This window comes from Pseudomonas sp. TCU-HL1 (genome assembly GCF_001708505.1).
GTDB lineage: Bacteria > Pseudomonadota > Gammaproteobacteria > Pseudomonadales > Pseudomonadaceae > Metapseudomonas.
On sequence record NZ_CP015992.1, the window covers coordinates 1,696,714 to 1,751,081 of the forward strand.

Annotated in this window: 55 protein-coding genes, 1 tRNA gene and 1 pseudogene (2 of these 57 only partly in view); 27 read left to right on the forward strand and 30 right to left on the reverse strand. The window is 64.3% G+C overall.

Annotation, left to right across the window (positions count from 1 at the left end; translation table 11 throughout):
* From THL1_RS07865 to THL1_RS07905, 9 genes are all read left to right on the forward strand, one after another.
* A protein-coding gene (locus THL1_RS07865; protein WP_069082738.1) for a GntR family transcriptional regulator crosses the window boundary here: on the forward strand, positions 1-236 show its final stretch. The gene continues 472 nt to the left of window position 1, outside the view; the window shows 236 of its 708 coding nt (coding positions 473-708); its start codon lies off the left edge, out of view; the stop codon is at positions 234-236.
* Between the two features lie 511 nt (positions 237-747).
* The gene (locus THL1_RS07870) at positions 748-2,025 is read left to right on the forward strand and encodes a cystathionine gamma-synthase family protein (RefSeq protein ID WP_069082739.1); all 1,278 of its coding nucleotides are present in this window, start codon (positions 748-750) and stop codon (positions 2,023-2,025) included.
* Positions 2,026-2,171: 146 nt separating this feature from the next.
* Positions 2,172-3,611 (forward strand): amino acid permease, encoded by a 1,440-nt coding sequence (locus THL1_RS07875; RefSeq protein WP_069082740.1) that lies wholly within the window; start codon positions 2,172-2,174, stop codon positions 3,609-3,611.
* A 64-nt stretch (positions 3,612-3,675) separates the two neighbouring features.
* Positions 3,676-4,566, forward strand: coding sequence for a LysR substrate-binding domain-containing protein (locus tag THL1_RS07880; RefSeq protein ID WP_069082741.1), 891 nt, complete (start codon positions 3,676-3,678; stop codon positions 4,564-4,566).
* Between the two features lie 15 nt (positions 4,567-4,581).
* Positions 4,582-5,955 carry a threonine synthase gene (gene thrC / locus THL1_RS07885; protein WP_069082742.1) on the forward strand — a complete coding sequence of 458 codons (1,374 nt, stop codon included), beginning with the start codon at positions 4,582-4,584 and terminating at the stop codon, positions 5,953-5,955.
* Positions 5,956-5,968: 13 nt separating this feature from the next.
* Positions 5,969-6,406, forward strand: coding sequence for an Lrp/AsnC family transcriptional regulator (locus THL1_RS07890; RefSeq protein WP_069082743.1), 438 nt, complete (start codon positions 5,969-5,971; stop codon positions 6,404-6,406).
* Between the two features lie 692 nt (positions 6,407-7,098).
* Entirely contained in the window at positions 7,099-8,142 is a 1,044-nt protein-coding gene (locus tag THL1_RS07895; RefSeq protein ID WP_069082744.1) for a homoserine dehydrogenase, read from the forward strand.
* A gap of 16 nt (positions 8,143-8,158) precedes the next feature.
* Positions 8,159-9,577 carry an aldehyde dehydrogenase family protein gene (locus THL1_RS07900; RefSeq protein WP_069082745.1) on the forward strand — a complete coding sequence of 473 codons (1,419 nt, stop codon included), beginning with the start codon at positions 8,159-8,161 and terminating at the stop codon, positions 9,575-9,577.
* A 102-nt stretch (positions 9,578-9,679) separates the two neighbouring features.
* Positions 9,680-10,036, forward strand: a complete 357-nt coding sequence (locus THL1_RS07905) for a RidA family protein (RefSeq protein WP_069082746.1) — start codon at positions 9,680-9,682, stop codon at positions 10,034-10,036.
* A 15-nt stretch (positions 10,037-10,051) separates the two neighbouring features.
* Here THL1_RS07905 and THL1_RS07910 read toward each other — a convergent pair whose 3' ends face one another.
* Together THL1_RS07910 and THL1_RS07915 are read right to left on the reverse strand one after the other, a co-directional pair.
* Positions 10,052-10,615, reverse strand: coding sequence for a carboxymuconolactone decarboxylase family protein (locus THL1_RS07910; RefSeq protein WP_069082747.1), 564 nt, complete (start codon positions 10,613-10,615; stop codon positions 10,052-10,054).
* A gap of 10 nt (positions 10,616-10,625) precedes the next feature.
* Positions 10,626-11,954: an aspartate aminotransferase family protein gene (locus THL1_RS07915; protein ID WP_069082748.1), complete on the reverse strand. Its 1,329-nt coding sequence runs from the start codon at positions 11,952-11,954 to the stop codon at positions 10,626-10,628.
* 388 nt (positions 11,955-12,342) lie between these two features.
* On the opposite strand from THL1_RS07915, the gene glnH reads away from it, so the two are divergent.
* From glnH to THL1_RS07940, 5 genes are all read left to right on the forward strand, one after another.
* Positions 12,343-13,086 carry a glutamine ABC transporter substrate-binding protein GlnH gene (glnH, locus tag THL1_RS07920; RefSeq protein ID WP_069082749.1) on the forward strand — a complete coding sequence of 248 codons (744 nt, stop codon included), beginning with the start codon at positions 12,343-12,345 and terminating at the stop codon, positions 13,084-13,086.
* A 32-nt stretch (positions 13,087-13,118) separates the two neighbouring features.
* The gene (glnP, locus tag THL1_RS07925; protein WP_069082750.1) at positions 13,119-13,775 is read left to right on the forward strand and encodes a glutamine ABC transporter permease GlnP; all 657 of its coding nucleotides are present in this window, start codon (positions 13,119-13,121) and stop codon (positions 13,773-13,775) included.
* Positions 13,772-14,494, forward strand: coding sequence for a glutamine ABC transporter ATP-binding protein GlnQ (gene glnQ, locus THL1_RS07930; protein ID WP_069082751.1), 723 nt, complete (start codon positions 13,772-13,774; stop codon positions 14,492-14,494). The genes glnP and glnQ overlap by 4 nt, the downstream gene beginning before the upstream one ends.
* 14 nt (positions 14,495-14,508) lie before the next feature.
* Positions 14,509-15,543: a C45 family autoproteolytic acyltransferase/hydolase gene (locus THL1_RS07935; protein WP_069082752.1), complete on the forward strand. Its 1,035-nt coding sequence runs from the start codon at positions 14,509-14,511 to the stop codon at positions 15,541-15,543.
* A 94-nt stretch (positions 15,544-15,637) separates the two neighbouring features.
* Positions 15,638-16,534 carry a MurR/RpiR family transcriptional regulator gene (locus tag THL1_RS07940; RefSeq protein ID WP_145928274.1) on the forward strand — a complete coding sequence of 299 codons (897 nt, stop codon included), beginning with the start codon at positions 15,638-15,640 and terminating at the stop codon, positions 16,532-16,534.
* Between the two features lie 115 nt (positions 16,535-16,649).
* On the opposite strand, the gene THL1_RS07945 is transcribed toward THL1_RS07940, so the two are convergent.
* From THL1_RS07945 to THL1_RS07960, 4 genes are all read right to left on the reverse strand, one after another.
* Positions 16,650-17,138 (reverse strand): GlcG/HbpS family heme-binding protein, encoded by a 489-nt coding sequence (locus tag THL1_RS07945; RefSeq protein ID WP_069082754.1) that lies wholly within the window; start codon positions 17,136-17,138, stop codon positions 16,650-16,652.
* A gap of 97 nt (positions 17,139-17,235) precedes the next feature.
* Positions 17,236-17,862, reverse strand: coding sequence for a response regulator transcription factor (locus tag THL1_RS07950; RefSeq protein ID WP_069082755.1), 627 nt, complete (start codon positions 17,860-17,862; stop codon positions 17,236-17,238).
* Positions 17,859-19,298 carry a sensor histidine kinase gene (locus THL1_RS07955; RefSeq protein WP_237234776.1) on the reverse strand — a complete coding sequence of 480 codons (1,440 nt, stop codon included), beginning with the start codon at positions 19,296-19,298 and terminating at the stop codon, positions 17,859-17,861. The genes THL1_RS07950 and THL1_RS07955 overlap by 4 nt, the downstream gene beginning before the upstream one ends.
* A gap of 231 nt (positions 19,299-19,529) precedes the next feature.
* Positions 19,530-20,144, reverse strand: coding sequence for a DUF4157 domain-containing protein (locus tag THL1_RS07960; RefSeq protein WP_069082756.1), 615 nt, complete (start codon positions 20,142-20,144; stop codon positions 19,530-19,532).
* Positions 20,145-20,381: 237 nt separating this feature from the next.
* Between THL1_RS07960 and THL1_RS07965 the strand changes: the two genes are divergently transcribed.
* Positions 20,382-21,152, forward strand: a complete 771-nt coding sequence (locus THL1_RS07965; RefSeq protein ID WP_069082757.1) for a substrate-binding periplasmic protein — start codon at positions 20,382-20,384, stop codon at positions 21,150-21,152.
* Positions 21,153-21,162: 10 nt separating this feature from the next.
* On the opposite strand, the gene THL1_RS07970 is transcribed toward THL1_RS07965, so the two are convergent.
* Together THL1_RS07970 and THL1_RS07975 are read right to left on the reverse strand one after the other, a co-directional pair.
* Complete coding sequence (locus THL1_RS07970; RefSeq protein WP_069082758.1) at positions 21,163-21,891, reverse strand: class I SAM-dependent methyltransferase; 729 nt, start codon at positions 21,889-21,891, stop codon at positions 21,163-21,165.
* 102 nt (positions 21,892-21,993) lie between these two features.
* On the reverse strand, positions 21,994-22,896 hold the full coding sequence (locus THL1_RS07975; RefSeq protein WP_069082759.1) for a LysR family transcriptional regulator: 903 nt from the start codon (positions 22,894-22,896) through the stop codon (positions 21,994-21,996).
* Positions 22,897-23,204: 308 nt separating this feature from the next.
* Here THL1_RS07975 and THL1_RS07980 point away from each other — a divergent pair, with 308 nt between their 5' ends.
* Positions 23,205-24,704, forward strand: coding sequence for a purine-cytosine permease family protein (locus tag THL1_RS07980; protein WP_069082760.1), 1,500 nt, complete (start codon positions 23,205-23,207; stop codon positions 24,702-24,704).
* Positions 24,705-24,729: 25 nt separating this feature from the next.
* Positions 24,730-25,575, forward strand: a complete 846-nt coding sequence (locus tag THL1_RS07985; RefSeq protein ID WP_069082761.1) for a nitrilase family protein — start codon at positions 24,730-24,732, stop codon at positions 25,573-25,575.
* A gap of 76 nt (positions 25,576-25,651) precedes the next feature.
* Here THL1_RS07985 and THL1_RS07990 read toward each other — a convergent pair whose 3' ends face one another.
* On the reverse strand, positions 25,652-25,966 hold the full coding sequence (locus THL1_RS07990; RefSeq protein WP_069082762.1) for a hypothetical protein: 315 nt from the start codon (positions 25,964-25,966) through the stop codon (positions 25,652-25,654).
* A 294-nt stretch (positions 25,967-26,260) separates the two neighbouring features.
* On the opposite strand from THL1_RS07990, the gene THL1_RS07995 reads away from it, so the two are divergent.
* Both THL1_RS07995 and THL1_RS08000 read left to right on the forward strand, forming a co-directional pair.
* A complete protein-coding gene (locus THL1_RS07995; RefSeq protein WP_069082763.1) occupies positions 26,261-26,590 on the forward strand; it encodes a DUF2388 domain-containing protein in 330 nt (109 codons plus the stop codon).
* A gap of 84 nt (positions 26,591-26,674) precedes the next feature.
* Positions 26,675-26,881 (forward strand): annotated as a pseudogene (locus THL1_RS08000) (helix-turn-helix domain-containing protein); the annotation flags it as partial.
* Between the two features lie 93 nt (positions 26,882-26,974).
* On the opposite strand, the gene THL1_RS08005 reads toward THL1_RS08000, so the two are convergent.
* The 4 genes from THL1_RS08005 to THL1_RS28815 form a co-directional block, all read right to left on the reverse strand.
* Positions 26,975-27,048, reverse strand: a tRNA-Gly gene (locus THL1_RS08005).
* A 97-nt stretch (positions 27,049-27,145) separates the two neighbouring features.
* Entirely contained in the window at positions 27,146-28,027 is an 882-nt protein-coding gene (locus THL1_RS08010; RefSeq protein WP_069082765.1) for an alpha/beta fold hydrolase, read from the reverse strand.
* Between the two features lie 397 nt (positions 28,028-28,424).
* A complete protein-coding gene (locus THL1_RS08015; RefSeq protein ID WP_069082766.1) occupies positions 28,425-29,117 on the reverse strand; it encodes a pseudouridine synthase in 693 nt (230 codons plus the stop codon).
* On the reverse strand, positions 29,117-29,329 hold the full coding sequence (locus THL1_RS28815) for a cysteine-rich CWC family protein (RefSeq protein WP_083245843.1): 213 nt from the start codon (positions 29,327-29,329) through the stop codon (positions 29,117-29,119). The genes THL1_RS08015 and THL1_RS28815 overlap by 1 nt, the downstream gene beginning before the upstream one ends.
* Positions 29,330-29,592: 263 nt before the next feature.
* On the opposite strand from THL1_RS28815, the gene pcsA reads away from it, so the two are divergent.
* Positions 29,593-30,315, forward strand: coding sequence for a phosphatidylcholine synthase (gene pcsA, locus THL1_RS08025; protein WP_069082768.1), 723 nt, complete (start codon positions 29,593-29,595; stop codon positions 30,313-30,315).
* Positions 30,316-30,325: 10 nt separating this feature from the next.
* Here pcsA and THL1_RS08030 read toward each other — a convergent pair whose 3' ends face one another.
* From THL1_RS08030 to THL1_RS08040, 3 genes are read right to left on the reverse strand one after another with little or no spacing between them, the layout of a single operon-like run.
* On the reverse strand, positions 30,326-31,438 hold the full coding sequence (locus THL1_RS08030) for a M48 family metalloprotease (RefSeq protein WP_069082769.1): 1,113 nt from the start codon (positions 31,436-31,438) through the stop codon (positions 30,326-30,328).
* A gap of 28 nt (positions 31,439-31,466) precedes the next feature.
* Entirely contained in the window at positions 31,467-31,919 is a 453-nt protein-coding gene (locus tag THL1_RS08035; RefSeq protein ID WP_069082770.1) for a hypothetical protein, read from the reverse strand.
* A 12-nt stretch (positions 31,920-31,931) separates the two neighbouring features.
* Positions 31,932-33,440 (reverse strand): CHASE2 domain-containing protein, encoded by a 1,509-nt coding sequence (locus THL1_RS08040; protein WP_069082771.1) that lies wholly within the window; start codon positions 33,438-33,440, stop codon positions 31,932-31,934.
* A 534-nt stretch (positions 33,441-33,974) separates the two neighbouring features.
* Between THL1_RS08040 and THL1_RS31285 the strand changes: the two genes are divergently transcribed.
* The 4 genes from THL1_RS31285 to THL1_RS08060 all read left to right on the forward strand — a co-directional run bounded on the left by THL1_RS31285 (position 33,975) and on the right by THL1_RS08060 (position 37,675).
* Positions 33,975-34,169 (forward strand): hypothetical protein, encoded by a 195-nt coding sequence (locus THL1_RS31285; protein ID WP_414703729.1) that lies wholly within the window; start codon positions 33,975-33,977, stop codon positions 34,167-34,169.
* Positions 34,169-34,348, forward strand: coding sequence for a hypothetical protein (locus THL1_RS31290; RefSeq protein WP_414703730.1), 180 nt, complete (start codon positions 34,169-34,171; stop codon positions 34,346-34,348). Before THL1_RS31285 ends, THL1_RS31290 begins: the two co-directional genes overlap by 1 nt.
* Positions 34,349-34,899: 551 nt before the next feature.
* Positions 34,900-36,264, forward strand: a complete 1,365-nt coding sequence (locus tag THL1_RS08055) for a glutamine synthetase family protein (protein ID WP_069082773.1) — start codon at positions 34,900-34,902, stop codon at positions 36,262-36,264.
* A 97-nt stretch (positions 36,265-36,361) separates the two neighbouring features.
* Complete coding sequence (locus tag THL1_RS08060; protein ID WP_069082774.1) at positions 36,362-37,675, forward strand: NAD(P)/FAD-dependent oxidoreductase; 1,314 nt, start codon at positions 36,362-36,364, stop codon at positions 37,673-37,675.
* A 327-nt stretch (positions 37,676-38,002) separates the two neighbouring features.
* On the opposite strand, the gene THL1_RS08065 is transcribed toward THL1_RS08060, so the two are convergent.
* From THL1_RS08065 to metG, 8 genes are all read right to left on the reverse strand, one after another.
* A complete protein-coding gene (locus tag THL1_RS08065; protein ID WP_069082775.1) occupies positions 38,003-38,182 on the reverse strand; it encodes a PA3496 family putative envelope integrity protein in 180 nt (59 codons plus the stop codon).
* A gap of 107 nt (positions 38,183-38,289) precedes the next feature.
* Positions 38,290-38,928 carry an endonuclease III gene (gene nth, locus THL1_RS08070; protein WP_069082776.1) on the reverse strand — a complete coding sequence of 213 codons (639 nt, stop codon included), beginning with the start codon at positions 38,926-38,928 and terminating at the stop codon, positions 38,290-38,292.
* Positions 38,925-39,497, reverse strand: a complete 573-nt coding sequence (locus THL1_RS08075) for an Rnf-Nqr domain containing protein (RefSeq protein ID WP_069082777.1) — start codon at positions 39,495-39,497, stop codon at positions 38,925-38,927. Before THL1_RS08075 ends, nth begins: the two co-directional genes overlap by 4 nt.
* A complete protein-coding gene (locus THL1_RS08080) occupies positions 39,494-40,102 on the reverse strand; it encodes an RnfABCDGE type electron transport complex subunit G (protein WP_069082778.1) in 609 nt (202 codons plus the stop codon). Before THL1_RS08080 ends, THL1_RS08075 begins: the two co-directional genes overlap by 4 nt.
* Positions 40,099-41,106: an RnfABCDGE type electron transport complex subunit D gene (locus tag THL1_RS08085; RefSeq protein ID WP_069082779.1), complete on the reverse strand. Its 1,008-nt coding sequence runs from the start codon at positions 41,104-41,106 to the stop codon at positions 40,099-40,101. The genes THL1_RS08080 and THL1_RS08085 overlap by 4 nt, the downstream gene beginning before the upstream one ends.
* A gap of 12 nt (positions 41,107-41,118) precedes the next feature.
* The gene (rsxB, locus tag THL1_RS08090; RefSeq protein ID WP_069082780.1) at positions 41,119-42,486 is read right to left on the reverse strand and encodes an electron transport complex subunit RsxB; all 1,368 of its coding nucleotides are present in this window, start codon (positions 42,484-42,486) and stop codon (positions 41,119-41,121) included.
* Complete coding sequence (locus THL1_RS08095; protein WP_069082781.1) at positions 42,483-43,037, reverse strand: Rnf-Nqr domain containing protein; 555 nt, start codon at positions 43,035-43,037, stop codon at positions 42,483-42,485. The genes rsxB and THL1_RS08095 overlap by 4 nt, the downstream gene beginning before the upstream one ends.
* Positions 43,038-43,110: 73 nt before the next feature.
* Complete coding sequence (metG, locus tag THL1_RS08100) at positions 43,111-45,144, reverse strand: methionine--tRNA ligase (RefSeq protein WP_069082782.1); 2,034 nt, start codon at positions 45,142-45,144, stop codon at positions 43,111-43,113.
* A 289-nt stretch (positions 45,145-45,433) separates the two neighbouring features.
* Here metG and apbC point away from each other — a divergent pair, with 289 nt between their 5' ends.
* Both apbC and dcd read left to right on the forward strand, forming a co-directional pair.
* Positions 45,434-46,528, forward strand: a complete 1,095-nt coding sequence (gene apbC, locus THL1_RS08105; RefSeq protein WP_069082783.1) for an iron-sulfur cluster carrier protein ApbC — start codon at positions 45,434-45,436, stop codon at positions 46,526-46,528.
* A gap of 91 nt (positions 46,529-46,619) precedes the next feature.
* Complete coding sequence (dcd, locus tag THL1_RS08110; protein ID WP_069082784.1) at positions 46,620-47,186, forward strand: dCTP deaminase; 567 nt, start codon at positions 46,620-46,622, stop codon at positions 47,184-47,186.
* 243 nt (positions 47,187-47,429) lie between these two features.
* On the opposite strand, the gene nadE is transcribed toward dcd, so the two are convergent.
* The 5 genes from nadE to THL1_RS08135 all read right to left on the reverse strand — a co-directional run bounded on the left by nadE (position 47,430) and on the right by THL1_RS08135 (position 53,339).
* A complete protein-coding gene (gene nadE / locus THL1_RS08115) occupies positions 47,430-48,260 on the reverse strand; it encodes an ammonia-dependent NAD(+) synthetase (RefSeq protein WP_069082785.1) in 831 nt (276 codons plus the stop codon).
* 11 nt (positions 48,261-48,271) lie between these two features.
* Entirely contained in the window at positions 48,272-49,477 is a 1,206-nt protein-coding gene (gene pncB / locus THL1_RS08120) for a nicotinate phosphoribosyltransferase (protein ID WP_069082786.1), read from the reverse strand.
* A 291-nt stretch (positions 49,478-49,768) separates the two neighbouring features.
* On the reverse strand, positions 49,769-52,315 hold the full coding sequence (locus tag THL1_RS08125; RefSeq protein WP_069082787.1) for a penicillin acylase family protein: 2,547 nt from the start codon (positions 52,313-52,315) through the stop codon (positions 49,769-49,771).
* 327 nt (positions 52,316-52,642) lie between these two features.
* On the reverse strand, positions 52,643-52,831 hold the full coding sequence (locus THL1_RS08130; RefSeq protein ID WP_069082788.1) for an SEC-C metal-binding domain-containing protein: 189 nt from the start codon (positions 52,829-52,831) through the stop codon (positions 52,643-52,645).
* 7 nt (positions 52,832-52,838) lie between these two features.
* A complete protein-coding gene (locus tag THL1_RS08135) occupies positions 52,839-53,339 on the reverse strand; it encodes an LEA type 2 family protein (protein WP_069082789.1) in 501 nt (166 codons plus the stop codon).
* Between the two features lie 114 nt (positions 53,340-53,453).
* On the opposite strand from THL1_RS08135, the gene THL1_RS08140 reads away from it, so the two are divergent.
* Positions 53,454-54,029 (forward strand): hypothetical protein, encoded by a 576-nt coding sequence (locus THL1_RS08140; RefSeq protein WP_069082790.1) that lies wholly within the window; start codon positions 53,454-53,456, stop codon positions 54,027-54,029.
* Between the two features lie 43 nt (positions 54,030-54,072).
* Here THL1_RS08140 and THL1_RS08145 read toward each other — a convergent pair whose 3' ends face one another.
* Positions 54,073-54,368 carry the 3' portion of a YchJ family protein gene (locus THL1_RS08145; RefSeq protein ID WP_069082791.1) on the reverse strand. Its footprint extends 175 nt past the window's final position, so only the last 296 of its 471 coding nucleotides appear in the window; its start codon lies beyond the right edge, outside the window; it ends in the stop codon at positions 54,073-54,075.

Here is a 54,368-nt window from a genome sequence, read left to right on the forward strand (position 1 = left end):
ACTACGAGAAGCTGTTGGGCGAGGGGCAGCGGCTCTTGCACCTGCATTTCGATTTCATCGTCAGTGCGGCAAGTTCATCCGGGCTGGGGCGCGACCACGAGGAGATCGTCGAGGCGATTGCCGCGCGTGATGCGGATGCTGCCGAGAATGCGGCGCACGAGCACACCCTGTTGTTCCAGCGCCGGTTCCTCGACTTCATGCAGCAGAACCTGACGTCCCAGATGCGGATTTCGTAGTACCGGCACGCTGGCTCCGCAGGTCCTTGCTGCGCAGCGCCCTGGGCCATCCCCACACGCAGTCCCCGGCTGATCTCAGAAGTAGGGTGCGCCACGCGCACCGAGGCGCGATGGCGACGACACCGCGTCTGTCTCCCGGTGCGCGCGGCACACCCTCTCGGATCGGCATCATCCTGCTGGAAAAGTGAAAGCTAAAGGAGGCCGCCGGAGCCGCGCGAATACTCGCGGATGGGGAAGGTGCTACGACGGCCAGGGGCCCTTCTCCGCGGGGCCTTATTGAAATTTTAGTTCGCCCGCAGGAGGACGACTTCGTCGCTGATCCAGGGACTGGGGCGCCGTGTTCCGGGTAGCCGAAGTGGTAAGGGCAATAAGTAGGGGGGGCGTTCAGCCATTAAAAAAAGCGGCCCTTAGGCCCGGATAACATCGTTTTTCAGTGAACTGGTCATTCCCTATATTTCCCGGCAACCAATTCTGATTGGCGAAGTTGTTTCACCGTCTTCGGGAAATTTATATGAACAAGAATTTAGAAACTGCTCGCGGCAAGTGTGCGGGCATTGGCACTCAAGTTGTCTGGGCGGGAGAGCAGGTACAGCATCCCTATAACGCCACGCAAACGCCCATTGTCGTAAGTGCCGCATATGGCTATCAGGATATCGATGTCTGGTACGACGTAGCGCTGGGCAAGAGCGAGGGCTTCATCTATAGCCGCATGAGCAACCCGACGGTCGCCACCCTGGAGGCCAAGCTGTGCGAGCTGGAACAGTCGGAGTCGGCGGTGGCCTTCAGCAGTGGCATGGCCGCGATCAGCGGCGTGCTGCACACCTTCCTCTGCAGTGGCAGGCGCGTGGTATCTACCCGCGACAGCTACGGCGGTACCAACAAGATCTTCGAGGAGTTCCTGCCGCGCATGGGGGTCGAGGTGACCCTTTGCGACACCCAGGATACCGAGTCCATCGAGCGCGAAATCGCCAGCGGCTGCGACCTGCTGTACCTGGAAACACCCACCAATCCGACCCTTAAAGTGCTTGATATCCGCCGCCTGGTGGCTGTGGCCAAGCGCGCTGGCGCACTGGTGGTGGCGGACAACACCTTCGCCACGCCGCTCAACCAGAATCCCCTGGCCCTCGGCGTCGACGTGGTGGTGCATAGCGCGACCAAGTTCCTCTCCGGCCACGGCGACGTGCTTGGGGGCGTTGTCTGTGGCGCGGAAAGCCTGATGGCCCAGGTGCGCCATTACCGCGAGATCAACGGCGCGGCGCTGGACCCGTTCTCCGCCTACCTGATCATCCGTGGCATCAAGACCCTGGCCCTGCGTCTGCGCCAACAGCAGCAGAGCGCCCAGGCGTTGGCCGAATACCTGCTCACCGAACCGCTGGTGGAGGCGGTGAATTACCCCGGACTGCCCAGTCATCCCGGTCATGCCGTCGCGTGCTCGCAGATGCGTGGTTTCGGCGCCATCGTCAGCTTCGTCCTGGCCGGTGGCATGGACACCGTGAAACGCCTCCTGCCGCGCCTGTGCTATGCCCATCGCGCCGGCAACCTGGGGGCGGTGGAGACCATCTACGGGCCGGCGCGCACGACCAGTCACGTCGAGAACACCCTGGAAGAGCGCCTGGCGCTGGGCATCTCCGAGGGCCTGGTGCGTATCTCCGTGGGGATCGAGGAAACCGCCGACCTGCTCGCCGATCTCCAACAGGCGTTCGCGATTGTTCACGGTGAACTCGCTGAAGCACCTGCTTCGAACTTCGCCCCTGTTCTGACCGAACGTCACACCGAGGTGGAAACCTGACGTTCGCCCCCTGACTCCTGGCCGGAGAGCCAGCGAGTTGATCATGAAAAGGAACAATAACAATACCCGATGGCAACTTGATCAGTTCTGCCTTGAAGTTGGTTGCAGAAACTTCTTTGCCCGCAAACTTTCATGAGAGTCCACTTATGTCCACGCATACAACAACAGATAAGAAGACTTCGGGTCCTGGTTTCAAACAGGATATGCAGACGCGCCACATTGTGATGCTGGCGCTGGGAGGGGTGATCGGTACCGGCCTGTTCCTGACCTCCGGCTATACCGTCAACCAGGCCGGCCCGCTGGGGTCGGTCATCGCCTACATCATCGGCGCGATCATGGTTTACATGGTGATGATGTGCCTGGGCGAACTGGCCGTGCAGATGCCGGAAACCGGCTCCTTCAGCAGCTACGCCTCACGCTACCTGGGCCCCGGTACCGGTTACACGGTGGCCTGGCTCTACTGGCTGATCTGGGCGGTGGCCATCGGCTCGGAGTTCACCGCGGCCGGCATCCTCATGGTGCGCTGGTTCCCTGATACCCCGGTATGGATCTGGAGCGCGTTGTTCGCCATTACGGTGTTCGTCAGCAATGTGGTGTCGGTCCGGCTATTCGCCGAAACCGAGTTCTGGCTATCGCTGGTGAAGGTGGTGGCCGTCATCGCCTTCCTGGTGGTGGGCACCGGCGCCATCATTGGCGTGTTCGAGGTGCAGCAGGCCCACAGCATCGGCCTCGGCAACTTCACCCGTGAAGGATTGTTCCCGACCGGCTTCTGGTCGATCGCCATGACCCTGCTGGCGGTGTCGTTCGCCTTTTCCGGCACCGAGCTGATCGGTATCGCAGCCGGGGAAACCCGTGACCCGCAACGCAACGTGCCCAAGGCCATCCGTACCACCGTAGTGCGCTTGGCGTTGTTCTTCGTCGGCACCATCTTCGTCCTCGCGACCCTGCTGCCGCGCGAGCAGGCCGGCCTGGTGGAGAGTCCCTTCGTCACGGTGTTCGAGTTCATCGGCATCCCCTATGCCGCCGACATCATGAACTTCGTGATCATCAGCGCATTGTTGTCGGCCGCCAACTCGGGCCTGTATGCCGCTTCACGGATGCTCTGGACCCTGAGCGACCAGGGCCACATGCCCAAGCGCTTCGGCGAGCTGAGCCGCATGGGCACGCCGTTCAACGCGATTGTGGTGAGCATGGCAGGCAGCATCGCCTCGCTGCTGAGCGGCGTTTTTGCCCCGGATACCGTCTACCTCGCGCTGGTGTCGATTTCGGGCCTGGCCGTGGTGGTGGTGTGGATGAGCATTGCGGCGAGCCAGATCGCTTTCCGTCGCCATTACGTGGCCAATGGCGGCAAGGTCGAGGACCTCAAGTTCCGGGTGCGCGGCTATCCCTGGGTGCCGCTGGGCGCGTTGGCCAGTTGTGCGCTGGCTTGCATTGGGATTGCCTTTGATCCGGCCCAGCGAGTTGCGCTCTACTTCGGGTTGCCGTTCATTGCCTGGTGCTACTTCGTCTTCTGGATCACCCGCAAGGGCCGTGAGCGGCGCCTGGCTTCCCATGCCGCGCCGGTCCGCACGCCCGAGACGGCCTGAGGGGAGTTGCTTGAAACAGTCCGCCCGCAGCGATTCCCCGTAAATGACCGATGAGAGACCGCGCATGAACCAGAAAGCCCTGCCCCCGTTGAACTGGTTGCGAGCCTTCGAGGTATCAGCGCGGTACCTCAACTTCACCCACGCGGCGGAGGAGCTGCACCTGACCCAGGGCGCGGTGAGCCAGCAGATTCGCCAGCTGGAAAGTCACCTCGGGGTGGCGTTGTTCAAGCGCCTGCCAAGGGGCCTGGGCCTGACGGAGGAAGGGCAGTCCTACCTGCCGGTGGTTCAAGATGCAATCAGCCGCCTGGCAGTGGGCACCAGCGAGATCTTCGGCCAGCGCAAGCAGCGGCCGATCAAGGTGCGTGGCAGCCTGTCGTTCCTGCACTTCTGGCTGGCACCCAAGCTGGCCGATTTTCGTCGCACTCATCCTCATCTCGATATCCGTTACATCAGCAATCTCTGGGTCAAGGAGCTGGATGGCGAGGACGATGTGGAGATCCGCTGGGGCCACGGGCATTGGCCGGGGCTGGTGTCGCAGCGGCTGACCTGGGACACCCTGTTCCCGGTCTGTTCGCCGCAGCTGATGACCGATTCGCCGCTAAACGAACCTCGCGACGTCGCCTGTCACCCGCTGCTGCACGTGCTCGGCTACGAAGAGGGCTGGGGCTACTGGCTGAAGCGGGTCGGGGCCGACGACGTCGATTTCTCCACCGGCCTGCAGTTCGACACCCTGGTCTCCACCCTGCGCCTCGCCGAACTGGGGCAGGGCATCGCCCTGGCGCGTTCGTCCATGGTTGAAGACCTGCTGCGCGAAGGTCGCCTGGTGGAGCCTTTCAACCGGCGCATCGAGGCCAGCGAGTCCTTCTACCTGGTCCACGGCACGGGGACGAAGCTGCATCCGGATGCCCTGGCCTTCGCCACCTGGCTGGTGGCCCAGGCCCATCGTTACAAGTAAGTGCCAGGAGAGATCATGCATTACGTAAGTACACGCAGCGCCGCAGTGCGGGCGGATTTCCGCAGCGTGGTCCTTTCCGGGCTCGCCACCGACGGCGGGCTCTTCGTGCCGGCCAGCCTGCCGGTGTTCGGTGCCCAGGAGATCGCCAACTGGTCCTGGCTGCCGTTCGACGAGCTGGCCTGGCGGATCATCAGTCCCTTCGTCGGTCCGGCCATTCCGGAGGAGGATCTCAAGCTGCTGCTCAAGGACTGCTACCGACCCTTCGCCCATCGTGCCATCGCGCCGCTGCGGCAGGTGGACCGTAACGAGTGGGTGCTGGAGCTGTTCCACGGGCCGACGCGCGCGTCCAAGGATTTCGCCGCCCAGCTGCATGCGCGCCTGGCGCGCTATTTCCTCGAGCGGGATGGCGGGCGGGCACTGGTGGTGGGCGCCAGCAATGGCGACACCGGGCTCGCAGCCATTGCGGCCTTCGGCGCCGGGGCAGGCTGTCGGGTGGTGGCGCTGTACCCGGAGGCCGGCGTGCCATGCGACCGCCTGCATGCGCTGCAATCCGCCAACCCCGGGCGGGTGCTGGCCTGCGCCGTGGCCGGCAGTTTCGACGACTGCCAGACCTTGGTCTCACGGTTGTTCCGTCACTGGCCGCTGGAAAAGATGGTGCCGATCAGCTTCAACTCCTCCAACTGGGTCGGCGTGCTGGCGCAAATCGTCTTCTACTTCCACGCCGCCCTGCAGCTCGGCGGCGGCCAGCGGCCCATCGGCTTCAGCATCCCGGCTGCGAGTTTCGCTGAGGTCTATGCCGGCTATATCGCGCAGAAGATGGGACTGCCGATCAACCAGATCATCATTTCCACCAACCGCAACGACGCGCTGCACCAGTTCATCCACAAGAACCGCTATTCCATCCGCGAGGCCAACCGCACCCTGTCACCGGCCATGGACTTTTCCATCTTCTCCAACCTGGAGCGTTTTGTCTGGGAGCTCTACGACCACGACGACCAGGCGGTGAAGGCGCTGATGGAGCACTTCGAGAACAGCGGAGAACTCAGCATCGCCAACCGCCAGTGGCTGCAGGCGCGCCTGCTGATCGACTCCTACGCGGTAGGCGACGAGCAGACGGTGGCGGAGATCACTGCGCTGTTCCGCGACACCGGCATCTCGATCGATCCGCACACCGCCACCGGCGTGCTCGCGGCGCGCCTGTATCGGCGCAGCATGGTGACGCCGATGGTGACCCTGGGGCAGATCGCCCCGGAAAAGTCGGCCGAACTGCTGGCCGGGCTGGGCGCCTGGAATGGGCCGCTGCCGCAGCGGCAAGCGCCCGCAGAACATCCGCGACAGCTGGCGCGTGGCGACCTCGATGGCCTGTGCCGGATGCTCGGTGAATGGTAGGGGGAGGGTGGCGATGAAGCGCATCCTCGATCCGCTGGACGAACGCATCCTGGCCGAGCTCACCGCCAACGCGCGCATCGCCCATGTGGAACTCGGCGACAAGGTCAACCTGTCGCGCAACGCCGTGCGCCAGCGCATCGAGCGGCTGGAACGCGACGGCGCCATCCAGGGCTACACACTGAAGACCGGCGATGGTCGCCGTCCAGCGTCGCTGATCAGCGCGGTAATATTCGTCTACCGCTATGACCGCATGCGCGGGGAAGAGGTGCTGCAAGCCTTGCGCAGCATCCCGGAAATCGTCCAGTGCGAAGTCATGAGCGGTGAATTCGACCTCATGCTGCGGGTCGACGCGGCGACGCCGGAGCGCGTGCATCTGGTGTGGAAGGAGATTTCCGCCATGCCCGGTGTTTCCAACACGGTCACCTCCTTCGTACTCTCCTCTGTGATCTGAACTGGGGAACATCCTCGCTCGACGCCGCCCGGACCTGGTCCGGGCGGCGTTTTTTAGGCTATGTCTGCGTTAAGTGTTGCTAGAAAGTCCTGAGCCCAGCTGCTTGCCGAGTTCTGCGGATGTTTCTGGTTTCGCCTTCCCAGGCGCCTCCCTTTGGCAAACGACCCAAAGGAAGCAAAGGTCTTGCCCCTGCATCCGGCCCCGGCTTCGCCGGGGTGCCCTCCCTTCATCGTTGCGCCGGGGGCCCGGCGAGAGGGGCCATCCATGGCCCCACACGCCTCTCGCGGCATCCATGCCGCTCGTCCCCCTCTGCAACGATGCCGCTCGGCCTCCTGAAGGGGCGCAGTCGCTGCCCCACCGCTTCTGCCCGGTTTCAGGCCCGCGTGGGCTTCAGGATGTTTTATGCCTCGCCGGCGCGAGTCACCCCTCGCCCGCCTGCGGGAGAGGGGCCGGGGGAGAGGGTTGTGCCAGTGGGCACGGAGGCCTGGAAGCCTGGTGCTAGATGGCTCCATTCAACGCTGCAACAGCTAACGCAGACATAGCCTTTTTTATGCCCGCAGGAAGGTCACCGCAGGGTGGGTTGGTGCTGGTCAAAATGACCAATAAATACAGCGGATTGCCATATTCAACTGCCAACGCCCGGCTCTTAGGCTGGAACCCATCAAGCAACTGCCTGTATGGGAGGCAACCCGATGTCCGAATACAAGATTGCCCTGGTTGGTTTCGGCGGCGTGAACCGCGGCCTGGCCCAACTGATCGCCGAGCGCAACGCGGCCTGGCAGGCCGACCTGGGCTTCAGCCTGAAGATCGTCGGCGTGACCGACCTGTTCCTGGGCTCCATCATGAACCGCGACGGCCTGGACGCTGCGCAACTGGCCGCCTTGCCGGTCGCCAAGGGGGCATTCGCAGGACTGCCGGGCGGCACCGCCGAGGCGTTCAACGAGACGATCATCAAGCAGTCCGGTGCCGACATCATTGCCGAGGCCACCTTCACCAATCCGGTGGACGGTGAGCCGGCGGCCACTTTCTGCCGCTGGGCACTGGAGAGTGGCAAGCATGTGGTCACCACCAACAAGGGCCCGATCGCGTTGCACGGCGCCGAACTCAAGGCCCTGGCCGAGCGCAATGGCGTGGCCTTCGAGTACGAAGGCTCGGTGATGAGCGGTACCCCGGTCATCCGCATGGCGTGCCAGACCCTGCCGGGCGCTGTGATCAGCGGCTTCGAAGGCATCCTCAACGGCACCTCCAACTACGTGCTGACCCGCATGGAGGAAGGCCTGAGCTTCGCCGATGCGGTGCGCCAGGCGCAGGAGCTGGGCTACGCCGAGGCCGACCCGACCGCTGACGTCGAAGGTTTCGATGTGCGCCTGAAGGTGGTGATCCTCGCCAACGAACTGCTCGACGCCCGCTTGCAGGTGAGCGATGTGCGTTGCAGCGGCATCAGTGGCCTGGGTGCCGCCGACCTCGAACAGGCTCGCCAGGCCGGCGCCCGCTGGAAGCTGATCGGCTCCGCCCAGCGCCAGGCCGACGGCTCGGTCAGCGCCAGCGTCGAAGCCCGCCGCTTGGACAACGGCCACCCGCTGGCCGGCATCTCCGGCGCCACCAACGCGGTGTCCTTCAACACCGAATTGCTGGGGGCGGTGACGGTCTCCGGACCGGGCGCCGGGCGCATCGAGACGGCCTTCGCACTGCTCTCCGACATCGTCGCCATCCACACCGCGCGTGCGCAGCGCTGAGCCTGGGAGAACACTCATGACCGCATCTCGTCTGGCCCTCGCCAAGGCCGTGGAAAACCCTCTGATCGATGTATTCAACCCCTTCGACGGTAGCCAGGTGGGCAGCGTGCCCTGCCTCGGCGTCGCCGACGTCCCCGGTCTGCTGGAGCAGGCCCGGGAGGGGGTGCGGACCTGTGCCGCGCTGCCGCGTCATCGCCGTGCGCGCATCCTCGAAGACGCCGCGCGCCTGATCGAGCGGGACGCCGTCGCCTTCGCCGGCCTGATCGTCGCCGAGGCGGGCAAGACCTTGCGCCAGGCCGAGAAGGAGGTGAAGCGCTGCATCAACACCCTCAAGCTGTCGGCCGAAGAGGCCAGGCGCAATGCCGGCGAGGTGGTGCCGTTCGAGTCCTACGAGGGCTCCGAATCCCGCCAGGGCTGGTTCACCCGCGAGCCGCTGGGGCTGATCGTGGCGATCACCCCTTACAACGACCCGCTGAACCTGGTGGCGCACAAGCTCGGCCCGGCCATCGCCGGTGGCAACGCGGTGTTGCTCAAGCCCTCGGAGTTGGCGCCCCTGTCGGCGTGCAAGCTGGTGGATTGCCTGCGCGAAGCCGGCATGCCGGAGTCCGTCGTGACCATCGCCACCGGCGGTGCGGAGCTGGGCAAGGCGCTCACCGCTGCCCGTGAGGTGCGGATGATCTCCTTCACGGGCGGCTTCGTCACCGGCGAGAGCATCGCCCGCAACGCCGGCCTCAAGAAGCTGGCGATGGACCTGGGCGGTAACGCGCCAGTGCTGGTACTTGAGGATTGCGAGCTGGAGGCCACGGTCGAATCCTGCGTGTCCGGCGCCTTCTGGGCAGCGGGGCAGAACTGCATCGGCACGCAGCGCATCCTCGTGCAGGCGTCGATCTACGAAGCCTTCCGTGAGCGCTTCGTGGCGTTGAGCCAGGCGTTGGTGGCGGGTGACCCGAGCCGCCGCGAGACTGACGTGGGGCCGATGATCACCGAACAGGCCGCACGCAACGCCGAGCAGGTGGTGACGGAGGCTCTGGACGAGGGCGCACGCCTGCTCTGCGGCCACCGTCGCCAGGGCGCCCTGTATGCACCGACCGTGCTGGAACGGGTGAACCATGACAGCCGCCTGTGGCGCCACGAGGTGTTCGCTCCGGTGGTGGTGCTGGAGCCGTTCGACAGCCTGGATGAGGCCGTGGCCCTGGCCAACGAACCCGAATACAGCTTGCATGCCGGCATCTTCACCGCTGACCTCAAGCGCGCCCTGGGCGCTGCGAAGCGCATCGAGGCCGGCGGAGTGATGATCAACGACTCCTCCGACTACCGCTTCGACGCCATGCCGTTCGGCGGCTTCAAGTACGGCAGCCTGGGCCGCGAAGGCGTGCGCTTCGCCTACGAGGACATGACGCAACCGAAGGTGGTGTGCATCAACGATTTGAACTGAACCGTCGGGCGACGTCCGTTCACGGTCGTCCTTTGCATCGGGCGGGTCCGCTCGCCGCGCCGTCCGGTGCGTTTTTTCAGTCTGCAAGGAGATGGGTACGCAATGATTGCGCGCTTTGACGAGGGACAACGCATGTCCCTGGCAGTGGCCTACGGTCCCTTTTTTGAAACCGCCGGGATCGTTGCCGATGATCCGGCGCTGGATGTCGCCGGGCAGGCACGCCAGGCTCTGGCTGCGATCGACGGGCTGATGGCCCACGCGGGAATCACGCGCAACGATCTGACCCGGGTACAGATCTGGATAGCCGACTACGCGCTCTTCGACGCGGTCAACGCGGTGTACGACGCCTGGGTCGAAGGATTCCGCAAACCGGTACGTGCCTGTGTCGAAAGTGACCTGGGCGGATACCTGATCGAGATCCAGGTGTTCGGCTTCCGCCCGGCTGATGCGTTGGGGTGAAGCCGGGTCGTTGATTCACGGCTCCGCAAACGGCAGCGGTGTATCCGTTCCGCGCCGCACCTGGAACACATTCAGGGTCATCGCCACCAGCGCGTAGTAACCGAACACACCCACCAACTCCACCACCGCAGGCTCGCCGAAGGCGGCGATGGCCTTGGCGTAGAGGGCGTCGTCGATACGACGGGTGCTGTAGAGCGATTGGCCCAGGCGGTAGACCAGGCGTTCGTCGTCTCGCTCGAACGCGGGCTCGCGGCCCTGGCGCAGGGCGTCGATCACCGCATCGCTGAGGCCGGCCTGGCGGGCTATGGGTTCGTGGATCTGCCATTCCGCCTGGGACTGCCACCAGGACGCGGTGACGAGGATCGCCAGCTCGGTCAGTCGCAGTTCCAGGCCCGTGCCGTAGCGGCAGAAAGCGCCCAGGCGCTGGGCGTGGTCGGCCAGTTCGGGGCTGTGGATCCAGGCCAGGAACGGGCCGTCCAGGTTGCCGCGTGGGCCGCTGAGGATCTCCTTCAACACGGCACGCTGGGCGTCGCTCATCTGCGCTTCATCCAGGGCGGTCAGTCTCGATTCGATCTTCATCGGAGCTACCTCAAACCTCGGCCAAAGCGCTGCGCAGGGCGGTATCGAGCTTGTCCACCAGTTCATCCAGGTGCGCCTCTTCGAGGATGAAGGGCGGCGCCAGGAGGATGTGGTCGCCACGGCGGCCGTCAAGGGTGCCGCCCATGGGGTAGCACATCAGGCCCTGGGCCATGGCGGCCTTCTTCACCTTGGCGTGGAGTTTCAACGTCGGGTCGAAGGGCGCCTTGCTGGCGCGCTCTTGCACCAGTTCCAGGCCCTGGAACAGGCCGCGACCGCGAATGTCACCCACATGCGGATGGGTAGCGAAGCGCGCTTGCAGCCGGCTTTGCAGCGCCGAGCCCAGTTCGCGCACCCGGGGCAGCAACTGGCGTTCTTCGATGGCGTTCTGCACGGCCAGGGCGGCTGCGCAGGCAGTGGCGTGGCCGATGTAGGTGTGACCGTGCTGGAAGAAGCCCGAACCCTGGCGGATGGCGTCGACGATGCGGCCACTCACCAGGGTCGCCCCTATGGGCTGATAGCCGGCGCCCAGGCCTTTGGCGACGGTGATCAGGTCGGCGCTGATGCCTTCCTGCTCAGCGGCGAAGAGGCTGCCGGTACGGCCCATGCCGCACATCACTTCGTCGAGGATCAGCAGCACGCCGTGGCGGTCGCAGACTTCGCGCACCCGCTTGAAGTAGCCGGGCACAGCTGGCACCGCGCCGAGGGTGGCGCCTACCACCGGCTCGGCGATGAAGGCCATGACGTTCTCGGCGCCGAGGTTGAGGATTTCCGCTTCCAGCTCCGCCGCCAGGCGAATGCCGAGGGCCTCCGGTGTCTCGTTGGCGCGCTGCTCGCGGTAGGCGTAGCAGGGGCTGACGTGGCTGACGTCGATCAGCAACGGCTGGAACTGTTGGCGGCGCCAGGCATTGCCGCCGGCCGCCAGCGCGCCGAGGGTGTTGCCGTGGTAACTCTGGCGGCGGGCGATCACATGACGGCGCTTGGGCTGGCCGACTTCCACGAAGTACTGGCGCGCGAGCTTGAGCGCGGCTTCCACCGCCTCCGAGCCGCCGGAGACGAAGTACACCGACTCCAGGCCTTCGGGCGCACGCTCGATAAGGAAGTCCGCCAGCGCCTCCATGGGTTCGCTGGTGAAGAAGGACGTGTGCGCATAGGCGAGCGTGCCGACCTGCTTGCGGATCGCTTCGATCACGGCTGCGTCGCTGTGACCCAGGCAGGACACCGCCGCGCCGCCGCTGGCGTCCAGGTAGCGCTTGCCCTGGCTATCGATCAGGTAGGGACCGTCGCCCTGGACGGCGGTCGGGTAGCTCTGGGTGAGGCTGCGGTGGAATACGTGGCTCATGATGCCCTCCGGTGCATTTTGGCAAAGAATACGTGCAAAAATTGGTTATGCAATGATTTTTTGCCAATCCGGTGAAGACGAAATTCGCCCGGTATAATCGAATTAAACTCTATGAGTGCCGGTTTATCTGGGTTTGTTGGTATTTATGAAGGCAATGCGGTGTTGAGGTTTTTTGCAAATTGATATTGCATTGCTGAAAAATGCATGTTTATCTTGCTCGAAAGCAGGGTGGCCGTGCAGCGAGTCGCTGACACAGTGGCCTAGCAGCTAACAACAACAAACCAGCGGGTGCGCCTTCCTCGGGCCCTCGCTGAACCTTGACTGCCAGAAACGCCCGAAGCCTTACCGGCCACGGCCAGTTCGTCCACGACCGAGAGGAAGCACGCACATGAAGCACCTGCTCAAAGCAGCCCTGGCTGCGCTCGCCATCGCCGCAACCACCCACGCCAACGCCACCGACAAGGAACTGCTGGTCGCCACCGACACCGCATTCGTGCCCTTCGAGTTCAAGCAGGGCAATGAATACGTGGGCTTCGATATCGACCTCTGGGCGGCCATCGCCAAGGAGCTGGGCTGGAAGTACACGCTCAAGCCCATGGACTTCAACGGCATCATCCCCGCGCTGCAGACCCGCAACGTGGATCTGGCCCTGGCCGGCATCACCATCAAGGAAGAGCGCAAGCAGGCCATCGACTTCTCCGACGGCTACTACGACAGCGGCTTCCTGCTGATGGTCCGCAGTGACAACGACAGCATCAAGGGCGAGGCGGACGTCGCCGGCAAGACCCTGGCGGTGAAGAGCGGCACCTCGTCCGCCGACTACGCCAAGGCCAACCTCAAGACCAGCGACCTGCGCCAGTTCCCCAACATCGACAACGCCTACCTGGAGCTGCGCACCGGCCGCGTCGATGCCGCGATGCACGACACCCCCAACGTCCTCTACTACATCAAGACCGCCGGCGAAGGGCAGGTCAAAGCCGTTGGCCAGCAGATGATGGCGCAGCAGTACGGCATCGGCTTCCCCAAGGGCAGCGAGCTGCGCGAGCCGGTCAACGGCGCCTTGAAGACGCTGCGCGAGAACGGCACCTATGCCGAGATCTACCGCAAGTGGTTCGGCACCGACCCGCAGTAATTCCGTCCCGGAATTGAAGTAGGAGCAGAGCAATGATTTTCCAATGGGATGCCATCTGGAGCGCGCTGCCCGTGTTGCTGGAGGGTGCCAAGCTCACCCTCTGGATTTCCATCCTCGGGCTACTGGGTGGGGTGGTCATTGGCCTGGTCGCGGGCTTTGCCCGCGCCTATGGCGGATTCCTCAGCAACCGGCTGGCGCTGGTCTTCATCGAACTGATCCGCGGCACCCCGATCATGGTGCAGGTGATGTTCATCTATTTCGCCTTGCCGCTGATGGTGCCAGTGCGCATCGATCCCTTCGGCGCGGCGGTGGTCACCATCATGATCAACTCCGGCGCGTACATCGCCGAGATCACCCGTGGCGCGGTGCTGTCGATCAACCGAGGGTTCCGTGAAGCGGGGCTGGCCCTTGGTCTGTCGGGCCGCGACACCCTGCGCTACGTGATCGCACCGCTGGCCTTCCGGCGCATGATTCCCGCGCTGGGCAACCAGTGGATCGTCAGCATCAAGGATACGTCGCTGTTCATCGTCATCGGCGTGGCCGAGCTGACCCGCCAGGGCCAGGAAGTGATCGCCGGTAACTTCCGCGCGATGGAAATCTGGACTGCGGTGGCGGTCATCTACCTCATCATCACCCTGGCCCTGAGCTACACGCTGCGCCGCATCGAAGGGAGACTGAAGATTCTATGATCGAGTTCAAGGGCGTCTCCAAGCACTTTGGCAGTACCCAGGTGCTCCACGACATCAATCTGAAGATCGGCAGTGGCGAAGTGGTGGTCATCATCGGACCGTCCGGTTCCGGCAAGTCGACCCTGCTGCGTTGCATCAACAAGCTGGAAGTCATCAGCGGCGGGCAGCTGTTCGTCGATGGCTTCGAAGTCAACGACCCCAAGGTGGAGGAGCGGCTGATCCGCCAGGAGGCCGGCATGGTCTTCCAGCAGTTCCACCTGTTCCCGCAGATGACCGCGCTGGAGAACGTGGCGTTCGGCCCCATCCGTGTGCGCGGTGCGAAGAAGGCCGACGCCGAGGCCCTGGCCCGTGAGCTGTTGGCCAAGGTTGGCCTGGCCGAGCGCGCCGGGCACTATCCGTCAGAGCTTTCCGGTGGCCAGCAACAGCGCGTGGCCATTGCCCGTGCGCTGGCGGTGAAGCCCAAGCTGATGCTGTTCGACGAGCCCACCTCGGCACTCGACCCGGAGCTGCGTCATGAAGTCCTGGGCGTGATGAAGAACCTGGCGGAGGAGGGCATGACCATGGTCATCGTCACCCACGAAGTGGACTTCGCGCGCAAGGTGGCCAGCCGCCTGATCTTCATCGACAAGGGGCGCATCGCCGAAGACGGCGACCCGGCGGCCCTTATCAGTAACCCGCCGAGCCCGCGTTTGCGCGAGTTCCTGCAACACGTTTCCTGAACAGGTAGAGCGTTATGGCATTCACTCACCTTCAGCTTGGCGGCAGCGCCTACGACATCGGTTTTGGCCTGGGCCGGTTCGGCCACGAGGCGGTGCACCAACACCTGCGTCCGCTGGCGCTGTGGCAGCAACTGGCGAGGCTGGCTGGCACCGAAGCCGCACGCAGCATGCGAGCCGCCGTGGAAAGGCGCTTCCCGCGCTATTGGCAGGAACTCGAAGGCCTGGCGGCGGGACTGGATCTGCCGCTGGATGAAGTCTTCCTGTGGAACTGCCGTGGCGACTTCGTCCAGCGGCAGAGCGTCGATGGCTGCACCACGGTGTTGGGGCCCACCGCCAGCGGCACCCTGATCGCCCACAACGAGGACGGCCTGCCGCAACTGCGCGGACATTGCGCGCTGGTCAGCGTTACCCCGGACGAGGGTCTGGAGTTCACCTCGTTCATCTATCCCGGCTCCATTCCCGGTCATACCTTTGCGGTGAACGAGAGTGGGCTGGTGGTGACGGTGAATAACATCCGCCCTCGCGCCATTCCGACTGGCCTGCCCCGGCAGGTTCTGGGGCGTGCCAGCCTGGATGCGGCGAGCCTCGACGAGGCTGTGGATATCCTGGCAAGCGAAGGCCGCGCTGGTGCCTTCCACCATGCCCTGGGGCAGGTGGGCAGCGGCCGATTGGTCAGCTTCGAGGGGACTTCCGAAGGGGCTTCCGTGGTCGAGCTGGAGCGGCCATTCGGCCACTCCAACCACCTGGTCCACCCGACGCTGGAGCGCGTTGCCCAGCGCATTACCGGCAGCTCCGGCAACCGCCAGCACTGTGTGGACGGACTTCTCGGCGGCCTCGGGGAACAATTGGACAGCAGCCAGGCGCTGGCCATCCTGCGCGATACCTCGGGCGGCGAGCTGCCGGTGTATCGCTGTGCGCCCGACGACCCGGATGACGAGAACACCCTGGCCACGGCGCTGTTCCTGATTGGCAGGGATGCGGTGGACTGGGCGGTGTTCACCGAGGCGGATACACGCGTTCCGACCCTTTCCGGGCGGGTAGTGCCCTGACGAGGAGGCGCCCATCGCGGCCGGGTCAAAGGCCCGCTACTATGGGCGCCTGCCACCGGGGCGCGTCCCGGAAAACCTTCAGATGGATGCTGTCATGGCAAATCCCCCAGATACCCTCGCGGGCCTGAAACTGCTGCTCGAAGCCATCGAGCGGCGCGAGGCCGACATTTCACTCGGTAGCAGCTCGCGCCGCGTGCTCACCGCGTTGATCGAGGCGCCGCAGCGCGCGGCAGTGTCGTCCATCAGCGAGCTGGCCGAGCAGTTGGGGGTGAACCCGTCGACCTTCTCGCGCCTGGCGCAGAAGCTCGGCTATGGCGGCTTCAGCAAGTTCCAGGACGTGTTTCGCCGCGAGGTCACCGAGGGCCGCACCTTCTACAGTGACCAGGCTTCGCGCTTGCTGGCGCCGAGCAATGGCAGCAATGACAGCATCGGCCAGCTCACCCGCCTCGGGCGCCAGGAAAGCGCCAACATGGCGAGCATGATCGAACAGGTGGATTGCGCCGATTTCGACGCCACCGTGGAGCTGCTGACCAGCGCCCGGCGCGTACGTATCCACGGCATGCGCCAGTTCAATTCGCTGGCACTGTTCATGGCTTATGCACTGGGCATGTTGCGCCCGGACGTGGCACCGCTGGACGCCGCCCGGCAAGGTGTAGCCGATGCCCTGGCGCAGCTGGACGAAGGCGACGTGCTGGTGGTGGCGAGCTGCTTCCCCTACACCCCGAGCGTGCTGGCCACGGCGGAAGTGGCGGCCCGGCACGGCATCAAGGTCGTCGCGCTGACCGACTCCAGCAGCTCGCCCCTGGCCAAGATCGCCCGCTACAGCTTCTACGTCCCCAACCAGAGCCTGTTCTTCAGCAACAGCATGTGCGCCTTCATGCTGCTGGCCGAAGGCATCCTCAGCGCCGTGGCCAGCCGCCTGGGCGAAGCCTCGGTCGCGGCGCTCAAGCACCGGGAAGCGCTGATCACCGAGCTCAACGCCTCGCTCTGAGCCCGGGCGAAGAGAAGTAGGGTGCGCCATGCGCACCGAGGCGATGCTTACGAGACTGAGTCTGTCTCTCGGTGCGCGCGGCGCACCCTACGGTTCTGTACTGCGGCGCAACCGCTTACTTGAACAGTGCCGCGTTGGCCGCCAGGACTTCGTCAGCGCACTGGGCGTCCAGGTGGCCGCCCGGGGCGCCGGCTACGCCGATGGCGCCGACGACGGCATCACCCGCCTTGACCGGAACACCGCCGCCCAGCAGCAGGAAGCCGGGAATGTCGGTCAGGTTGGCGGCGCCCGGGTTCTTCTGGGCGTTCTCCATGATAGCCAGGGTCGGGTTCTTGGCGGACGCGGCGGTGAAGGCCTTGGCGCGGCTGGCTTCGATGGTGTGGGGGCCGGCGTTGTCGGCGCGGGCGAAGGCTTTCAGCAGGCCGGCGCGGTCCACCACTGAGGCGCTGACGTTGTAGCCCTTGGCCTGGCAGGCTGCGACGGTGGCGGTCGCCAGCTTCTGGGCGTCTTCGCTGGAGATGTTGCTTTCCTTCAGCACGGCGGCCTGGGCAGCACTCGCGAAGGTCAGGGAGCAGAGGAGGGCGGCGAGGGAGATGCGGGGCATGGCTGGGTCCTTTCATGGGTCGACTTTAGGAGCTGCCAGTGTGTCCGGAACGTGCCGGCCGGAGTATTCGCCCGACTACGGGACGGCCTCCGTAGTGCTACGGAGGTGGCGAGTCGAGCAGGCCCGCGTACTGGCGAATGAGCTGCGCCAGCGAGTCGGCTTCGAGCTTGGCGAAGACGTTGGCCCGATAGGTTTCCACAGTGCGCGGCGACAGCTCGAACTCGCGCGCGATTTCCTTGTTGCCCATGCCCTGGACGATGCGCTCCAGCACATCCCGCTCGCGCCCGGAGAGGCGGGCCAGCCGCTCGACGGAGGCTTGGGTCACGGCCTGGCGCTCGCGGCTGGCAATATGGCTGCGCACGGCGGCCTGAACCGCATCGAGGAAGATGTCGTCGTCCACCGGTTTCTGCAGGAATTCCATGGCGCCGCCCTTGAAGGCCCGGCGGCAGAGGTCGACGTTGGCGTGGCCGGTGAGCATGACCACCGGCAGATCGCACACTTCCGCCAGCCGCGTCAGCACGTCCAGACCGCCGATCCCTGGCATGCGGATATCCAGCACCACGCAGCCGATGGACTGTGGTGACAGCGAGTCGAGGAAGGCTTGGGGATCGCCGAAGCCTTCGCTGCGCAGTCCGACGCTGCGCAGCAATAGCGCCAGGGCGTCGCGAACGGCATCGTCGTCGTCAACCAGATATACGAGCGGGGAGTGTGCGGGGAGGCTCAAGCGTCGGCTCCGGCGTGGGGCAGGCGCAGCGTGAAGCAGGCGCCCTGGGGTTCGAGGTTGCGAACGCTGATGTGGCCGTCCATGGCGCCGGCCAGGGTTTCGCACAGCGTCAGGCCCAGCCCCATGCCTTGCGGCTGCGTGGTGTAGAAGGGCTCGAACAGGCGCGGCAGCGCATCGGCGGGAATGCCCGGGCCGTCGTCCCTGACGCTGAATTCATAGCCGCTGTTCTCGACGCCGCCACAGAGGACGATGTTGCGGGTGCCCGGCGCGTCGGCGGCGTTCTGCACCAGGTTGTGCAGGATCTGTTCAAGGGCTACCCGGTCACCCTGTGGGCGGGCGCCCGGAGAGGCGTTGCGCCAGGTCAGGCGGATGCCACGCCGCGCCAGCTCCTGTTCGCGCAGGAACAGCAGCGAAGCCGCCAGCGCATCGGGATCAACCGCCCTGCGTGGCGAGGGCGAGCAGGGCTGTACCAGCTCGCGCATGCGCTGGATGATGTCGGCCGCGCGGCGTGCCTGGCCGGCGCTGGCGAGCAGGGCCTGGCGCACCGCCGGACGCTCCTCTTCGTCATCCAGCAGGCGTTCGGCGGCACGCACCTGGGCGAGGATGGCGGTCAGGGGCTGGTTCAGTTCGTGGGCGATGCCGGCCGCCATCTCGCCCAGGGTGCTCAGTCGCGTCATCGCTGCCAGACGGGCTTCTTCCTGCTGCCGCCTGGCGTCGGCGCGCGACAGCTGCCAAGCGCTCGTGCCGGCCACCAGCAGGCCACTGGCCACCAACCAGGTCAGCCATTCCAGCCACGGCCAGTCGCTGGGTGTAAGCCGTCGCCAGCTGTGCAGGGGAAAGGGTTGGCTGACCGCGCCCAAGGGTTTGTGCAGGTCGATCGACCAGCCCGGCGCGCTGGCGCTGGTTTGGCGTGCCAGCAGGGTCAGCGGGCCGGCGCCCACATCCAGCGTCAGCATGGCCAGCGAGGGGGGAAAGTCGCTGGCCGGTATGAGTTGCCGTGCATCCAGTAACAGGCTCCAGCTCGACGGCGCCACCAGCCAGTAGCGGGCCTCGTCCAGCGGCAGCGTGACGGGACGCTTCAGCTGGCGCGCCTGCTCGACTGTAGCGGTGAAGTTCGGCGGGGCGGCGAGGCTGCCCGTCCAGCTTCCGTCGCGCAGGAAACCCAGGCCCAGCAGTTGCGGCATGGAGGGTTGCAGGCTGGGGAGCAGGCGTTCGGGAATGGGCGGGTGCGACAACGCGGCCAGGGTGGCCAGCACGGCTTCGTGCTGCACAGTCTTCTGGCTGAGCATGCGCTGGGCGATGCTGGTGTCCTGGAAGAAACGCTCATGGCGGTCGGCGTAGTCCTGCCAGCCGATCCAGGCGGCGACGGGGCAGAACAGCGCCAGCCAGAGCAGGAATGTGCGGGTATTCGTCAGGGGGTTCACGGTGGACATCATGCCTGGTTCGTGCGGATGACGGCCATCCGTAGGGCTACGGAGGAAACGTGTGATCCGATGCGCGGAGCAGGGGGCGGCCTGCGGTGAAACGTGGCCGGCGAGTCAATCGCACCTGGAGCGATCCGGCGGAACAGTGCCCGGAGCGGCATCAGGCGTCCGATCTGGACGGGGACTGATGCCAGCTTGGCGTACGGCCATGGCCGGTCTGAAAGATTTATGCGGATGGCGGGCTCAGAGCTTCCTGCCGCTACTGGCCACCGTCGGCTTCAACGCCCGCGCCACTTCCCCCTGGATCTTGTAGGCCGGCGCTTCCACCGCGTTGTAGTCACGGGTGTAGCGCCTGGCGAAATCCGCCACACCCCATTCCAGGTACTGCTTCACGTGGTGGAGCTCATGGGCCCAGAGCGCGACGTTGTTCTGCGCGTCGTCTTCGTTGCGGAAGACGATCACGTCCACCAGGGTCACGGCTTCCACGTCGGGGTTCTGCATCAGGGTATTGGCGGCGTTCATCTCGGTATCGACGCCCACCTTGTAGCGCGCCGTGTCCAGCACCTGCAGGTCGTAGTAGGGCTCCAGCTGTGCGCGGATATGCAGCGGAATGGGCTGCAGCTGGGTGGCGGGCATGTTGTTGCGCGACTGTACGATCCATTGCTGCAGGCTGGTGGACGCCATCTGGTTGACGCTTTCCAGCAGGGGTGCCATGTCCCCCTGGTTGCCCGGCGCGCAGAAGCAGGTCACCACGCAGACCTGCGATTGCCCGGCGGGGCAGGCGAGGGCGGTGGTAGAAACGAAGGACAGGGCCAGGATGGTCTGGCGAACCAAGGTGCGAGGGGATACAGCGAACAAGGGGCCTCCCGGAGGCGCTGACGGAGCGCGTCATTATGGACAGCGGCGGCGGGGATTGGTTGCGCGGGGCTCGCCCGGCCGTCGGCCCGGTGGCGATAGCCGCGTCGACTGCAAACCCATGGCCGGCTCCGGCTCCGGCTACGTTGCGATGTGGGTAACGCTGAAAGCTTGAGGGGGGAGACTCCCGGCGGCAGACCAGCCTAAACTGGCGCCCTTCCGCCAGGCCCTTGCCCCGCTATGCCGATTCCGCTGGTCATCCACCGTTGCCGAGCGCAGTGGTTCGTTGGGCTGCTGCTCGCTGTTTGCTGGCTGCTGCCCGTTCGGGCTGCCGAGCCGGAGGCGTACCGCATCGGCGTGGAGCAGGTGGATTACTACCCGATCTACTCCGCGGTGCCGCCCGATAACCAATACCGCGGCTACGCCCGTGACCTGCTGGACCTGTTCGCCGCACGCGAGAATCTGCGCGTCACCTACGTAGTGCTGCCGGTGCGGCGCTTGTCCCATGCTTACTGGGCGGGTCAGCTCGATCTGGTGTTTCCCGACAACCCGCGCTGGGCAGCGGCGCAAAAGCCGGCTGGCGTCACCTACTCGCAGCCCGTGCTGCAGTTTCAGGACGCCATGCTGGTGTTGCCGGAGCGCAAGGGCCAGCCGCGACAAAGCTTCCGTCGGCTGGGCTTTGTTCGCGGATTCACGCCGTGGAAGTTCCAGGACGACATCGCCGCCGGGCGGGTGGTCATCCAGGAGGCGCCCAACCCCGAAGGGCTGATCCACATGGTCATGGCTGGCCATGCTGATGCCGCCAACATGGCGCAGCAGGTGGCGCGCTTTCACCTCAAGCGCCATGGCCTGGAGCGTGGGCTGGTGGTGGAACCGAGCCTGCTGCCGCTCAGCGACAGCTACTACCATCTTTCCAGCATCCGTCACCCGAAGCTGATCCGCCGCTTCGACGCCTTCCTGCGACGCGAGCAACGGGCGGTGCAGGCGCTGAAGGCCAGGTACGAGCTTTGAGGCTCCGGGGTCAGGTCTGTGCCGACACCATCAAGATCATCGGGCGCTCCATTTCTTCTGCCAGGGTTGGGGTGAGGCGGAGCTGCTCGGCAGTCGGGGCGAACTCTTCGACGCGAAGAATCCTGAAACCCGCGTCGATCAACGTATTGAGCGTCGTTGCGAGCGTCCGGTGATACTTGACCACTCCCTTTGCGAACCAGTCGGTACGGCGTTCGCCCTCGACTGAGTAGCCATTGACCGGCCAGGTCTTGCGGCCGTCTTCGTCGGCTATCCAGTGCGGGTGCCGGGCGGCCATGTAGATGGGATGTTCGAGGGTGAAAACGAAGTGCCCGCCCGGCGTCAGCGAGTGATGGACGGTGTTCACCAACCGCTTGAAGTCGGACAGGTAATGGAACGTCAGTGAGCTGAAGACCATCTCGAACGAGGACGCTGGCAGTTCCAGTTCATCGAGGTTGGCGATGCGGTACTCGATGCCGGGTTCGCATGTGTCCGCCGTCGCGCGGTCGATCATGTTTCTCGACAGGTCCAGGCCGAGAACCTGGGTAGCACCCTGTGCTTTCGCCCAGCGGGAGAACCAGCCGAAGCCGCAGCCCAGGTCGGCCACGCGCTTGCCATTCAGCTCCGGGAGCATCGCCCGTACGACGGGCCACTCCGGCGCCCCATCCAGCCCGAGGGTCTGGCGGGGCAGCTGCGAATAGCCGGTGAAGAAGTCCGGATTGTCATAGATGTTCTGCGCCATCGGCTTGTTTCCCTGGACTGTGAGAAAAGGGGGCGGCTGCTGCGGAGAGGTTCGCCGCGCCGCCAAGGATACGCGGGACGACCAAATCGGGGATGCTGCGGCTCAGCCCGCCTCGAATACGTCCATCAACTCCGCCAGAAAGGTACTCACCAGCTCGCTCTGCCGGGTGGAGTGCCGCACCGCTGCATGGAACTGCACTTCATAGCGGAGCTGGTCCGGGTTGAGCGCGCGGAGCTGGTCGAGGCCCTCGTGGCGCGCCGCGTAGTGCTGGGGCAGAAAACCCAGGTGCTGGCCGGAGAGGATCAGCAGCGCGGCGCCGTCCATGCTGTCGGTCAGGGCCGTCAGGCGGTCGATGGAGGTCGGGGCCGGCATCTCCGGCAGCGGGTGGCTCGGCCAGACCCATTCGTGTTCGGCCACGTCCGCGTTGCCCAGTGTTCCGGCTTGTGGATAAAGCGGGTGCGAGGCGCTGCAGTAGGCGATCTGGGTTTCGCTGAACAGCGGGAAGTAGTCGAGGTTGTCGAGTCGTCGCCAGAAGTAACCGATGGCGAGGTCCAGGTGGCCGTTGATGAGTTTTTCTTCGAGGAAGGACGACGAGAGCTCGGTGAACTGGAAGTACAACCCCTGGTTGCGCGCGCGCAGGCGGGCGATGGCCAGGGCGATCTTCTTGTTGGCCGTGGGGTCGATCTGCCCGAGCAGGCCGATGTTCAGGGTGCCGGACAGGGTGCGGTTGATGTGCTGCACTTCCAGGCGGAAGCCTTCGGCGGCGGCCAGCAGTCGTCGCGCCGCCTCGACGAACTGGCTGCCTTTGGGCGTGAGGGCGAAACCGGCCCGGCCGCGCTGGCACAGGCGAAAACCCAAACGGGTTTCCAGCGAGGCCAGTTGCGCGCTGATGGTGGGTTGCGAGGTGTTGAGCGCCGTTTGTGCGGCCGAAATGCCTCCCGCCTCGACGACGGCGAGAAAGACGCGGATCAAGCGGATATCCAGCTCGGATACGTTCCCCAGCATGCGTCCTCCGGACGTGAATTACATAGGGCGCAATCTATGTGAACAGTTAACCCGCGCTATTTTAAGCGCGCGGTCCTCCCCCTAGATTGCTGCCTGAACGACCGGGTCCACACCAATAGGGATGGGGGTAGGGGCCGGGTTCAGGCGCGCCATCATAGGGCGTCTCAGGGGGCGCTCGCCACAGGGCATGGGCGGCGTTCCCTCACCCAACATAGATGAACCCGATGTTTGCCAAGGGCGTCGCCACGCCTGCCGGCGCATCATCACAAGAACAACAGTTCGCTCGACACGGAGCGAAGGAGCATCCCATGTCAGGGTCCACCCAGCCCGCCCAGGTTTCCGCGAGCGGCGGCGGATTGGCCATCGAAGGCCACTCGATCGACTACATTCCCGAGTCCGAGCGCCATGCTCGGCTCCGCAGCCAGGGACCGTTCTGGTTCCTCGGCAACTTCCACTTCTTCACCATCTCCATCGGCTTCGTCGGTCCGAGCCTGGGGTTGTCCGCCCTGTGGACGACGCTGGCCGGTGCGCTGGGCATCATGTTCGGCACCCTGTTCATGGCCTTCCACGGTTCCCAGGGGCCGGAGATGGGCCTGCCGCAGATGATCCAGTCGCGTGCGCAGTTCGGCTATCGCGGGGTCGTGCTGGCGCTGCTGGCAACCCTGTTCGTCTTCGTCGGCTTCAACGTGGTGAACGTGTCGCTGATCATCGACGGCTTGCGCAACGTGTTCGGGCTGGAACCGGTTCCAGTGGCCTGCGCGGTGATCGCCATTGGCGCGCTCATGGCCATCTATGGTCACGACCTGATGCACAAGGCCTTCAAGTGGGCGCTGATGCTGACCCTGCCGCTGTACGCGCTGGTGACCGTCGCGCTGATGTTCGGCGCCGGGCAGGGCGGAGTCGCAGAACCGGCCAGCCTCGGCTTCAGTTGGGTGGCCTTCGCTACCCAGTTCGCCATCGCCGCCAGCTACAACATTTCCTACGCTCCTTATGTGTCTGACTATTCGCGCTACCTGCCGAAGAACACCAGCCGGCCCAGGCTGATTGCTGCCGTGTTCCTCGGCGCGTCCCTGTCCGGCGCCTGGATGATCGGCCTCGGCGCCTGGCTGGCGCAGCTGCTTCAGGCCTCCGATGCGCTGGTGGCGCTGGATCGCGTCGGCACCTCGCTCCTGCCGGGGCTGGGTCATGTGCTGGTGCTGGTCTCGGTGGTGGGCTTCCTGCCGGTGATCGCACTCAATACCTACAGCGCCATGCTGACGCTACTGACCGGGGTCGACTCGGTTCGCCGCATCAACCCGACACCGCGCGCGCGGGTGCTGTCCATCCTCGTCATCACCCTGGCGGTGCTGGCCTGTGTGCTGTCGATCCGTGGCAACGGCATTGCCATCCTCAATACCTTCCTGGTGCTGATGCTCTACTTCCTGGTGCCCTGGACCGCCGTCAACCTGGTGGACTACTTCTGCGTGCGCAAGGGCCGCTATGCGATTCCGCATTTCTTTACCCCCAAGGGCCTCTATGGCGCCTGGCAGCTGCGCGGCATCGTTGCCTACGTGGTGGGCTTCGCCAGCATGGTCCCGTTCTTCTTTATCTTCGATGCCGCGGCCGGGCAGGAGGTTTTCGTCGGCCCGATGGCGCGTCTGCTGGACGGCGTGGATATCGCCTGGCTGGTGGGGCTGGTGGTGTCCGGCCTGACCTACTTCATCCTCAGCCGCTCGCTGGACCTGGAAAGCGAGCAGCGCATCATCGATGCCATCAGCGAGCGCGACATCCTCGCCATGGCACGACCAGGCGCAGGCCAGGAGCCGTGAACCAGACTACAGGGAGTATTGCCCAGTGAACGCATCTCGAACCGTCAAGGTGGCCTGCTGCCAGTTGGCACCGAAAGTCGGCGACCTGGCCCACAACCGCCGTGTGACCGAGCGGGCGATCCGCGCGGCAGCGCTGCAGGGGGCGCGAGTCGTGGTGCTGCCGGAGCTGGTGCAGAGCGGCTACGTCTTCCACGACCTGGCCGAAGCATTGGCCCTGGCTGAAACGCCGGACGGGCCGACGCTGCAACTCTGGCAGGCCCTGGCTCGTGAGCTGGAGATCGTCATCGTCGGCGGCTTCTGTGAGCGCCTGGACGAACAGCGCGTCGCCAACAGCGCCGCGCTGATTGACGCCACGGGCCTGCGTGCGCTGTACCGCAAGGCTCACCTGTGGGACACGGAGAGCGCCATCTTCACCGCCGGCAACGAGCCGCCGCCGGTGGTGGAAACCGCCTTCGGACGAATCGGCGTGATGGTCTGCTACGACCTGGAGTTCCCCGAGTGGGTACGCCTGCCCGCACTGGCCGGCGCGGACCTGCTCTGCGCGCCGGTCAACTGGCCGGACGGCCCGCGCCCGTCCATGGAGCGCCCGGCCGAAGTGGTGCGCGTGCAGGCCAACGCCGCAGTCAATCGCCTCTTCATCGCCGCCTGTGACCGTCACGGACCGGAGCGCGGTGTGAACTGGGTGCAGGGCTCTGTCATCGTCGATCCGGACGGCTACCCATTGGCAGGGCCGGCCGAGGAGGGCGGGGAACAGATCCTGATGGCCACCTTGAAACTGGACGAAGCGCGCAACAAGTGCATCAGCCAGCACAACCACCTGCATGACGACCGCCGCCCGGCGTTGTATGGCGCAAGCGGGTTACTGGCGTAATCGGCTGTCTCCCCGTAGGAGCGAGCTCTGCTCGCGAACGAGCTCGCTCCTCCCTTGCATGATGTCCATGCAACCTTCAGTTCGCCGCGTTGTTTGCTGGCTGTACTGGCGCGGCGGCCTGGGCCAGGCGCTGCTGCTCCCGGATGCAGAACAGGACCATATGGAAATCGGTGCGCCATTCCGACTCGCAGAGACTGCGCATCGGGCCGCTGTAGCCGGCCACCGCTTCGGCCGCTTCGCGCTGTTCTTCGAGGCAGTAGGCACGCATGGCGTCACCGCTCCACTTCTCCTCGCAGTGCGCCTGGACGGCCGACTCCCCAGCATGGGCGCAGGACAGGACGCCGGCTGCAAGCATCGCGGCAGCGATGATTGAATTCTTGTTGTACGGCATGAGTACGCTCGCGCTCCACGTTTAGACGTCGGCCCTCCTGGCCAGCGAATGACACGATGCAGTCTGTGTGTTGCCGCGATCGGAACTACGGCCAGGCATGCCTGCCGGCGCGGCAGTGGTGCAGTCTAGTACAGCGCTGCCTTCTGCCCAGATCACCGTCCAGCGAACCGACGTCCGGCTTTGCTCAGGTTCTGCGGTCAGTCAGTTGGGGGGCAGCGAGGAAATCACAGGGTGGCGCCGGAACTCGTTTCGCGGGCTGCAATCTGAGGGGAACGCACACACCAAGGAGTCACCATGCGTTTCCGCAACACTGCTGCCACCCTCGCCCTGATCGCCCTTCCTTTCGCATCGGCCCAGGCAAGGGACCATGACGACGATGACCTGCTGCGCAGCCTCCTCTCTACCGGCGCCACCACCGCTTCAACCTATCTGACCAGCGGCGGCGACGACAAACTCGTCGGCCCGGTGCAGGACGACGCCAGCAGCTTCATTGCCAGCGATGGCGCCATTCGTGGGCCGTACCTGGAGGCGGAGTTGCAACGGCTTCGCCAGGAGAATCCGGGGCTGCAAGCAAGCAGTGACCTGGAACTGGCCAGCGCCATCCTGGCGGCGGAGCCCCAGTGAATGTTTCCCGATGCCCATGGTGTGAGCTATGGGCATTGCTGATTCGGTGGATGGAGCGAAGCGATAGCTATCAGAAAAGGGGGACAGTTCACCGTGGATGTGCTGCAGGTGAAAGCGATCCGCAAAGCCACTGGCCTGACCCAGGCCAAGTTCGCGGCCATGATCGATGTACAGCTCGGCACGTTGCGCAACTGGGAACAGGGTCGGCGTGAACCCACTGGCCCGGCTAAAGCGCTGCTGCGAGCTATTCACAATGACCCCAAGCACGTCATCCAGGCACTGTCTGCCTGAGCCTATAGGCTGGTCGATTTCGACACTTCGTCGACACCTCCAAACCCCAGAAACGGAAAAACCCCATAAATCAGGGGCTTAGTCAGGGGTTTTTGGAGCGGGCGAAGGGAATCGAACCCTCGTCATGAGCTTGGGAAGCTCAGGTAATGCCATTATACGACGCCCGCGAAGGGTGCTCTTTTTACCAGAAGCCGCGGGCAAGGTGAAGCCCAGGGCAGCCACAAGTTACTGAAAATACTTGCACCTGCCCGGGCGGCCACGCGTTCAAACGGCCACTGCCTGATAGTCGGCTACCTGCGGGCGAGCCATGCCCTTGGTGGCCTGAGACTTGAGGAAGCCCAGCATGGCTTGCTGGGTTTGCAGCCAGGCGGCTTTGGTCTCGACGTCGACGAAGTGGCCGGCGTTGTCGATGGTGGCGAACTGGCAATCGCGCACGTGCTTGGCGAAGTGGCGGGCATCCTCGGCCGAGGTGTATTCATCACGGTCGCCGTTGATGAACAGAAGCGGGATGTCGACATTGGCCAGGCAATCCACGTAGCAGCGCGAATCCATGTTCAGCACCTGGCAGACGTGGTAGTGCATCTGCAGGTATTCGTGGTCGTCGAGGCTGCTGCAGTGCTTGTGGTTGAAGCGCTGGTATAGCGACGGCAGGTATTTGCCGATGGTGTTGTTGACCAGGTGGCCGACGTTGTCGCGGTCGATGGCCGACAGGTAGTCCAGGCCGCGGTTGAGGTAGTCCATCATCGGGGCGTTGAGGATGGGCGAGAAGGAGGTGATGACGGCCTTCTTGATGCGCGCCGGGCACTGGGCCAGGGCGAGCAGGGCGGAGACGCTGCCCCAGGAGAAGGACATCAGGTAGTCCACCCGGAAGTGCTCGATCAGGTGGAGGAGAATGTCGGCCTCGGTCTCCTTGCTGATGAAGCGGGTGTTGTCGTTATGCGGCTTGGACTGGCCGGCATAGGGCTCGTCGAAGAGCACCACGTTGAAATGCGGTTGCAGGTATTTCACTGTCTGCGCGAACGAGGCGGTCGTCGACAAGGAGCCGTTGACCAGAATGATGGTCTCCTTGGCTTCAGGGTTGCCGTAGAACTCCGTGTGAACCTTGTACTGGCTGTGAATCTCGACGATGGCGGTTTCCGGCCTCATGTCGTTTCCTCCTGGCGCAGATGGGTCATGCGAGCCCTCTAAACGGCTTGGCTCGCTCTAAGTCTTGGCAGTAGGAAAACGCCTTTCGATGACAATCCAATGTCAGGCGGAGATTTTTAAAATTCTTTATATTTCAAGCGGATAGGTCGAGAAAAGACGGCGAGTTCCGGCGCTTTGGAGGGCGCCGAACGAGTCTTCTAACCAGGCAGGGAACCTACGAGTGCAGAGCACAGGGGACCGCAGGGTACGCTTAGATGGCCGGCGTGACTCTTTGGTCACGCTCTGACCTTGTGTCCGATTTAAGCAGGGCATCTTTTCACTCGCAAGCGTATTGAAAGGAAAAATTCTTGCAGTTCGTCGGGTTATTCGATCCCGATGTGACTCGGAGTGGATCTAGCTAAAAGCAGGCCACTTCTGCGTCGGTGAGTGACCGGTAGTCGCCTGGCTGCATCTGAGGGTCCAGCTTCAGCGGTCCGACGCTCTCGCGGTGCAGGCGTACGACGCGGTTGCGGAAGTGCCCGAACATGCGCTTGACCTGGTGGTAGCGGCCCTCGTGCAGGGTCAGCCGGGCGGCGCGGCTGTCGAGGATTTCCAGCTGGGCGGGGAGGGTGGTCAGGTCCTCAAAGGCGAAATAGAGCCCTTGGGCGAAGGTGTCGACGTATTCGGCACCGATGGGCTGCTCGGTTTCCACGTAGTAGACCTTGGGCTGCTTGCTGCCGGGCAGGGTGAGGCGGCGTGACCAGTGCCCGTCGTTGGTGATCAGCAGCAGGCCCGTGGTAGTGAGGTCCAGGCGCCCGCCCAGGTGCAGCTCGTGCTTGTCGGGTTCATCGAGCAGGTCGAGCACGGTGGGATGCTCCGGGTGCTCGGTGGCGCTGACGTGGCCGGAAGGCTTGTAGAGCATGAAGTAGCGCGTCGGCTTACCGGCCTGGAGCAGGCGTTCGTCCAGTTCGATGCGGTTGAATTCGCGGACCTCGAAGCGGCCATCGACGACAGGCTGCCCATCCACCCGTACCCGACCGGCGGCCAGCAACAGGCGCGCGTCGAGGCGGTTGAATTCGGGAAAATTGCTCAAAAATCGATCAAGGCGCATCAGCTTGGTGCATCGGGTGGCAGTGCCTGCGCGCAGCGGGGGCAGAGACAGGCGCGGTCGATGTCCTGCGGCGGGACGCGCTCAAGTGCGGCCGGGTCGATCTCCGTCGTGAAGCACCAGCATTCCTCGCCGGGCCGCGAGGAGTCGGTCTGGGTGCACTGGTTGCTCTGGCCGCAGAGCGGGCAGCGGGTGGGATCGGACGAGGCGCTCATGAAGGCGGTTCGCGGTGGAAAGGGCGCAAGGGTGCAGCCTTGCGGCTTGGGCTGCAAGTCCGCGCCGATGGGTGCCGTTTCCCGATGATCGTGCGGTGTCTGACGTTGCCGTCTGGCGCGGATCGCCTAGGCTCGAATATGCAAGGTGAAGATGTCTGAAAACGACATGGCAGGATTCACAAAAGTCTGAAGGCCTTTGAGAAGCTGACGCATAATCGCGGTCTATCGATTCTGTCACCCACCATTCAGAGCAGAGCTGCCTCGTGTCCACCAACATAAGTGTCGTCAATAAAGCCAAGGCCTGGTCCGCTCACGGTGTCACTGCCACCGGCGTCGTGCTGGCCCTGATGGCCATCCTCGCCCTGTTCGACAACCAGCCCCGCGACTGCCTCCTGTGGCTGGGCGCAGCGCTGCTGGTGGACGGCCTCGATGGCACCCTCGCCCGGCGCGTGCAGACCAGCACCATGCTGCCGAATTTCGACGGCTCGACCCTGGACCTGGTGATCGACTACCTCACCTACGTGTTCATTCCCGCGATCTTCATCTACCGCTACATTGACCTGCCCGAGCACACGGCGCTGGTGGCGGTGAGCCTGATCCTGGTGTCGTCGCTGTTCTGCTTCTGCAACCTGAACATGAAGAGCAGCGACAACTATTTCGTCGGTTTCCCCGCCGCCTGGAACGTGGTGGCGTTGTACATCTGGATCATCGATCCGCTGCCGGTGGTGAGCCTGTTGCTGATCTGCTTCCTAGCGGCGTTGACGCTGACCAAGCTGAAGTTCCTTCACCCGTTCCGGGTGCGCAAGCTGATGCCGCTGAACATCGTGGTCACCTTCGTGTGGATGATCAGCAGCATGTTTCTCATCCTCCAGCATCCTTTCTACAAGTCGCTGGTGCTGGGCACCTGGTGGCTGGCCTCGGCCTACTTCGTGGGCATCTGCCTGTGGCGCAGCCTGCTGGACTGGACCCACAAGCTGAAGGCGTAGGCCCCTGTCTTCAGTTGGCAGCGGCGCTGGCGGCTCTGCTGGTGACCTCGCGGTAGATCGCCTGCAGGTTCTCGGTACGTTCCCTGGTGTTGGGGTGGCGCATCAGGGGTGACTTGACGATGTCATGCATGCTTTCGGCCAGCGCCTCGGCATCGTTCTGCGGGGCCTTGTTCGGCGGTGACGCTTCCATTTTCGGCAAGTCCTTGATGAAGGCATCGATGGAACTGGCCAGCGCCTGATCGCTCGGGTAGACATGACTGAGCATCTTCACGGCGCAGGAATCTGCCTGCAGCTCCTGGTCGACATGGTGCTTGGTGAACTGCCCCTTTTCCAACTTGATGCGGTCGACCACGACGGTGGGGTTGCCCTTGGCGTCTTCCATCGTTTCGATCAGGTCCTTCTTCACCGAGAAGGAGTCCACCACCAGGCTCTGCATTTCCTTGGTCTCGTGGCGCTGCAGCACATGGGCCACTTCGTGGGCCAGTGCGAAGTAGGCCTTCGGCTGGCGCTCCGGTTTGTCCAGCAGACCCTGCTCGATGTACAGGTAGCCGCCGGGCAGGGCCAGCGCGTTGCGTCCCGAGCTTTTGACGATGAACAGCTTGAACTCGTAGTCGTAGGTTTCGTCCACGCCGGCCAGCACGTCACGCAGCATCTTGTCTGCCGTCGGGTAGTGCTTGCGACCGAGCTTGCTGTCACGGGGTAGAAGGTCCGTGCGCTTGTTGTGCTGGCGTTCGGCGTAGAGCTCCTCGGCCGTCATGGGCATCCAGTTGAGTTGCTTGGCGGCCAGCTTGGTCGAGGCCGACAGCTTGCCGGAGGCATCCGGCGCTGGCGATGGCGCCGAGCCCAGGAAGTTGCCAATCTGCCCCGGCACGCTCTTCAGGCCTTCCTTGATGCTGAACAGGGTCACCGAGGCGAAGTTGTCGGTGAGCCGGTAGGGCTGGACCAGGTCCGGGCAATTCTTGTCGAGCACCACCGACGCCCGTGGCGAGAGGCTGGTGATCTCCTTCACCTGTACATCGCCCTTGCCGGTGTCGAAGGGGTTCGGCACTTTCGCGCCGCTGCACGCGGCCATCAGGGTGGCGAGTGCCAGGGTCCAGCAGGTTGTCGATACACGCGGTGTCATAGGGCCTCCCCGGGCAGGCGTCGACCTGTCACTTGAGCTGTTGCTGGAGTTGGCGGATGCGCAGGTCCCTGGCGCCGTAGTAGCCCTCTTCGTCGAGGATCGCCGCTTCGTAAACCAGGCGCTGGTTGCTGTCGGGCACTTCCTTGCGCACCTGATCCAGGCGCTGCTGCACCGCCGGGTCGCTTTGGGCGTCGGCGAGGTTGGCCTGGGCTTCGCTGGGGTTGAAGGGGCGGTCTTCTTCCAGTTTGCGGCCGCCGGTTTTCCTGGTGTTCACCACACTGTCCAGCACTGAGGTGAGGGAGCCGCAGTCAGCGCGTGCCTTGCTGTCTCCCATGAGGGCCTTGAAGAGCTGCTGCAATGGATTTGTCGCAGCCACTCCTCCTTCGGCTTGCAGGGCGCTGAGGCCCTTGCAGTCCTGGCCGGATGCCGTGCTGCCGAGGATCAGGAGTGCGGCGTAGCAAGTCAGGTTGACGAGTTTCATCGTGTTCCTCCTTTAGTGCGCGAATGTCAGGTAGATGGCCCAGCCGAGGATTGCGAAGAAGATCAGGCGACGTACCAGCAGCGATATCGCTGACCAGGGCTTCCTGATCTGGTGCACGACATCGAGGATCACGAAGCGCCAGAACCTGTCGGTAAGGCCGGGGATCTCAGGGGGCTGTTGCTTGCGCTCATCGGCAATCTTGGCAACGAATGCTTCCTCTCCATTTCCGTGCGCCTTTTCCAGCCTGCCGATAAGTTCCTGGCGCTGCGTATGCCCTTCTTCGACTGCCTGGTGCACCGCGCCGGTGAAGTAGCTTTCGATGAACATGCCGAATGCGATGGGGATGGGAGACAGCCAGTAGTCGCTGTTGCCGAGTATGTAGAGCGATGCGACGGTGGCGAGGATGACCAGGACCAGCAGACCGAAGCTCAGCAGCACCACCAGATAGGGCGCGCTCTGGCGATCAGTGGATTCCTCGCTGAAACGCAGGTGGAAGTACTTGCGCCAGCTCCAGGAGATGAACATCCCGAAGGTCAGTGCCAGCAACAGCTCCAGGATGAAGCTGAGGAAGTGGTTGAAGTCGCTCGCGGGCTCGACGAGGGACATGTAGGCCGCGGCATGGACTTCGACGCCGTACATGGTGCCCAGTGGCGTCAGGTAGGTGTCGCCTTCGCCATAGCCACCACCGAAGAACACCACCGGCAGCTCATAGGCCAGCTCCCTGAACTTGACCTCCGGCTGGTCCTGGATCCATGGGCTGCGCGAGGGCAGGTCGGCGGTGTCGGAGGCGCGCAGTCCGGTGAAGTACTGGCGGGGGTTGATCAGGAAACGCTGCGTGCTGTGCTCATCACCTACGCAGTTGACCGCCTGCTTGGGTGAGTACTGCTGGAACGCTACGGCAGCCAGGCCATCGGCCTTGCAATCGACCTTGGTGACCAGGCCGAAGCTGATGGGCAGCGATGCATCGCCGAAGGCGACAGTGGCATTGGTCATGCGCTTCTTCCACTTCAGGGTTTCTTCCCGAACATAGGGATCCAGCACGTCGAAGGGCTCCATCAGCACCGTCTTCGTGTGGCGGTCGCAGCGCTCAAGCAGTTGGTACAAGGCTTCCTCGCACGCTGCTTCGTTCCCGCCATCGGTCAGCGCTTTCACTTGGGCCGGGTCCTTCGGCAGGGATGCGCGCGCTTCTCGCAGCAGGGGTAAAGGAGAAAGATCCAGGTCGATCACCACCAATCTGGGCGGCTTGCGGCCGTTGTAGATGTTCCCGAGGTCTTTCAGCAGCTCACAGCGGTTGAGCGGCGAGCGTTCCAGGTAGTGCCGTTCATGGCTTTGCTGATCGATGCGTACCACCGCGACCTTGGGCTTGAAGGTTCGGTCGGAGGAGGTGTTCACCGCACTGAGGTTGCCGATGGTGATGAAGGCGTAGCCGTCGACGGCATCCAGCAGGTGGAACTGCAGGTGACCGATGGCGACCAGGGCGGAGACGATCACAGCCCCCGGCAGGTGGTGCAGCAAGTGCACAAGCAGGTGTGTGAGCCGGTGACCAGGCGTTAAATGCTGGTGGGTTGTCCGAGTTTCCTCTGGCATCCCTCGCGCTCCGTGCCCCAGTAATGCTCTGGACCAGGGGGATCAGCTGAGAAGTCAGGCAGGGCCCGGCATGGCGCGCCCAAGAGTGTGCCCTGTCGGCGGACCACTGCCGCCCGTGCGCCACAGCCTGGGCCAAGGGCGGGCACAGGTGGTTGGGTGTCCGGAGATGGCGAGACGCTATGGCAAAATCTAGCAGCCAATGGTGACTCTACAAGCGCAGCTGATCGGCGCTGAACAGCTCTATCTTGAGGGTGTCAAGCTGGTGAGACACTCGGGCGATTATCTGCCGGCTTAGATTGGTCACCCGGTATTCGAGCCAATCGGCCGTAGGTCGCACGCCCCGCCAGCAGTAGCTTGGAGGCATCCCTTCCCGATACGAGGATGCCTCGATGACGCCTCGCCTGGATTACTACGGCCGCGCCCCGCCCCCCTGATGCGCTCAAGGCGATGCTCGCCCTGGAGGCGGTGGTGAGCAAACTGCCCCTGGCCTTCGCCCACGAAAGCGGTGACGGCAAGGAACAACGCGCTGTTCTGCAGGTGCATGCACTGCTCAACGCACCAGGCAAGAAGGCCATCATGCTCACCGTCAGCTACGCGCCGGTGCAGCACTCCCCGGCCCACAGCCATCCGGGCTCGGTGTTCGCCTATGTCGAGGAGGGGTAGTGATATCCCAGCTCAAGGGCCAGGAGCCCAACCGCTACAAGGCCGGCGACAGCTGGTACGAGCCGGCCGGCAGCGTCCACCTGCAGTCGCGCAACGCCAGTAACACCAAGTCGGCGAAGTTAGTGGTGTGGGTACTGAATGAAGAGAAGGCGCCGATTCTGGAGCCTTACAAGCAGTGAGCTGAAAATCTGCAAAAGCGTCCCTCCCCCCCAGCCCCTCTCCCGCATGCGGGAGAGGGGAGTCCATCAGTGCCTGGTCTTGCTCCGTGTTTTCGGCCGGCCGAGTATCGCTGGTGCGACCCCATTCGTTCTGCAATGTTTAGTCGATGTAGAACCAAAGATAGGAAAACCTGAATTTTATTGACCCTTGCCGCCGTGCGAGCCTCGCGGCATTCCAATAAAACGGCTTTCCCTCATGGGTTGTACTCCGCACCAATCGCTGTTGGCCGACTTGCCCCTTGGGCTGGTTCGCGCCGCTCGCCGTGCCCCCGGAGTCGCACCCAAGGTCCAGTTCTCTCGCAAGTGGGCCTCCCATCTCCTGATTTCCCTGCCGCTCGAACTCGCCTTCTGGGCGCTCTGGCATTGCCGCCACGCTCGTCCGCCGGATAGCGCTCGCGTCTGACATACGGCCGCCGTCGCTGCGGCCAACCTCATCCAGAACGAGATATTCGACCCTTGCCCCAAGCGGCGAGGGCCTGATTGCGTGCCTAACCGGCACTAAAGAGAGCGCCATGAATTTTGCCAGCGTGCAGGAAGCCCGGGATTTCCTCGAGCAGAACCCGGACATCGATGCCTTTGAACTCTTCATCCTCGACGCCAACGGCGTACCGCGGGGCAAGCTGCTGCACCGCGACGAGGTGCTGGCCGTGTACGAAACCGGCCGCCCGTTGCCCAGCACCATCCTCGGTCTGACCATGCACGGCGAGGATGTGGAAAACTCCGGACTGGTCTGGGAAGTGGGCGACATCGACTGCCGCGCCTACCCGCTGGAGGGCAGCCTGGTGCGCCTGCCCTGGCGCAAGATGCCCACCGCCGCCCTGCAGGTCTGCATGCATCCGCAGGAAGGCATGCCCGCTGCCATCGCCGATCCGCGCCATGTATTGGTGGAAGTGATCGATCGCCTCAAGGCCGACGGCTACCACCCGGTGATGGCCTGCGAGCTGGAGTTCTACCTGCTGGACCAGAAGCGCGATGCTAATGGCCGCCCGCAACCGGCGCTGGACGCCGACGGTCATCGCCCGCGCAGCACCCAGGTTTATGGCCTGCGCGAACTGGAGCAGATCGAGCCGTTCCTCGCTGACCTGTACGCCGCCTGCAAAGCCCAAGGCATTCCGGCACGCACCGCCATTTCCGAGTACGCCCCGGGCCAGGTGGAAATCACCCTGGAGCATGGCGATGCCCTGGAAGCGATGGATCAGGCCGTGCGCTACAAGCGCCTGGTCAAGGGCGTGGCCCATGCCCACGGCATGCAAGCCTGCTTCATGGCCAAGCCGTTCGCCGAGATCGCCGGCACCGGCATGCACATGCACGTCAGCCTGGCCGATGCCGAGGGCCGCAACCTGTTCGCCAGCGAGGACCCTGCCGGCACGCCGCTGTTGCGCCAGGCGGTGGGCGGCATGCTCGAAAGCCTGCTGGATTCGCTGCTGCTGTTCTGCCCCAACGCCAACTCCTACCGCCGCTTCCAGGCCAACAGCTACGCGCCCCTGGCGCCGACCTGGGGTGTGGATAACCGCACCGTTAGCCTGCGTGTGCCGGGTGGCCCGGCCAACAGTCGGCACATCGAGCATCGTATCTGTGGCGCTGACGCCAACCCCTACCTGGCCGCTGCTGCCATCCTTGCCGGCATCCATCGCGGCATCCGCGAGACTATCGATCCGGGCGACCCGGTGGAAGGCAACGGCTACGCCCAGGCCAAAGAGCTGCTGCCCACCGACTGGCTCACTTCGCTGCGCGCCCTGGAGCACTCCAGCTGGGCCCGCGATGCCTTCGGCACGGCTTTCCTCGGCGTCTACCTGGCCGTGAAGCGCGCCGAGTACCGCCAGTTCATGTCCGAAGTCGGTGAGCAGGACTGGCGCTGGTACCTGAACCAGGCTTGAGCCGGCGAACGACCGTCCGTTTCTGTTTGTGGGAGCGAATTCATTCGCGAATCGCTCCCCGGTATTGAAGGCCCCTGTGGCCAAGAAGGATCCACCCATGACCGCTGCAATCAAACACCCGCTGCCCGCTGTCGAACGCGCGCCTTCCTATTACTCCGCGACGCTCAACGAGGAGACGGCCTATCCCACCCTCGAAGGGGAGGTAAATGTCGATGTCGCCATCATCGGTGGCGGGTTCACCGGCGTGGCCACGGCGGTGGAGATGGCCGAGCGCGGCTACAAGGTGGCGCTGGTGGAAACCCACAAGATCGGCTGGGGCGCTACGGGGCGCAACGGTGGTCAGGTCACCGGCAGCCTCTCCGGCGATGCGGCCATGCGCAAGCAGATGAGCCGCTTTCTCGGCAAGGATGTGGATAACTTCATCTGGTACCTGCGCTGGCGCGGTCACGAAATCATCAAGAATCGCGTGGCTAAGTACGGCATCCAGTGCGACCTCAAGCATGGCCACCTGCATGCGGCCATGAAACCCTCCCACATGGACGAACTGAAGGGGTCCTATGAGGAAGCCGTGCGTCGTGGCATGGCGGACGATGTGACCCTGCTGGACGCCGCCGGCGTGCGCGAGCACCTGGATTCCGATCTCTACATCGGCGCCATCAAGAACACCCGCAACATGCACCTGCACCCGCTGAACCTGTGCATCGGCGAAGCCAAGGCCGCCGCCAGCCTGGGCGCGCTGATCTTCGAACACTCCGAAGTGCAGGACATCATCCACGGCGACCGTCCGGCGGTGATCACCAGCCGCGGCCGGATCAACGCCCAGCAGGTGCTGCTGGCCGGCGATGTCTACCACAAGCTGGAGCGCAAGAAACTCAAGGGCATGATCTTCCCGGCCATGGGCGGCATCGTCACCACCAAGCCTCTGGGCGAGCTTGCGAAAGCGATCAATCCGCAGGACCTGGCCGTCTACGACTGCCGCTTCGTGCTCGACTACTACCGCATGACCGGCGACGGCCGCCTGCTGTTCGGCGGTGGTGCGAACTACTCCGGGCGCGATTCCCGTGACATCGAAGCCGAGCTGCGTCCTTGCATCGAACGCACCTTCCCGAAGCTCAAGGGCGTGGAAATCGACTTCAAGTGGAGCTGCGCCATGGGCATCGTCATCAACCGCATTCCGCAGTTGGGCAAGCTGTCGAAGAACGTCTGGTACTGCCAGGGCTACTCCGGCCACGGCGTGGCGACGACCCACATCATGGGCGAAGTCATGGCCAACGCCATGAGTGGCAGCCTGGAAAAGTTCGACACCTTCGCCCAGTGCCAGCACATCCGCGTGCCGCTGAGCGAACGCCTGGGCAACCACATGCTCTCCGTCGGCATGTGGTACTACCAATTGATGGAAAAGCTGCGCTGACCGAATTGTTGTGCGTCTTTACAGCCGGCTCAGTGCCGGCTTCTTTTTGCCTGTGGATTGGGGCGATTCAATCGTCGGGCAGCCAGTGTAGGGTGGAAATCGCTTTTCATTTCCACCATCCCGGCCAGGCTGGACGCAAATGGTGGATAAAAGAGCGTTATCCACCCGAACTGTTTGTGGAGCGATTTCAATCGCGATGCAGCTAGAACCTGCCGTTGCAGAAGGAGTCCGGTGCGCGGGCTTTCGCGAATGAATTCGCTCCCACAGAGATGCCTATGCGCCCAAACAAAAAGCCCCGCATTGCGGGGCTTCGTCAGAAGGCGTCGATCACAGATCGAAGTCGTAGTCGGAAAGCTGCTTCTGCAGGCGCCGCTCTTCGAGGTAGTTGTCGATGATGCGGCGCTTGGTCAGGTTGGTTTTCGCGGTTTCTGCCGGGGCTTCCGACTCTTCGGCATCCTCGGAAACGAATTCTTCTTCGAGCTCGATATCGTCTTTGGCTGTGCTCATAAGGTCACTCCACAAAGCGGGACGCTATTGGCGCACCTTATAAACGCAAAGCAGAGGTCGGTAAAAAAGATTTTTTCAATCGGATACTTGAGTGAATCAATAGGTTTTCAATCGTCAGACGTCTTGGCCTTGTACTCGCACAAATCCTCGATGCGGCATGCACCACAGCGCGGTTTGCGGGCCACGCAAACGTAGCGGCCATGCAGGATCAGCCAGTGGTGGGCGTCCAGCAGGAATTCCTTGGGCACGAATTTCAGCAATTTCTTCTCCACCTCCAGCACGTTCTTGCCGGGGGCGATGCCGGTGCGGTTGCTGACCCGGAAGATGTGCGTGTCCACTGCCATGGTCGGCTGGCGGAAGGCGGTGTTGAGCACCACGTTGGCCGTCTTGCGGCCGACGCCGGGCAGCGCTTCGAGGTCCTCGCGATTGTCCGGCACCTGACTACCGTGTTTCTCGATGAGGATGCGGCAGGTCTCGATGACGTTCTTGGCCTTGCTGTTGAACAGGCCGATGGTCTTGATGTACTCGGACAGGCCTTCCACGCCCAGGGCATGGATGGCCTCCGGCGTATTGGCCACGGGATAGAGTTTGGCGGTGGCCTTGTTCACGCCCACGTCCGTGGCCTGTGCCGAAAGGATGACCGCGATCAGCAACTCGAAGGGCGTGCTGTAGGCCAGTTCGGTGGTGGGGTTGGGGTCGTCGTCGTGGAGGCGGCGGAAAATTTCGTAGCGTTTTGCGGCGTTCATTGGGAATCAGCAGTCCGGTTGGTCAGGCGGCGCCAAAGCGCCAGTAGCGTACCTAGCAGGATAAAGGCTCCGGGCGCAAGGGCGAACAGGGGAAGGCCATCGGCGCCGAACTGGATAGTCCAGCCCAGCGTGGCAGGGCCCAGCAGCCAGTCGACGTGTGCGAGCAGACTGGCGTGGCCAAGGGCTTCGCGCAGGGCTCCGAGCAGCAGGGCAAGCACGGCGAAGGCCGTTCCCGCGCGCAGGCCGTCGAGGGTGTCCGTAGTGTCTTCGGTGGCGAGTTGCAGGCAGGGCAAAACCAGCAGGTAGGGGAAAGGGCCGAGGGCGCGGTGCAGTTCATAGGCGCCGGCTTGTAACAGCAAGGTGGCCAGGCTCGCCAGCAAGGCGGACAGCAGCACGGCGCCGAGCCAGTAAGCCGGACCTTCCAGCTGCCGCCGCAACGCCGGCAGGGCCAAGCCGAAAAGCATCAGCACGGGTAGTCCGGCGAGTGCCAGGCCGACGCCTTTGATCAACAGGTCAGTGGCGCCGATGAGCAGGGCCAGGCCGGTCAGACCGAGGTGGCGTGCTTTCATGGCGCCGTCCCTCCGAGCAGCAGCGCGCGGTGGCCATCGAAGAACTGCAGGGCGTGCTGGATGGCACTGACCACGGCGCGGGAGGTGATGGTGGCGCCGGCGATCTGGTCGAACTCGCCCTTGTCGGCCTTTACCCGCCATTCTGCTTCCGGGTGGCCGGCCAGGGACACGTCGCTGAACAGCGCAAGCCAATGGCTGCGCGCCGGTTCGATGCGGTCGCCGATTCCGGGTGTTTCGCGGTGGCCGAGCACCTTGGTGGCCAGCAGGCGCCCGTCCGGACGTATCGCCAGCAGCAGGCGAATCGGCCCCTCGTAGCCTTTGGCGGTGGCCGGCAGCAGCACGGCGACCGGGGTGCCATCGCGGGTCGCCAGCCAGGCTTGCGTGGGCGCCGGGTTGCCCAGCAGCTCATGGGCAGGCAAGGCGATGGGTTGGGCCAGGGGATGGTTGTCATAGCTGCCGGGGGGCAGCAGGTCGAGCAGGGCGCGCTCGTCGGCGGCCTGGCGTTCGGCCTCGATACGGTCGGCGAACAGTTGGCTGGCGGCGATCAGTACGATCAGACCGAAGCCCGCCAGCACGGCCAGTAGCAGCAGGCCGCGGCCCTTCACGGCTGCGCTTCCTGGCTACGGGGTGCGAAACGATCCAGGGCGGGCACGAGCAGGTTCATCAGCAGGATCGCGAAGGCCATGCCGTCGGCATAGCCGCCCCAGGTGCGAATCACATAGAGCAGCAGCCCGGCGCCGATGCCGAACAGAAAGCGGCCACGGTCGCTGGCGGCACCGGAGACGGGTTCGGTCGCAATGAAGAACGCGCCGAGCATGGTGGCGCCACTGAACAGGTGGAAGAGCGGCGAACCGTTGGAGTCGGAGCCGGACCCGTTCCAGCAAAAGAGGCTGGCGATGAAAAGGCCGGACAGCAGGCCCACGGGCGCGTGCCAGCGGATGACCTTGCGTTGCAGCAGGAGCAGTCCACCGAGCAGGAAGGCAAGGTTGACCCACTCCGATCCGCGTCCGCCAAGGCTGCCAAAGGCGAGGTGGCCCTCGAAGAGCTCGGAGATGGTCAGGCGATCGTTGTGTTTGAGGCTGTCCAGCGCGGTGGCCTGGCTCCAGCCATCCACCAGCCCGCTGCCCAGGCCCAGAACCTGTTGCAGGGATTCACCCAGTCCGGGGTGCTGGCCGGGCGTTGGCCACTGGTTGAGGTGGGCGGGAAAGGCCACCAGTACCAGCGCATAGCCGAGCATCGCGGGATTGAACGGGTTCTGGCCGAAGCCGCCGAACAGCGCCTTGCCGAACAGCAGGGCGAAGGCGCAGGCGCAGGCGGTCAGCCACCAGGGCGAGTAAGGCGGCAGCGCGAGGGCCAGCAGGGTCGCGCTGACCAGGGCACTGCCTTCGCCCAGCAGCGGTTGATTGAGCAGCGATGCCGCAGGCACCGCAGGCTGTTGCCGCAGGCGGCGTACCAGGGCTTCGCAGGCGACGGCGGCAGGAAGTGCTACCAGCAACTGCAACACGCTGCCCCAGCCGTACTGCCAGAACAGTGCCAGCAGGCCCGGCAGACAGGCGACCAGCACCAGTTGCATGCTGGGGCGCGGGTCGAAGGCCGGGCGAGTGGTCATGGCCGCGGGGCGTCAGGGCAGTTCGGCCAGGGCTCGCTCGGCCTTGGCAAGGCGGTCGCGGGCCTGGGCCAGGACGGCCGGGTCGATGTCGGGCTGGCGCTCCAGCTTGCTGACGTCGGCGCGGGCGTAGGCCAGTTCGGTCTTCAGGGCGCGCACGGCGGGGTCCACGGGGCGCTTGTCGATACGTTGCAGGTTCGGCGGCTGCTTGCCCGAGGCGTCTTCGGCGGCGTGCAGGGCCGCTTCGGCATCGCTCAGGGCCTGTCGCAGCGTGGTCAGCTCGTCTTCATTCGCGCCGCGCTGTTCGGCGCTTTTCAGCTTCGCGCGCTGGCTGGCGAGGGCGATCTTGGCCTGTTTGAGGCGGGCTTCGCCCTCGCTGGCCACAGGCGCGGTGGGTGTGCCCTGGCAGGTGTCCAGGCGTTGCTGGGCCTGGTCCACCGCAGCGCGCAGTTCGGCCAGCTGGGCCTGTTGATCGTCAGTGGGGGATTCGCCAAAGGCTTTCTCTGACCTGGCCAGCTGGGCACGGCTCATGGCGGCTGCGATCTTCGCTTGCTTGAGCGTTGCTTCGTCCACCTGCGGACTGGGGATTTCCAGCGCGGCCTTGAGCGCAGCCTGGGCCTTGTCGTTGGCTGCACGCAGTTCGACGACCAGGGCCTGCAAGTCAGACGTGCCGTAAACCTCCAGCTTGTCTTCAGCCTTCTTCAGCGCCACCTGGGCCATTGCGGCTTCGATCTTCAGGCGCTTCTGCTGGTCGCTGAGGCTCGGGGCGGCGGCCTTCTGTGCCTTCACCCGTTCGATGGCGGCCTGTACGGCGTCCACCGGCGCAGCGGTGCTTTGCTGGGCCTGCGCCGCGCGGGCGGCACGGGCTTCGCGCTCGGCCTGGCGGCGGGCTTCGTCACGGGCCAGGCGGGCATTGCGGAATTCGAAGCGCTGACGGAACTGATCGGCGTGTTGGCGCTGGGCGCTGGCAGCCGGTTCGGCCAGCGGCAGGATATCGATGCAATCCACCGGGCAGGGCGCCACACAGAGCTCGCAGCCGGTGCATTCGTCAGTGATCACGGTATGCATCTGCTTGGCGGCGCCGACAATGGCGTCCACCGGGCAGGCCTGGATGCACTTGGTGCAGCCGATGCACTCGGCCTCGCGGATGAAGGCGATCTGCGGCGGCACCGGGCCGTTGGGGGCGTCGAGTGGCAGCGGCTGGACCTTCAGCAGATCGGCCAGGGCGATGATGGTGGCCGTACCGCCAGGTGGGCACTTGTTGATCGCTTCGCCCTTGGCGATGCCTTCGGCGTAAGGCTTGCAACCGGGGTGACCGCACTTGCCGCACTGGGTTTGCGGTAGCAGGGCGTCGATGCTCTGGATCAGGCTGGCCTGGCTCATTGCGCCCCCATGCCGTTGAAGCCGAGGAAGGCCAGGCCCATCAGGCCTGCGCAGACCAGCAGCATGGGCGTACCGCGGAAGGCGGCGGGGACCAGGGCGTCATCCACCTGCTCGAGCAGGTCGTCAAACACGGTCAGTACCAGCCAGAAACCCAATCCACCCCCGAGGCCCAAGCCAAGGGCCGAAGCGAAGGTGTCGGCACTGCCGATCAGCATGGCGCCCAGCGCCGCGCCATTGGCCAGCAACAGGGGCCAGAGGCCGTTGCGGGGCAACTGCGGGTGCAGGCGGGTGAGCCCTTCAAGGCAGAGCCAGGCGAGCGGTGCCACCAGCGGCAGGAAAATGAACAGGCGCAGCGTTTGGAGGCCAAGCGGGGCAAGGACGAGTTGCTCGAGCAGCCAGGCGAGGGGCGTGGAGACGGCGACGAGCGCGCCACCGGCCACTGCCAGCGCGCGGTTGCGCGGCTGACGCAGGCTGTCGGCGCCCAGGGGCATGCCGAGAATGAGGTTGTTGACCAGGGCTGCTCCGAGCAGTGTGAGGAGAAATTCGATCATGGCCGCGCAAGGGCTGGAAGGATGCAGGGAAGTCTAGCGCGCGAGAGCGGCTGGGCCGCTCTCGCGTGTGGTCTTACTTCACGCGTTGACCGGGCTTGGCACCGCTGTCAGGGCTGAGCAGGTAGATTTCCTCGCCACCGGCGCCGGCGGCCAGAACCATGCCTTCGGAGACGCCGAACTTCATCTTGCGCGCAGCCAGGTTGGCGACGTAAAGGGTCAGGCGGCCTTCCAGCTGGCTTGGGTCCGGGTAGGCGCTCTTGATGCCGGAGAAGACGTTGCGCTTGGCATCGCCGATGTCCAGGGTCAGGCGCAGCAGCTTGTCGGCACCCTCGACGAACTCGGCCTTTTCGATCAGCGCGATGCGCAGGTCGACGGAGGCGAAGGTGTCGAAGGCGATTTCCGCCGCCAGCGGGTCTTTCTCCAGCTCACCGTTGCCCTTGGGCGCCGAGGCTGCGGCCAGGTCTTCCTTGGAGGCGGCGACCATGGCTTCGATCTTCGCCGGCTCGATGCGGGTCATCAGCGGGTTGAAGGCATTCAGCTGATGGTCGGCGAGCAGCGTCTTGTGGTCGTCCCAGGTCAGCGGGGCGACGTTGAGGAACTGCTCGGCGGCGGCCGCCAGTTGTGGCAGCACGGGCTTGAGGAAAATCACCAGCTGGCGGAACAGGTTGACGCCAGCGGCGCACACGGCTTGCACCTCGGCCTGCTTGCCTTCTTGCTTGGCCAGAGCCCAAGGCGCCTTGTCGGCGATCCAGGCGTTGGCACGGTCGGCCAGGGCCATGATTTCGCGCATGGCGCGGGCGAAGTCACGGTGCTCAAAGGCTTCGGTGATGCTCGGCGCGGCGGCAGCGAAGTCGGCGAACAGCTCCGGCGCGGCGTTCTCGGCCACCAGCTTGCCGGCGTTGCCCTTGTGGATGAAACCGGCGCAGCGGCTGGCGATGTTGACCACCTTGCCCACCAGGTCGGAGTTCACCTTCTGCACGAAGTCGTCGAGGTTCAGGTCGAGGTCATCGACGCTGCGGCTCAGCTTGGACGCGTAGTAGTAGCGCAGGTATTCCGGCTGCAGGTGGTCCAGGTAGGTGCGCGCCTTGATGAAGGTGCCGCGGGACTTGGACATCTTCTGGCCGTTCACAGTCAGGTAGCCGTGTACGTTCAGCGCGGTCGGCTTGCGGTAGCCGGCGCCTTCGAGCATGGCGGGCCAGAACAGGGCGTGGAAATTGACGATGTCCTTGCCGATGAAGTGGTACAGCTCGGCGTTGGAGTCCTTGTTCCAGAAAGCCTCGAAGTCCAGCTCCGGGCGGCGTGCGCAGAGGTTCTGGAAGCTGGCCATGTAGCCGATCGGGGCATCCAGCCAGACATAGAAGTACTTGCCGGGGGCGTCCGGGATCTCGAAGCCGAAGTAGGGCGCATCGCGGCTGATGTCCCACTCCTGCAGGCCGGCGTCCAGCCATTCGGCGATCTTGTTGGCCACCGAGTCCTGCAGGGCGCCGCTGCGGGTCCACGCCTTCAGCATGGCGTCGAAGTTCGGCAGCTTGAAGAAAAAGTGCAGGGACTCCTTGAGCACCGGCGTGGCGCCGGAGATCGCGGATTTTGGGTTTTTCAGTTCGGTGGGCGAGTAGGTCGCGCCGCAGGATTCGCAGTTGTCGCCGTACTGGTCCTCGGTGCCGCATTTCGGGCAGGTGCCCTTGATGAAGCGGTCGGCCAGGAACATCTGCTTTTCCGGGTCGTAGTACTGGGTCACCGGACGGGTGCCGATATGGCCGGCGTCGCGCAGCTTGGTGTAGATGCTGCTGGAGAGCGCGCGGTTTTCTTCCGAATGGGTGGAGTGGTAGTTGTCGAAGTCCACCAGGAAGTCGGCGAAGTCGGTGGTGTGTTCGGCGCGGACGTTGTCGATCAGCTGCTCGGAGGTGATGCCCTCCTTTTCGGCACGCAGCATGATGGCGGAACCGTGGGCGTCGTCGGCGCAGACATAAATAGCTTGGTTGCCACGCATCTTCTGGAAGCGCACCCAGATATCGGTCTGGATGTACTCGACCATATGCCCGAGGTGAATGGACCCGTTGGCATAGGGGAGGGCGCTTGTCACAAGGATTTTGCGGGGCTCGGTCATGGTGCTCGGCTACCGGATACGGAACAAAAGGGAAGTCGGCAACTATATAGGCCCGGCGCGATTTTTTCACCCGTGGGCGACCCAGCGGTGAGGTGGTCGGGTAGGATAGCCGCCTGTTTCCAGACCGCTTGAAACCGTCGCGAGCGAAGGCCAGGCAAGGCGAAGACAGCCGAGGAAGCGGAGTTTACGTTTGTAAATGAGCATTCCGAGGTTGTATTCAACGCCGCATGGCCGAGCGCAGCGGGTTTCATGACGTCTGGTTTGCTCGGTCTTTATTTGGAGTCCTGCCATGAGCACCCTGTCCCGCGCCCAGGTCGAAGCCAGCCTGCGCCAGTTCACCGATCCCCACCTCGACCAGGACCCGGTCAGCGCCGGTTGCCTGCGCGAAGTCGACATCCAGGGCGGCAAGGTCCGCGTGCGTCTGGAGCTGGGCTATGCCGCCGGGCTGTTCAAGGCCGGCTGGGCGCAGATGCTGAAGATGGCCCTGGAGAACCTGGACGGCGTGGACAGCGCCGAGGTGCAGGTGGATTGCGTGATTGAGGCGCACAAGGCCCAGGAGCAGGTGCCGGCGCTGACCAACGTGAAGAACATCATCGCCGTGGCCTCCGGCAAGGGCGGCGTGGGCAAGTCCACCACCGCCGCTAACCTGGCCCTGGCGCTGGCCCGCGAAGGCGCGCGCGTGGGCATGCTCGACGCCGATATCTACGGCCCCAGCCAGGGCATCATGTTCGGCATCGCCGAAGGCACCCGTCCCAAGGTGCGCGACCAGAAGTTCTTCGTGCCCATCGAGGCCCATGGCGTACAAGTGATGTCCATGGCCTTCCTCACCGACGAAAACACCCCGGTGGTGTGGCGCGGCCCGATGGTGTCCGGCGCGCTGATCCAGCTGATCACCCAGACGGCCTGGGAAGACCTCGATTACCTGGTGGTGGACATGCCGCCGGGTACCGGCGACATCCAGCTGACCCTGGCGCAGAAGGTGCCAGTGGCCGGTGCGGTGATCGTCACCACCCCGCAGGACCTAGCCCTGCTGGACGCCAGGAAGGGCGTGGAAATGTTCCGTAAGGTGAACATCCCGGTGCTGGGCGTGGTGGAGAACATGGCGGTGCACATCTGCTCCAACTGCGGCCATGCCGAACACCTGTTCGGCGAGGGCGGCGGCGAGAAGCTGGCCTCGCAGTACGGCGTCGAGCTGCTGGCATCGCTGCCGCTGTCCATCGCCATCCGCATGCAGTCCGATGGTGGCAAGCCCACTACCATCGCCGACCCGGAAAGCCAGATCGCCATGATCTACCAGCAGATGGCCCGCAGTGTCGGGGCGCGCATCGCCCAGTCTGACCAGGCTGCAACGGCCATGCCGAACATCACCATCAGCGACGACTGACGTTCCGACCATCCGGCGGGACCTTTGCCGAGGCTCCCGCCGGACTGTAAGATTCGCGGTCAATTTTTCAGCCCCTGACAGGAACGCCGCCATGAGCATCAAATCGGACAAGTGGATTCGCCGCATGGCTCTGGAGCACGGCATGATCGAGCCGTTCGTCGAGCGCCAGGTGCGCGGTGCGGACGATAGCCGGGTGATCTCCTACGGCGTTTCCAGCTACGGCTACGATGTGCGCTGCGCCGCGGAATTCAAGGTGTTCACCAACATCTATTCCGCCGTTGTTGACCCTAAGAACTTCGACGAGAAGAGTTTCGTGGACATCAACAGCGACGTCTGCATCATTCCGCCGAACTCCTTCGCCCTGGCACGCACGGTCGAGTACTTCCGTATTCCCCGCGATGTGCTGACCATCTGCCTGGGCAAGAGCACCTATGCCCGCTGCGGCATCATCGTCAACGTGACCCCGCTGGAACCCGAGTGGGAAGGCCACGTGACCCTGGAGTTCTCCAACACCACCAACCTGCCGGCCAAGATCTACGCCCACGAAGGCGTGGCGCAGATGCTCTTCCTCAAGTCGGATGAAGCCTGCGAAGTGTCCTACAAGGACCGTGGCGGCAAGTACCAGGGCCAGACCGGGGTGACCCTGCCCAAGGCCTGAGGCCGTTCTGGAACGAAAAAACCGGGCTCGATGCCCGGTTTTTTTGTACCCGGGATTCTACTGTGCACAGATGTTGCACCCTCTCCCCCAGCCCCTCTCCCTGAAGGGCGAGGGGAGTTTGTCCGGGTTCGGACCGAATACAGCACTCGGCTCGGCGCGGAGTCGCCGGCCAGCTTGTGGGCATCAGGCGCGAGTCACCCCTCTCCGCTTCAGGGAGAGGGGTCGGGGGAGAGGGGCGGAGCCTCAGGGCACCAGCGGCAGGATGCGCTTGTGCTGGGTGTTGTCGTAGGTGCGGACGATGGTGGCGTAAGCCTCGGGGCCGACGTCCTGGCCGTGAAGGAAGGCGTCGATCTCGACGTAGGTGACGCCGTGTGCTTCTTCGTCCGGCTTGCCCGGGCGCAGTTCTTCCAGATCGGCGGTGGGCACCTTGTGCACCAGGGAGTCCGGCGCGCCGAGGTAACCGGCAATGCTGCGCACCTGGTTCTTCACCAGACCGCTGAGTGGGGCCAGGTCGCAGGCGCCGTCGCCGAACTTGGTGAAGAAACCCATGACGGCCTCGGCGGCGTGGTCGGTACCGATCACCAGGCCGTTGTTGGCGTTGGCGATGGCGAACTGGGCCACCATGCGGATGCGTGCCTTGATATTGCCAGTGACGAAGTCGCGGCGCGCGTCGGCAAGGTTGTTCAGGTGGGTGACCTGCTCGGCCAGGCCGACCACGCTGTCTGCGATGTTCACGGTCTCTTCTTCATCGGCACGGATGAAGTTCATCGCCACCTGGGCGTCCGATTCGTCGTGCTGGACGTTGTAGGGCAGGCGCACGGCAATGAAGCGGTAGCCGGCATCGCCGGTTTCGGCACGCAGCTCCTCGACCGACAACTGGGCCAGGCGGCCGGCGGTGGTGGAGTCGACGCCCCCGCTGATGCCCAGCACCAGTACCTTGAGGCCGGACTTGCGCAGGCAATCCTTGATGAAGGCCTTGCGCCGCTCGACTTCGGCCACCAGGGCGGCTTCATCGGCGAAGGGCGGGACAACGTCCAGGGCTTTGGCGATTTCTTGCTGGCGGTTGCTGCTCATGTGCGGAGTCCTTACTGGCTGTCGGTGACGCGGAAAACGTGTTTCAGGTAGGCGACGAAATTCTCGTCGCGGCATTGGCTCTTGCCTGGCGCATCGGAAATCTTGGCCACCGGCTGGCCGTTGCAGCCGGTCATCTTGATCACGATGTTCATCGGTTCGACGCCCGGAATATCGCAGGTCAGGTTGGTGCCGATGCCGAAGCTGACCTGGATGCGCCCATGCAGCGCACGGTAGAGCGCCAGGGCTCGGGGCAGGTCAAGGCCGTCGGAGAATACGAGGGTCTTGGTCTGCGGGTCTATGCCCAGCTTCTCGTAATGGCGAATGGCTTTTTCAGCCCACACCAGGGGATCGCCGGAATCGTGGCGCAGGCCGTCGAAGAGCTTGGCGAAGTAGAGATCGAAGTCACCGAGGAAGGCCTGCATGGTGATGCAGTCGGTCAGGGCGATACCCAGTAGGCCACGGTACTCGCGCACCCAGCAGTCGAGGGCGGCAATCTGGCTGTCGATCAGTCGCGGGCCGAGCTGCTGGTGGGCCATCAGCCATTCGTGGGCCATGGTGCCGATGGGCTTGATGTCGAATTCCCGCGCCAGGTGCACGTTACTGGTGCCGACGAAGCGGCCGGGGAAGTCGCGCTTGAGGATATGCACGACCTCTTCCTGGACCTTGTAGGAGAAGCGCCGGCGGGTACCGAAGTCCGCCAGCTGGAATTCACTCAGTTCTTCGTCACTGGCATTGGCCCTGAGCCAGTCGAGCTTGCGATAGAGCGTTTCGCGGGCCTGGATCAACTTGACGTCGCGATAGCGGTAGCGGTTGCGCACTTCGCTGATGATTGCCAGCAGCGGGATTTCGAAGAGGATCACATGCAGCCAGGGGCCGCGCAGGCGCACGCAGAGCTGGCCGTCGTCGATGCCGAGTTGCAGGTAACGCAGGTTGAAGCGGAACAGGCTGAGGAAGCGCGTGAAGTCCGGCTTGATGAAGGGGATGCGTTCGAGGAAGTTGAGCTGGTCGGGGGTAATGGAGATGTCCGCCAACTGCTCGATCTGGTAGCGGATTTCCGCGAGGTAGGGGGTCAGGTCTTCGTCGTTGCGGCAGCGCAGCTCCCATTCGACTTCGGCGTTGGGGTAGTTGTGCAGCACCGCCTGCATCATGGTCAGCTTGTAGAAATCGGTGTCTAGCAGGTTCTGATTGATGCGGCCGGAAAAGGCGCTGTCAGCCATGGTTGGTTCTCGAAGCTCCGGGCAGACCGTGGAAAGGGCGCAGGATGCGGCAAGGTTGGGTGTGGTGCAAGGTTGTGGGGATACCTTGTGGGAGCGAATTCATTCGCGAAAGGACTGCGGAGCTGTCCCGTTCATTAGCAGCAGGTGTCGACCAGCATCGCGAATGAATTCACTCCCACACAGAATGCCGGGCAAAAGAAAAGGCACCCGAGGGTGCCTTGAAATGTGATCTATGGAGTAAGTCCACTCAATCAGAGCGGTAGGGCGGCGGTAAGTTCCGCCGCTGGTAGATCATTTTTGCGGGGTCAGCATCAGGCGCTTGGTGCCGTAGATGGCGTCCAGGTTCTGCGGCTGGAAGGGGAACTTCATGTAGCGTGCCTTGAGCCAGGCATCGATGCCGTCGGCATAGTGCGGGCTGGCCGGGTTGCCGGACTGGCCGGAGCTGTTCATGCCGATCATGGGTTCGGGCTGGCTGAAGTCGACGATGATGCGCATGGCCGGAATCAGCCAGGTGTTGAAGTCTTGTCCCCAGTGATAGGCCGAGACGTTGAGGGTGCTGTGGTCACCGCCGGCCGGGTAGGGGCCACGGTCCAGATAGCCCTTCAGCGCGTTGAGGCCGGTGCGCTGGCTGGCGCTCATGTGGGGGGCCAGTTGGGTGCTTTCGGTGACCCATTCGTAGGTGTGCAGCTTGCCCCACTGCCAGGCTTTGCGGTCGGCGCCCAGGCGGCCCTCGGCATAGTTGATGGCGGCAGCCAGGCTGCGCGCGAGGATGGCCGGTTTGTCTTCCTTCTTCTGCGCGGTGTTGACGTCATCCCAGAACGGGCTGTCGACGCGACCCAGCAGGTGGTCGGCCTGGGCCGAATAGGACAGGTCGGCGGTCTGTATCAGGGCACGCCAGGCCGGGCTGGTTTCCGGACCGAGTTCATCGAGGAAGATCTGCCGCGCGCTTTCGTGGAGGAAGGCGCCGTAGTAGGCGGCGTCGGCTGAGGTCGGGCTCAGGCGGCCGTCGAAGGCCAGCAGGCGGTCGAGGCCTTCCTGGGCCCTGGACCGGTCTGCCGGCGGCAGGGCGTTGATGGCCTGCTTGAGCGGCTGGGCCATGCCTGGGTCCTGCAGCATGGTCTTGAGCTTGGCCGGGAAGGGGCTGGTCTGGTCGTACTGCATGGCAATCATGCTCTGCCAGTCGTGCTTGCCACTGCCGCCCGCCAATTCTGCGATGCGCTCGGCGCGTTCCGGGTAGTACCAGGAGTTGGACAGCTGCACGCCATAGCCGCCCTGCACGGTGCGGTGGTTGGCGGTGCCGAGCCAGCCCTGGGTAGGGTCCTGGTCGTAGGGGTGGAGCATGGGGTCGGCATAGCCGTCCCAGTCGTAGCGGCCGTCCCAGCCAGGGGAGGGCAGCAGGCCGCGACCCTCGCGGCGGTTCGGGTAGCGGCCGGTGACCTGCCAGGCGATGTGCCTGGCATCCGCGTAGAGGATGTTCAGGCCCATGGCGCGGATGGAGCGGGTGGCCTCGTGCGCGTCTTCCACCGATTGGGCGCGGGACAGCGCGAAGAAGGCGTCCAGCGACTGGTCGGCTTCGAACTGGCTGGTTTGCAGGGCGATGCCGTAGCCGCTCTTGATCTCCAGTGGCTGCAGCGGATGCTTGCGCTGGCCCAGGACGGAGTTCAGCAGCGGTCCGTGGCGGGTCTCGTAGATCACCTCGCGGACCGGGCGCTCGCCCTTGATGAAGAAGGTTTCCATGCGCTCGCTGGCGGGGAGCCACTTGCCATCGGCCTGGTAGTAGAGGCGGTTGCCCTCGCGCTTGATCTTCTCCAGGAACAGGTCCTGGTTGTCGCCCATGACCATGGTCATGCCCCAGGCCAGCTTGCCGTTGTAGCCGGCGACCACGGCCGGCACGCCAGCGATGGAGACGCCCGCGGCCTGGAATTTCGGCGAGCGGATCTGCACGAAATTCCACACTGAAGGCATGGACAGCGGCAGGTGGGTGTCGTTGGCGAGGATGCTGCGGCCGGTGCGGCTCTTCTGGGGAGCGATGGCCCAGTTGTTGGACGCGGCGACGCCGAGCATGTTCAGCGCGGCGATCTGGCCGGCGGTGTCGTTCAGCGCGGTCAGGCCGGGAATCTGCCCGCCCAGTTGCAGGCCCTTGAGCTTTTCGGCTTCCTCGAAGGGAAGCGGCTCATCGGGGTAGATGGGAGTCAGCCAGGCCAGTTTGTCGGCACCGACCTTCTGCGCCAGTACCAGGGAGGCGATTTCCTCCTGAAGGTTCACCGCCAGGCCGAAGTTCAGCAGACTGAAGACCAGCACCGAGTCTTCCGGCTTCCAGTACGCCGGCTTGTAGCCGGCTTCGGCCAGGTCCATCGGCAGCTTGTCGCGATAGCGATAGAGGTAGGCGTTGACGCCACGGGAGTAGACCGCGAAGAACTCCTTCAGGCGCGGCGAGGCGTTCTTGTAGAGGATGTCGGCGCTCTTGCGCAGGTTGACCGCGCGCATGAAACGGTCGATCTCCAGGACGCCCGGACCGGCCATCTCGGACAGACGACCCTCGGCCATCAGGCGCAGGCCGACCATCTGGCTGAGGCGGTCGGACGCGTGGACGTAGCCGAGGGTGAACAGTGCGTCGTGGAAGGTGGTGGTTTCGATCAGTGGCATGCCCAGCGGGTTGCGGCGGATCGAGACGCTCTGCGCCAGGCCTTTGACCGGCTGGAAGCCCGAGGTGGGCGGCAGGCTGCTGGAATAGCGGCTATCCAGCCAGGACTGGCAGCCGCTGATGCTGATCATGGCGCCAGCGGCGGCGGCAACGCAGAACCGGGGGAGGAAGCGCTTGAGGGCTGGCGAAGCCATGGAACGGGCTCTCCTGAGAGGGGCATCGGATCAAACGCGCTACGTTAGTGAGCCGCCCCGCGACGTGCAAGCGCCGCCCGGACTACTTTTTCACGGCAGCCAGATTCACCTGTTCCCCCGCGTGTAGGCACGGACGGTAGCCGGGCGCGCCTGGATGCCCGGGTACCCGCGCTAGAGGTTGGGGAAGTCGTCCAGGTTCTGTTCCTGCCAGGGGTGGCGGTCGATCCAGGGATACAGGTCGATCATCGGGATGGTTCCAGGTGACGTTTTACCCGGTCCAGAAACGAACAGGCCCGCGCGAGGCGGGCCTGGGAAAGTGCGTCGGCGTCAGGCGCCGTGGCACTTCTTGAATTTCTTCTGGCTGCCGCAGGGGCAGGGATCGTTGCGGCCCACTTCCTTCAGCGGGTTGCGCACCGGCTCCTGGTGGCCGTGATTGCAATGCGGGCCATGCACGTGGTGAGGGTGGTCATGGTCGTGGTTGCAGTTCGGACCATGGACGTGGGGTTCTTGACTCATGAAGCTTCTACTCCGGAATGTAACTGCCGGGGATTATCTCGCCATTGCGGCTGAGGTGCACGCTCTTGCCGAACATCAGCCCCGTCTTCACTTCACCCTCGAGGCGGTACTTGATCGGCTCGTCGGGCTTTTCCAGGAGCTTGACGATGTACTTCATGTGCCGCCAGAGATTGGTGCGCACGGGAACGTCGAAGGTCTGGCTCCCATGGGCGGGAACGGTGAACCAGGTGTTGGACTCGCCGGAGGCGAGCTTCACGTCATTGAGATGGACGGTGTAGACCAGCCCGCGCACTGGCAGGCTGACGTCGTTGGGATTATCGATGCGAAAGCGCAGCACGAACTGTTGTTCCAGTAGTTTGGCGCGTACCACGTCCACCTTGAGCAGGCGTACGTCGGGTTCGTGGAAGCTGTCGCTGATCCAGGTGGAGCATCCACTCAAGCCCGAAAAAGGTAGGGCGAAGAAAAACAGTAGGCTGAGAATTCTTATCGTTTGCGCCTGGTAAAGCATTGCAATACTCCAAGTGAGGCTCCAGTGTAACAAGCAACTGCTTGGCCGCAACCTGTTGTGGGCCGAAAAAAAGCTGCGCCATACTGCAGGGCAATTCGGACAGGAGTGTGACCAATGGGTCGTTACGAAATCGCCTTTTCCGGGAAGCTGGTGCCCGGGGCGCGTCTGGAACTGGTGCAGGCCAACCTGGCCAAGCTGTTCCAGGCTGACGCCCAGCGGATCGCCCTGCTGTTCTCCGGGCGGCGCATGATCCTCAAGAACAACCTGGATGAAGCTGCTGCGGAGAAGTACCGATCGACCCTTGAACGCGCCGGTGCGCTGGTCGAGGTGGTTGCCATGGAGCCGGAAATCGAGGAAGTGGAGCTGGCGCCTCCGCCGGAACCCGAGCCCGCGTTCCAACCCGCACCGGCTCCAGCGCCCACTGTGGCGCAGGTTGCCGCGCCGGGGCGGCTGAAAGTGGTGCCGCGCGATGAGTACATGGCGGCGTTCGTTGGGGTGGATGCGCCGGACTTCGGCATCGCCCCGGTCGGCGCCGATCTTCAGGATGCCAAGCCAGTCATGCCGCCGCCGCGTTACGACCTCTCGAACATGAGCCTCGCACCCGTCGGCAGCGACATGGGGCAGGCGAAGATGCCTCCGGCCGGACCGCCGCCGGATACCTCCCATCTGCGTCTGGAAGAGCGCAAATAAATAGAAGAGGCCCGCAGCATGCGGGCCTCTTCTATTTATGGCGTCAAAAGTAGCCTGAACAGCATTTCTTGAACTTCTGGCCGCTTCCGCAGGGGCAGGGATCGTTGCGTCCGGCCTTCACCGGCACCGTCGGGTCGAGGAAGTACCAGCGGCCTTCCACCTGGACGAATGCCGACTTCTCTCGGTGGCTGTGTTCCCCCGCCTGGTCATGCCAGCGCGCGGTAAAGGTGACGAAGGCATGCTCGGGTTGGCCGCCCAGCAGTTCGTGGCCTTCCACTTCCAGGCCGAGCCAGGTACTGGAGAGACTCCAGGCGCGAATCGACTCCAGGTCCAGGCCTT

Excerpts from the sequence above, each read along its gene's own strand:
- THL1_RS07895 (WP_069082744.1), top strand. The coding sequence starts at position 7,099 with ATGTCCGAATACAAGATTGCCCTGGTTGGTTTCGGCGGCGTGAACCGC.
- THL1_RS08055 (WP_069082773.1), top strand. The coding sequence starts at position 34,900 with ATGAATTTTGCCAGCGTGCAGGAAGCCCGGGATTTCCTCGAGCAGAAC.
- THL1_RS07945 (WP_069082754.1), bottom strand. The coding sequence starts at position 17,138 with ATGCCCCGCATCTCCCTCGCCGCCCTCCTCTGCTCCCTGACCTTCGCG.
- THL1_RS08060 (WP_069082774.1), top strand. The coding sequence starts at position 36,362 with ATGACCGCTGCAATCAAACACCCGCTGCCCGCTGTCGAACGCGCGCCT.
- THL1_RS08035 (WP_069082770.1), bottom strand. The coding sequence starts at position 31,919 with ATGAAACTCGTCAACCTGACTTGCTACGCCGCACTCCTGATCCTCGGC.
- THL1_RS08015 (WP_069082766.1), bottom strand. The coding sequence starts at position 29,117 with ATGCGCCTTGATCGATTTTTGAGCAATTTTCCCGAATTCAACCGCCTC.
- THL1_RS08140 (WP_069082790.1), top strand. The coding sequence starts at position 53,454 with ATGGGTCGTTACGAAATCGCCTTTTCCGGGAAGCTGGTGCCCGGGGCG.
- THL1_RS07875 (WP_069082740.1), top strand. The coding sequence starts at position 2,172 with ATGTCCACGCATACAACAACAGATAAGAAGACTTCGGGTCCTGGTTTC.
- pncB (WP_069082786.1), bottom strand. The coding sequence starts at position 49,477 with ATGGCTGACAGCGCCTTTTCCGGCCGCATCAATCAGAACCTGCTAGAC.
- dcd (WP_069082784.1), top strand. The coding sequence starts at position 46,620 with ATGAGCATCAAATCGGACAAGTGGATTCGCCGCATGGCTCTGGAGCAC.
- THL1_RS07900 (WP_069082745.1), top strand. The coding sequence starts at position 8,159 with ATGACCGCATCTCGTCTGGCCCTCGCCAAGGCCGTGGAAAACCCTCTG.
- THL1_RS07970 (WP_069082758.1), bottom strand. The coding sequence starts at position 21,891 with ATGGCGCAGAACATCTATGACAATCCGGACTTCTTCACCGGCTATTCG.
- THL1_RS08075 (WP_069082777.1), bottom strand. The coding sequence starts at position 39,497 with ATGAAAGCACGCCACCTCGGTCTGACCGGCCTGGCCCTGCTCATCGGC.
- THL1_RS08135 (WP_069082789.1), bottom strand. The coding sequence starts at position 53,339 with ATGCTTTACCAGGCGCAAACGATAAGAATTCTCAGCCTACTGTTTTTC.
- THL1_RS07870 (WP_069082739.1), top strand. The coding sequence starts at position 748 with ATGAACAAGAATTTAGAAACTGCTCGCGGCAAGTGTGCGGGCATTGGC.
- THL1_RS07975 (WP_069082759.1), bottom strand. The coding sequence starts at position 22,896 with ATGCTGGGGAACGTATCCGAGCTGGATATCCGCTTGATCCGCGTCTTT.
- nth (WP_069082776.1), bottom strand. The coding sequence starts at position 38,928 with ATGAACGCCGCAAAACGCTACGAAATTTTCCGCCGCCTCCACGACGAC.
- THL1_RS08065 (WP_069082775.1), bottom strand. The coding sequence starts at position 38,182 with ATGAGCACAGCCAAAGACGATATCGAGCTCGAAGAAGAATTCGTTTCC.
- THL1_RS08130 (WP_069082788.1), bottom strand. The coding sequence starts at position 52,831 with ATGAGTCAAGAACCCCACGTCCATGGTCCGAACTGCAACCACGACCAT.
- THL1_RS07935 (WP_069082752.1), top strand. The coding sequence starts at position 14,509 with ATGGCATTCACTCACCTTCAGCTTGGCGGCAGCGCCTACGACATCGGT.
- THL1_RS08095 (WP_069082781.1), bottom strand. The coding sequence starts at position 43,037 with ATGATCGAATTTCTCCTCACACTGCTCGGAGCAGCCCTGGTCAACAAC.
- THL1_RS07955 (WP_237234776.1), bottom strand. The coding sequence starts at position 19,298 with ATGATGTCCACCGTGAACCCCCTGACGAATACCCGCACATTCCTGCTC.
- thrC (WP_069082742.1), top strand. The coding sequence starts at position 4,582 with ATGCATTACGTAAGTACACGCAGCGCCGCAGTGCGGGCGGATTTCCGC.
- THL1_RS07910 (WP_069082747.1), bottom strand. The coding sequence starts at position 10,615 with ATGAAGATCGAATCGAGACTGACCGCCCTGGATGAAGCGCAGATGAGC.
- THL1_RS07905 (WP_069082746.1), top strand. The coding sequence starts at position 9,680 with ATGATTGCGCGCTTTGACGAGGGACAACGCATGTCCCTGGCAGTGGCC.
- glnH (WP_069082749.1), top strand. The coding sequence starts at position 12,343 with ATGAAGCACCTGCTCAAAGCAGCCCTGGCTGCGCTCGCCATCGCCGCA.
- THL1_RS08125 (WP_069082787.1), bottom strand. The coding sequence starts at position 52,315 with ATGGCTTCGCCAGCCCTCAAGCGCTTCCTCCCCCGGTTCTGCGTTGCC.
- apbC (WP_069082783.1), top strand. The coding sequence starts at position 45,434 with ATGAGCACCCTGTCCCGCGCCCAGGTCGAAGCCAGCCTGCGCCAGTTC.
- rsxB (WP_069082780.1), bottom strand. The coding sequence starts at position 42,486 with ATGAGCCAGGCCAGCCTGATCCAGAGCATCGACGCCCTGCTACCGCAA.
- metG (WP_069082782.1), bottom strand. The coding sequence starts at position 45,144 with ATGACCGAGCCCCGCAAAATCCTTGTGACAAGCGCCCTCCCCTATGCC.
- THL1_RS07980 (WP_069082760.1), top strand. The coding sequence starts at position 23,205 with ATGTCAGGGTCCACCCAGCCCGCCCAGGTTTCCGCGAGCGGCGGCGGA.
- THL1_RS07940 (WP_145928274.1), top strand. The coding sequence starts at position 15,638 with ATGGCAAATCCCCCAGATACCCTCGCGGGCCTGAAACTGCTGCTCGAA.
- THL1_RS07965 (WP_069082757.1), top strand. The coding sequence starts at position 20,382 with ATGCCGATTCCGCTGGTCATCCACCGTTGCCGAGCGCAGTGGTTCGTT.
- THL1_RS28815 (WP_083245843.1), bottom strand. The coding sequence starts at position 29,329 with ATGAGCGCCTCGTCCGATCCCACCCGCTGCCCGCTCTGCGGCCAGAGC.
- THL1_RS07890 (WP_069082743.1), top strand. The coding sequence starts at position 5,969 with ATGAAGCGCATCCTCGATCCGCTGGACGAACGCATCCTGGCCGAGCTC.
- glnQ (WP_069082751.1), top strand. The coding sequence starts at position 13,772 with ATGATCGAGTTCAAGGGCGTCTCCAAGCACTTTGGCAGTACCCAGGTG.
- nadE (WP_069082785.1), bottom strand. The coding sequence starts at position 48,260 with ATGAGCAGCAACCGCCAGCAAGAAATCGCCAAAGCCCTGGACGTTGTC.
- glnP (WP_069082750.1), top strand. The coding sequence starts at position 13,119 with ATGATTTTCCAATGGGATGCCATCTGGAGCGCGCTGCCCGTGTTGCTG.
- THL1_RS08030 (WP_069082769.1), bottom strand. The coding sequence starts at position 31,438 with ATGACACCGCGTGTATCGACAACCTGCTGGACCCTGGCACTCGCCACC.
- THL1_RS08010 (WP_069082765.1), bottom strand. The coding sequence starts at position 28,027 with ATGAGGCCGGAAACCGCCATCGTCGAGATTCACAGCCAGTACAAGGTT.
- THL1_RS07880 (WP_069082741.1), top strand. The coding sequence starts at position 3,676 with ATGAACCAGAAAGCCCTGCCCCCGTTGAACTGGTTGCGAGCCTTCGAG.
- THL1_RS07995 (WP_069082763.1), top strand. The coding sequence starts at position 26,261 with ATGCGTTTCCGCAACACTGCTGCCACCCTCGCCCTGATCGCCCTTCCT.
- THL1_RS07990 (WP_069082762.1), bottom strand. The coding sequence starts at position 25,966 with ATGCCGTACAACAAGAATTCAATCATCGCTGCCGCGATGCTTGCAGCC.
- THL1_RS07915 (WP_069082748.1), bottom strand. The coding sequence starts at position 11,954 with ATGAGCCACGTATTCCACCGCAGCCTCACCCAGAGCTACCCGACCGCC.
- THL1_RS08085 (WP_069082779.1), bottom strand. The coding sequence starts at position 41,106 with ATGACCACTCGCCCGGCCTTCGACCCGCGCCCCAGCATGCAACTGGTG.